Here is a 52,272-nt window from a genome sequence, read left to right on the forward strand (position 1 = left end):
AAGTAGTAGGTCGGGCCGACTTCCTTGAGGTCGATCGTGACCGTGGAGGCCGACTCCGGGCAGTTCACCACGTAGCCACAGGCCAGCCACTGCGCGTAGCTGAAGATGTTCTGGCCGATCCAGGCGGGAGGCAGGTAGGCAAGAACTTCCTCGTGGTCGGTCAGGCTGTCGAAGAGGGCGCCCGCCCGCGCCCGGTTGAGCAGCGTGTGGTGCGTGTGCACCACGCCCTTGGGGTTGCCGGTGGTGCCGCTGGTGAAGAACATGGCGGCCACGTCGTGGGCATGGGTCTTGCCGATTTCGGTGCGGAAGAACTGGGTGTGGCTGTGGGCAAAGGCCCGGCCGATCTTGATGAGCGAGACCAGCGGCACGAGGCCAGGGTGCTCGTAGTTGCGCAGGCCGCGCGGGTCGTCGTAGTAGATGTGGCTGAGCTGCGGGCAGCGCTCGCGGATCTCCAGCATCTTGTCGACCTGCTCCTGGTCCTCCACCACGCAGAAGCGCACCTCGGCGTTGTTGATCGGGAAGACGCATTCGGTGGCCACCGCGTCCTGGTACAGCGGCACCGGGATGGCACCCAGCGACTGCGCGGCCAGCATGGTGGCGTAGAGGAAAGGGCGGTTGCCACTGACCAGCGCCAGGTGTTCACCCCGCCGCAGGCCCGCGCAATACAGGCCGCAGGCGATGTGCTCCACGAGTCGGGCCAGTTCGGCCCAGGTCGTGGTCTGCCAGATGCCGTATTCCTTCTCGCGCATGGCCGGCGCATCGCCGCGCTCAAGCGCATGGTGCAGCAGCATCAGCGGAAAGGTGTTTCCCATCGATCGGTTCCTTCAAGGGGTCGTTTTGAGCTGGGCCGATGCTAGGGAGGGTCTCTCGCCCAGTTTGTCCGTGACACACCATTCCTAGGGAAGTCACCTAATGCCTCGCGCGAATTACCATTGCCCGGATGTGTGCAGAAGCAGAAAACGAACGGCCGGCCACGGGGCGCGAGCTCGACCGCATTCCCTGGGTGGCCGTGCTCTCGGGCGAGGACCGTGCGTGGGTGGTGCCCCGTTTGCGGGTGCGCGAATGGGAGGCCGGTCGCTTCGTGGTGCGGGCGGGCGATCCATCCACCCACTGGAGGGGCGTGCTTGAAGGCATGCTGCGGGTGGAGCACCCGCATGGCGACGAGGATCACCTCATGTTCAGCGGCATCCCAGCGGGCGGCTGGTTCGGCGAAGGCACTTTGCTCAAAGGCCACGCGTTCATGTTCAGCGTGCAGGCCCTGCGCAAAAGCGTGGTGGCCAGCCTGGCCGCGGCCGACTTCCACCTGCTGGCGCGGCGTTCGATTGCCTTCAACCGCCATGCCATGGGGCAACTCAATGAGCGCCTGGCGCAATTCATCGCGGCCCGGGAAATCGAACGCATGGTCGACGACGAGCAGCGCCTGGCCTGCAGCCTGCTCTGGCTCCGTAACCCGGTGCTGTTTCCCTCCGCAGGCAACGTGCTGTCGATCACGCAGCAGGACCTCTCCAACCTGATCGGCATCTCACGCCAGCGTGTCAACCGGGCGCTTGCGCGGCTGGAAAGCCGAGGGGTGCTCCGGGCGGAGTACCGCACGCTGCGCGTCCTGGACGCGCAAAAGCTCGTTGACCTGACCGTGGAGCACTGAGCCCGAGCCGTCGCGCCGACATCCACCTAGGGAAGACCCGAGAATTGTGATGGGACGGACAAAAAACCACCCGAGGCTGACCTACCGTGGAGGGCTTCTTCACCTTTCGATGTCCACCCACTCGACATGCCCGCCCCCGTTTCTCCGCCCCGACGCCGGTCCGCCTCTCCCGAAGAATTGGCCCAGATCCACTGGCTGCAGCGGCTCGCACCGGAAGACCGGCGCTGGGTGAGCGCGGAGATCCAGGTTCTGCAACTGCGCGCGCAGGAGCATCTGTGCCAGTTCGGCAGCCTGCCCACGCACTGGTACGGCACGATGAAGGGCCTGCTCAAGCTGGGCAACGACCGGCGCGACGGCCTGGCCATCACCTACGCCGGCCTGCCCACCAGCGGGTGGTTTGGCGAGGGTACGGTGATCAAGCTGGAGCCTTACCGGTACACGGTATCGGCCATTCGCGCCAGCACGGTGGGCTGCCTGCCGGTGGCGGCGTTTCATCGCTTGCTGGAAGGGTCGCTGGAGTTCAACCAGTACCTCATGGCGCAGATCAACGAGCGCCTGGGCCAGTTCATGGCGGCGCGCGTGACCGACCGTCTGCGCAATCCCGAAATCCGGGTGGCGCGCAGCCTGCTCGCGCTGTTCAACCCGGTGCTGTATCCGGCGGTCGATCCGTTCTTCCAGATCACGCAGCAGGAGCTGTCGTACCTGATCGGCATCCCGCGCCAGCGCATCAACGCGGCCCTGCAGCAACTGGTGGCGAAAGGCGCGGTCGAGCTGGACTATGGCGGGGTGCGGGTGATCGACGCACAGCGCCTGGGCGAGATCGCCGCGCAGCGGGACTCGGTGCCGCGCGGGCCTCAGAGCGAATCGGCGAGCATGGCGCGGTAGTCGTTCGCGCTGGCCAGGCGCGGGTTGGTCTTGTGGCAGTGGTCGGCCAGCGCGCCTTCGATCACGCGGTCGAACAGGTCGGGCGTGACGCCCATGGCCGCCAGGCCACTGGGCAGGCCCAGGCGAGCGCTCATGTCCTTGACGGCCTCGGGCACGTCGCTGCCGCTGGCGAGGCCCATGGCGTGGGCCATGCGTTGCAGGCGGTGGTCCTTCTTCATCGACTCGGCTTCGGCGTTGAAACGGATGACGGCGGGCAGGAACACCGCATTGAGCGTGCCGTGGTGCAGGCGCGGGTTCACGCCGCCCAGGCTGTGGCTGAGCGAATGCACACAGCCCAGCCCCTTCTGGAACGCCATCGCGCCCTGCATGGACGCGCTCATCATGTTCAGGCGGGCCTCGCGGTCCTGGCCCTCCTTGGTGGCGCGCTCGATGTGCGCCCAGCCGCGCTGCAGGCCGTCGAGGCCGATGCCATCGGCCGGCGGGTTGAAGGCGGGTGCCATGAAGGTTTCCATGCAGTGGGCGATGGCGTCCATGCCGGTGGCGGCGGTGAGCATGGGCGGCAGGCCCAGCGTGAGTTCGGGGTCGAGCAGGGCGGTCCTGGGCACCAGGTGCCAGCTGTGGAAACCGAGCTTGCGGCCGTCGTCCACGATCACGATGGCGCCGCGCGCCACTTCGCTGCCGGTGCCGGCGGTGGTGGGCACGGCGATCAGCGGCGGCACGCGGTCGGTGATCTTCGGTGAGCCGCCTTCGATGGTGGCGTAGGTCTTGAGCGGGCCTTCGTGCGTGGAGGCGATGGCCACGCCCTTGGCGCAGTCGATGGCGCTGCCGCCGCCGAGCGCGATCAGGCCGTCGCAGCCCACCTGGCGGTACACCTGGACGGCGGCGCGCACGGCCGCTTCGGTCGGGTTGGATGGCGTCTGATCGAACACCGCCGGCTGCAGGCCGGGCAGGGCGGCCAGGGCCTTGTCGAGCAGGCCCGCGGCCTTCACGCCCGCGTCGGTGACGATGAGCGGGCGGGTGATGCCGACGCGCTCGCACTCCGCTTTCAATTGCGCGAGGGCGCCGAAATCGATCAGGATGTTGGTGACGTAAAGAATCTGGGCCATGTGGGTCTCCGTGGTGCGAGGAAAACTATACGGTTGACCCGGGGCCTTGCCTATGGCGCTGGGCCTGCACGGGTCGCGCAAAAGACAGCCACAATCGCATGCCATGTCGAACGCACCCGATCCCCGCGACCTGCTCACGCCCATGATGCGTGGTGTGCTCGACCGCATCGCCCGCGCCGGGCACCCGCCGTTGCACGCGCTGCCGCCGGAACAGGCCAAGGCGGCCTACGAGGCCGGTGCCGGCGTGCTGGAGGTGCCCTCACACCCCATGGCCCGCGTGGAAGACCTGCGCATCCCCGCGCGCGATGGCGCCGACCTGCCGGCGCGCCTCTTCGCGCCCGAGTCAGGGAGCCCGCTGCCGGTGCTGCTGTACTTTCACGGCGGAGGCTTCACGGTGGGCAGTGTCGCCACCCACGGGCCGCTGTGTCGACAGCTCGCCCATCTCGCGGGCTGTGCCGTGCTCTCGGTGGACTACCGGCTCGCGCCCGAGGCGAAATTTCCGACCGCGGTGCACGATGCCTGGGACAGCCTGGCCTGGCTGCGTGAACACGCCAGCGCACTCGGGCTGGATGGCACCCGCATCGCGGTGGGCGGCGACAGCGCGGGCGGCACGCTGGCGGCGGTGACGGCGATCGCCGCGCGCGACGCGGGCTGGCCGCTGGCCTTGCAATGCCTGTTCTACCCCGGTTGTGCGGGCCACCAGGACACGGCCAGCCACAAGACCTTCGCCCAAGGCTTCCTGCTCGAGGAAGCGGACATCCGCTATTTCTTCGGCCACTACCTGCGCGACGCGGCCGACCGGGACGACTGGCGCTTTGCCCCGCTGGACGGGGTCGACGAAAGCGGCCACCCGCGCGATCTTGACGACGTGGCGCCGGCCTGGATCGGCCTGGCCGAATGCGACGCCCTCACCGACGAGGGCGTGATGTACGCCGACCGCCTGCGCCATGCCGGCGTGGCGGTGGACCTGGAGATCTACGCCGGCGTGGTCCACGGCTTCATCAACTTCGGTCGTGCCATTCCCCAGGCCAGGACCGCCCACCAACACGCGGCCCTGGCGCTGCGCAACGCTTTTGGAGCCGCTTGAGATGAGCTTGACCCGATCCGACTTCCGCTTCTTCCACCGCCTGCGCGTGCGCTGGGCCGAGGTGGACATGCAGAAAATCGTGTTCAACGCGCACTACCTGATGTACTTCGACACCGCCATCACCGATTACTGGCGCGCCCTGGCCCTGCCGTACCACGAGACGATGGAGCAGCTCGAAGGCGATCTGTACGTGGTGAAAGCCTCCGTGGAGTTCCATGCCTCGGCGCGGGTGGACGACCAGATCGACGTGGCCATGAAGTGCAGCCGCATCGGCACCTCCTCGCTCAGCTTCACCGGCGCGATCTTTCGCGGTGACGAGCACCTGATCAGCGGCGAGCTGATCTACGTGTTCGCCGACCCCGCCACGCAGAAGTCCCGCCCGGTGCCGCCCGCGCTGCGCGAGGCCCTCAACGGCTATGAGGCCGGCGAACCGATGAGCTCGGTGCGCGTGGGACCCTGGAGCGAACTCGGCCCCGACGCGCAGCGCCTGCGCACGGCGGTGTTCGTGGAGGAGCAGCGCATCCCCAAGGAACTCGAATGGGACGAAGCCGATGCGGTTGCATTGCACGCCGTGGCCTACAACCGCCTGGGCCGCGCGGTGGCCACGGGGCGCATGCTGCCGCACGAACCGGGCGTGGCGCGCGTCGGCCGCATGGCGGTAGAGCGTTCGTTGCGGGGCGGGCGGTTGGGGCGGGACGTGCTGCACGCATTGATGGGCGCGGCCCGCGAGCGCGGCGACACCGAAGTGATGCTGCACGCCCAGCGCAGCGCCGAGGGCTTCTACACCCGGCTGGGCTTCGACCGCCGGGGTGAGGCCTTCGAAGAGGCCGGCATCCCGCACCAGGAAATGGTCGCGAAACTCTGATCCGGGCGGGCCTTCACCACACCAGCGTTTCGCGCCGGTGGGGCACGGCCTCGAACGGGCCGCCCAGTGCCGCGTGGTCGTGCGTCCACTCGTCCATGCGCACCTCCCAGCCCTGGTCGGCACCGGGCCGCGCGCTCACCACCAGGCTGCTGCGGGTGCCGTAGGCGCGGTCGGGCATGTGCACGAAGGGGCTGGAGAGCGCGCGCTCCATGTCGTCGGGCACACCGGTGTGCGGCAGTTCGCGCACTTCGGCCTGCGCGCGGTCGGTGAGCGTGCGCGCCAGCGGCTGCAGCCAGTCGTCCGAGGCGGAGCGCTGGTGCAGGCCCACCAGCGCGTCGGCCACGGCCCGCTTGAGGCGCTGGGTCTTGGGCCAGGGCGTGTCCAGGCTGGCGTTGGAGAGGCCATAGACACCCGCCTCCAGCGCCTTGCGGTACAGCCCGGGCGAGCGCGCTTCGTGCGGTGCATCGGGATGGCGGTTGCTCAGCCAGGTCCAACGGTGGCGGTGGAAATCGCCCACCACCAGATTGAAGCCGCCGTAGGCGCCAGGATCGATCGTGGTGGCGAGTTGGTCCACGTCGTGGTCGTCGCCCTGGCCCTGCAGCCAGCGCGTGACCAGCTCACCCCGGCTGCGCGGGCCCGGGCCGGCCTGCGTCTGCCGCACATTGGTGAGCATGGCGACCCGGCCACGAGGGCTCAAACCGAGCCAGGTGCCGCCGTCGCGCAGGTCGCGCCCGGCCACGATCTCGGTGCCGTCGGCCAGGGTCCAGCGGTGCAGGGCTTCGGTCGGCCGGTCCAGGAACTCGTCGCGGTTGGCCGCGATGAGCAGGGGACAGCCCGGGTCGGCGTGCAGGGCAAAGGCGATCAGACACATGTCGCACCCGCCGCGTTGCTCAGATGTCGTCCAGCAAGGGGTAGGGCAGGGGCAGCAGTTGCAGCGCCGGGCCCTGCGCGCCGCCGATGTGCAGGCTGCCTTGCGCGGCCGCGCTGGTCTGCAGCGAGACGATGGCATCGAAACCACCCGAAGGATGGGCCGCCGCCTGCACCACGGTGCCGCAGGGTTGTTCGGCGTTGCCGTCATGGAACACATCCTGGCCGGCCGCCATGGGTGTCTGGCCATGCACCAGATAGGCGCGGCGCTTGAGCGTGCCGCGGAACTGGCTGCGGGCCACCACCTCCTGGCCGGGGTAGCAGCCCTTCTTGAAGTTCACGCCGCCGACCGATTCGTAGTTCAGCATCTGCGGCACAAAGGCCTCGAACACCGGCTGGCTCAAGGTGGCCACGCCGCTGCGAACGTCCAGCCATTGCCACAGCGGCTCGGCCATGGCGCCCCCCGCCGGCGCCTCGGTTTGCACGGGCGCAACCCACAGGGCTCTCGCCAGGCCCTCGGCTGGGTACAGGCGCACCACGCTGGCCTCACCATCGCGCCACTGGCTCCACAAGGTGGGCGGCAGGGCCGGCGGCACGGCGCTGCCCACCAGGCCGAAGAGGGCGTAGGCCTCGCTGGCGTCACTGAGTCTGGCCTTGGCGCGCAGCACGAACATGGACAGGCGCTTGAGCGTGGTGGCCAGCAGGTCGCGGCTGCAGACCAGCAGGATCTCGTCGAGGCCGCGCTTGAAGCCCACGAAGCTGGCCTGCATGCGGCCCTTGGCCGAGCAGAACGCGGCCAGGCGGGCCTCGGACTGGCCGAGCACGGCGAAATCCTGCGTGAGCTGACCCTGCAGGAACTTCGCGGCGTCTTCGCCTTCCACCCGGATCACACCCAGGTGCGGCAGCGGGGCAACGCCGCTTGTGGCCAGGCCGTCGGGGATGCTGGAGGGGATCGTCGAGGTGCTCATGGCGTCGATTATCATGGCCGGCCCGGTTCCCCGCCGCCCCTCCACGCCTTGTCCCTGCCGAGCCCAAGCCTGTGATCCGTCTCCTGAAAATGTTGCTGGTTGTGTCCCTGCTGCTGGGCATGCTGCTGGCCGCGGGCGGCATGTGGTGGCTGCAGCAACCGCTGCCCCTGGCGGCAAGCACCTCGGCACAGAACCCGCTGCTCGTCACGATCGAGCCCGGGGCCTCGGCCCAGTCGGTGGCCGACACCCTGCAGGCCTCCGGCGTGAACACACCCTCGCAGTTGCTGTATGCGTGGTTCCGCTTTTCCGGCCAGGCCCGCGACATCAAGGCCGGCACCTACGAAATCGCACCCGGCACCACGCCTCGGGCGCTGCTGTCCAAGCTGGTGCGCGGCGAACAGGCGCTGCGCAGCATCACCCTGCTGGAAGGCTGGAACATCCGCCAGGTGCTGCAGGCCGTGCGCACCTCGCCCGACCTCACGCAGGACATCGAGGGCATGAGCCAGAACGACATCATGGCGCTCATCGGTTACCCGGGCCGGCATCCCGAAGGGCGCTTCTTCCCGGACACCTACCGCGTGGTCACGCGCGCGCCGGCCTCCAGCGTGCTGCGCCAGGCCGCGCAGGCCATGGAGCAGCGCCTGACCCAGGTGTGGGAGCAGCGCGACCCGGCATCGCCGCTGCGCACGCCCGATGAAGCGCTCATCCTGGCCAGCATCGTCGAAAAGGAAACCGGCCTCGAGAGCGACCGCCGGCGCGTCGCGGGGGTGTTCTCCAACCGCCTGCGCATCGGCATGCGGCTGCAGACCGATCCGGCGGTGATCTACGGCCTGGGCGAACGTTTTGACGGCAACCTGCGCCGGGTCGACCTGCAGACCGACACTGCCTACAACACCTACACCCGCGCCGGCCTGCCGCCCACGCCCATCGCCATTCCGGGCATGGCCTCGCTGCTGGCGGCGGTGCGTCCCCAGCCCACCAACGCCATCTATTTCGTCTCGCGCGGCGACGGCTCCAGCCAGTTCAGCGCCACCCTCGAAGAGCACAATGCCGCGGTCCAGCGCTACATCCTGCGCCGCTGATCCCGTGCAGGCGCCCACCCCACTTCCGCACATGCATCCGGCCGGACTCTTCATCACCTTCGAAGGCATCGACGGCGCGGGCAAGTCCACCCACATCGCCTCGCTGGCCGACGCCTTCCGGGCGGCGGGCCGCAGCGTCTCGCTCACCCGCGAGCCCGGTGGCACCCCGCTGGCGGAAAAGCTCCGCGAACTGGTGCTGAACGACGCCATGGACCCGCTGAGCGAGGCCCTGTTGATGTTCGCGGCGCGCCGCGATCACCTACAACAGGTCATCGAACCCGCCCTGGCGCGGGGCGAGGTGGTGCTGTGCGACCGGTTCACCGACGCCACCTTCGCCTACCAAGGCAGCGGCCGTGGGTTCGACCTCGAGGTCCTGCGGCAACTGGAGCGCTGGGTTCAGGCGCAGCCTGGCACGGACGCGCTGCGCCACCCTGACCTCACGGTGTGGTTCGACCTGCCGCCCGCCGTGGCCGCGCAGCGCCTGGCCTCCGCCCGCGTGCCCGACCGTTTCGAGTCGCAACCGCAGGCGTTCTTCGAGCGGGTGGCGACGGGCTACGCCCAGCGCATGGAAGGCGCGCCCGAGCGCTTTGCCCGCATCGCGTCCGACCAGCCCAAGGCCGAGGTCTGGCAGCAGGTGCGCCAGGCGTTCGAACAGCGTGGCTGGCTTCAACCCACCGAGGCCCGCGCATGAGCCCGCTCGCACCCTGGCTGCAGAAACAGCTGCGCGGCCTGCTGGCCCAGCGCGGCCACGCCCTGCTGCTGTCCGGCCCGTCGGGCCTGGGCCAGTACGACCTCGCGCTGGCACTGGCCCGCGCCTGGCTGTGCGAGCAGCCGACCCCCGATGGGGCCTGCGGTGTCTGTGGCAGCTGCCATGCGATCGACGTGCGCACCCATGCCGACCTGTGCGCGCTTATGCCTGAGACCCTGAGCCTGGAACTCGGCTGGCCGCTGGACGAGGGCGCGCAGAAAGAAATCGACGACAAGAAGCGCAAGGCCAGCAAGCTCATCCGCGTGGAGGCGGCGCGCGAGGCGGTGGGCTTCACGCAGTTCACGCGCTCGCGCGGCCGCACCAAGGTGATCCTGGTGCACCCGGCCGAGCGCATGAACATCGAGTCGGCCAACACCTTGCTCAAGACGCTGGAAGAACCGGTGGGGGAAGTGCGCTTCGTGCTCTCCACCGAAGCCGCGCACCAGCTGCTGCCCACCATCCGCAGCCGCTGCCAGACCCACAGCATGGTGTGGCCCGAGGAGGCCGAGGCGCTGGACTGGCTGGTGCAACAGGCCACCGACGGCAACAAGGCGGTGGACCGCGCGCAGGCCGCCGTGTGGCTGCAGGCCGCCGGTGGCCGGCCCGACGATGCCCTGGCCTGGGCGGCCACCGGTTTGCAGGGCGCGACCTGGGCGCAACTGCCCCAGGCGCTGGCCCGAGGCGATTGGGGCACCCTCAATGGCTGGCCGCCGGCCCAGCAACTCGCCGTGCTGCAGAAGCTGTGCCACGACCTCATGGCCCGGGCCGCGGGCGCGCCCGCGCGCTTTTTCCAGACCGATCAACTGCCCCCCGCACCCCGCTGGGGCGCGCTGGCGCAGTGGTCGCGCGAGCTCATGAGCGCCGCGCGCTCGGTCGAGCACCCCTACAACGCCGGCCTGATGCAGGAAGCCTGGGCGGCGCGCACCCGGCAGGTGCTGGCCGGCGGGGCGGGGCGCAAGGGCTGACACACGGCCTTAAAACCACCCGCGCGGCAGGGTATTGCCGCTAAACTCGCCAACCATGAGCACCTCCCCCCCTCCATCGGCCGCGGCGGCGCGGCCGAGCGTGATCCAGCTCTCCATCAAGGAAAAGGCGGCGCTGTACGCCGCTTACATCCCCTTGTTCGCCGATGGCGGCATCTTCATCCCTTCTTCGCGCGAATACCGGCTGGGCGATGACGTGTACGTGCTGCTCAGCCTGCCCGACGACCCGCAGCGTTACCCGGTCGCGGGCAAGGTGGCCTGGGTCACGCCCGCCAAGGCCCAGGGGGCCCGCACGCAGGGCGTGGGCATCCGGTTCCCGGCCGACGAGAAGTCGCGCCAGCTCAAATTGAAGATCGAGGAGATCCTGGGCTCCAGCCTCGGTTCCGACCGCGCCACCCAGACACTCTGACACCCCGATTCCCGGTCAGCCGATGCGGCGCACAATGCGGTGCCCATCGGCTTTTTCGTGCCGGCACCTTTTCCGTATGTTCACCGACTCCCACTGCCACCTCAGCTTTCCCGAGCTCCGGGCCCAACTGCCCGGCATCCTCGACGCCATGTCGCAAGCCCAGGTCGACCGGGCCCTGTGCATCTGCACCACGCTGGAAGAATTCGAAGACGTCTACAGCCTCGCCCGCGACCACGACCACCTCTGGTCCACCGTGGGCGTGCATCCCGACAGCGACGAAGTGCGGGAGCCCACGCTCGAGGACCTGCTGGAACGCGCGGCCCGCCCGCGGGTGGTGGGCATCGGTGAAACCGGGCTGGACTACTACCGCCTGGGCGACCGCACGGTGGCCGACATGGAGTGGCAGCGCGAGCGGTTTCGCGTCCACATCCGCGCCGCCCGCCAGACCGCGCTGCCCTTGGTGATCCACACCCGCAGCGCGTCCGACGACACAGTGGCGATCCTGCGCGAGGAGGGCGGTTTCGCCTCCGACACCGCCGCCGGGCTGGCGCCGGCAAAGGGGGTCTTTCACTGCTTCACCGAAAGCATGTCGGTGGCCCGTGCCGCGCTCGACCTTGGCTTCTTCATCTCCTTCTCCGGCATCCTGACGTTTCGCACCGCGGCCGATCTGCGTGAGGTGGCCGCCTATGTGCCGCTGGACCGCACCCTCATCGAGACCGACAGCCCCTACCTCGCACCCGTGCCCTACCGCGGCAAGACGAACACGCCGGCTTACGTGCCCTGGGTCGCCAAGCAGGTCGCCGAGGTCAAGGGACTCAGCGTGGAGGCCGTGGCCGAAGCCACCAGCCGCAATTTCGAGCAGCTGTTTGACCAGGTGACCGCCGCTCCATCGACGCAAAAATCCTCATCCAATACATGAGAAATCTTAAAAAACACCTTGTTTTTAAATGGATCGCTGGCTTGATGCTGGCATGCGCAGGTTCGGCCTGGGCCAACTCGTTCGACGACTTCTTCATCGCCGTCGCGAAGGACGACGTCGCGACCGTGCGGCAGCTCGGGCAGCGGGGTTTCGACCTGAACACCCGCAACGCCGCGGGCGAACACGCCTTGTACCTTGCGATTCGCGGCGACGCGCCGCAGGTGACCGACTTTCTGCTGAGCCAGAACAAGGTGGACGTGGAAGCTCGCACCAGCAAGGACGAGAGCCCCCTGATGATCGCGGCGATCAAGGGCCAGCTGGATCTGGCCAAACGGCTGATCGCGCGCAAGGCCGAGGTCAACAAGCCGGGCTGGACGCCCTTGCACTACGCCGCCAGCCACGGCGGCGACAACAGCGCGGCCATGGTGCGCCTGCTGCTCGAACACCACGCCTACATCGACGCCGAGTCGCCCAACAAGACCACGCCCCTCATGATGGCCGCCCAATACGGCAGCGCGGGCGTGGTCAAGCTGTTGCTGGAGGAGGGCGCCGACCCCCTGCTCAGGAACGAACGGGGACTGACCGCGATTGATTTCGCGCGGCAGGCGAATCGGCAGGCTTCCGCCGATATCATTGCGGCCTTTGTGCGCGCCCAGCAGCCCAAAGGCAAGTGGTGAAGCCAGGCCTGCGACCCGCAGGCCTCTGGTCGAACTGGCCTGGAGTAGGTGTAACCCACATGCGCCAAATGGCGCGGCCGCATCAAAATCGCCCCCGACACCCACAAATTGAGGAGACGCCGTGAAATTGGCAAGCCAAAAGGACTTTTTCTCTGGACTCATGTTCACCATCGTTGGCATCACGTTTGCCATCGGAGCGACCAACTTCACGGTTGGCAGCGCGGCGCGCATGGGCCCAGGCTACTTCCCACTGTTGCTAGGCATCGTCCTGGCGGGGCTGGGAGTGATCGTGACGCTGCAGTCATTCAAGAGCAAGGCCATCGATGGTGACCCCATCGGCAGCATTGCCTGGCGCCCCCTGGGCTTCATCATCGGCGCCAACCTGGCTTTCGGCATCCTGCTCGTCGGCCTGCCAAGCGTGGGCCTTCCCGCCTTCGGCCTGATCGTCGCGATCTACGCACTGGTCCTCATCGCCGGCTACGCGCGCCCCAACTCCAGCCTCAAGGAGTCGGTGATCCTCGCGACCATCCTTGCCGTTGGCAGCTACGGCGCCTTTGTCTACGCATTGAATCTGCAGTTCCCGGTGTGGCCTGCGTTCCTGACCGCCTGATCCGGAGACTCTTTTCATGGAACTTTTTGACCATCTGGCGCTGGGCTTCGGCGTCGCCTTCACTTTCCAGAACATCCTCTACGCCCTGGTGGGTTGCCTGCTGGGCACCCTGATCGGCGTGCTGCCCGGCATCGGCCCGGTCGCCACCATCGCCATGCTGCTGCCCGCCACCTACGGCCTGCCGCCCGTGGCCGCACTGATCATGCTGGCCGGCATCTACTACGGCGCGCAGTACGGTGGTTCCACCACCGCCATTCTGGTCAACCTGCCGGGCGAGTCGTCTTCGGTGGTGACCGTGATCGACGGCCACCAGATGGCGAAGAAGGGCCGGGCAGGCCCCGCGCTGGCCGCCGCTGGTCTGGGTTCGTTCTTCGCGGGTTGCGTCGGCACCTTGGTGCTGGCCGCGTTCGCGCCGCCGCTGACCGAGGTGGCCCTGAGCTTCGGCCCCGCCGAGTACTTCTCGCTCATGATCGTGGGCCTGATCGGCGCCGTGGTGCTGGCTTCGGGTTCGCTCGTCAAGGCGCTGGCCATGATCGTGCTGGGCCTGCTGCTGGGCCTGGTGGGCACCGACGTGAACTCGGGCGTGGCCCGCTTCAGCTTCGACGTGCCTGAACTCACCGACGGCATCAGCTTCGTCGTGATCGCCATGGGCGTGTTCGGCTACGGCGAAATCATCCACAACCTGTCCCACCCCGAAGGCGAGCGCCAGGTGTTCACCGACAAGGTGCACGGCCTGATGCCCACCAAGGAAGACTTCAAGCACATGCTGCCGGCCGTTTTGCGTGGCACGGCCCTGGGTTCCGCGCTGGGCATCCTGCCTGGCGGTGGTGCGCTGCTGTCGGCTTTCGCCGCCTACACGATCGAGAAGAAGGTCAAGCTCAAGCCCGGTGAGATCCCGTTCGGCAAGGGCAACATCCGTGGCGTGGCCGGCCCCGAGTCCGCCAACAACGCCGGCGCGCAGACCTCGTTCATCCCGCTGCTCACGCTGGGCATTCCGCCCAACGCCGTGATGGCGCTGATGGTCGGTGCCATGACCATTCACAACATCCAGCCGGGCCCGCAGGTCATGACCAGCAACCCGGAACTGTTCTGGGGTCTGATCGCTTCCATGTGGATCGGCAACGCCATGCTGATCATCTTGAACCTGCCGCTGATCGGCATGTGGATCAAGCTGCTGGCCGTTCCTTACCGCTGGCTGTTCCCGGCCATCGTGCTGTTCTGCGCGATCGGTGTGTACTCGACCAACAACAACAGCTTCGACATCTGGATGGTGGCGCTGTTCGGCGTGATCGGCTACATCTTCATCAAGCTCGGTTGCGAGCCGGCGCCCTTGCTGCTCGGCTTCATCCTGGGCCCGATGATGGAGGAGTACCTGCGCCGCGCCCTGCTGATCTCGCGTGGCGACTGGTCGGTCTTCGTGACCCGCCCGATCTCCGCCTCCTTGCTGGCCGTGGCCGTGGCCTTGCTGCTCATCGTGCTGCTGCCATCGATCAAGAAAAAACGCGAAGAAGCCTTCGTCGAGGACTGAAGCGCCGGGCGCATCGCGCGCCCAATCTCTTCACCAAGCCCGGGCCGCTGCAAAGTGGCCCGGGCTTTTTTTCGCCTTGATCTTCGTTCGAAAGGTAGATGTTGATACTTCGATAGGCTCGTCATATTTCCTTTGAAAATCAAACTCATGCAGAAAAATATGCGCATCGCTGTATATACTTTGATATTGCGATCCACCACCTTCCATGAGATGCCCATGAAAACCTTCGCCACCCGCTCTCTGGCCTTCGCTCTGGCCGCCGGCTTTGCCTTCGCCTCGCACGCGGCCGACGTCACGGTCTCGGCCGCGGCCAGCCTGACCAACGCCTTCCGCGAAATCGCGCCCCTGTTCGAATCGGCGAATCCGGGCACCAAGGTGCAACTCAACTTCGCCGCTTCGGGCGCCTTGCTGCAGCAAATCGCCAAGGGCGCGCCGGCCGATGTCTTTGCCAGCGCCGACCAGGAAACCATGGACCAGGCCCAAACCCAGGGTCTGGTGAAGGAAGCCCAGCGCCGCAACTTCGTGTCCAACGCCCTGGTGGTCATCGTGCCCAGCGCCAGCGCCAACGTGCCGAAATCGACCAACGATCTCACCCAGCCGGCCTATGCCCGCATCGCCATCGGCCTTCCCGCCAGCGTGCCGGTGGGCCGCTACACCAAGAGCGTGCTGGAAGGCGCCAACCTCTGGGGCGCGATCGAGCCCAAGATGATCGGCGCCACCAACGTGCGCCAGGCCCTGGACTACGTGGCGCGAGGGGAGGTCGATGCCGGCTTCGTCTATTCGACGGACGCCGCCATCATGTTGGACAAGGTGAAGGTCGCGCTCACGGTGCCGACCCCCAAGCCGATCCTGTACCCCGTGGCACCACTGCCCGCCGGCCCCAATGCCGCGCAGGGTGAGAAGTTCGTCGACTTCCTGTTCACCCCGCCGGCCCAGGCCATCCTCAGCAAGTACGGCTTCGGCAAGCCCTGATTTCGAGAACCGGAACGCCCCGTGGCCGAAGCCTGGATACCCCTCGCACTCACCCTCAAGGTGGCGGGCTGGGCCACCGCCATCAACCTGCTGCTCGGTGTGGGTGTGGGCTACGCGCTGGCGCGCTGGCGCTTCCCCGGCCGTGAGGTGGTGGACGCCGCGCTGACGCTGCCCATGGTGATGCCACCGACGGTGCTGGGCTACTACCTGCTGGTGGTCATCGGCACCCACGGCGTGCTGGGTGCCTGGCTGCTCGAACACTTCGGCCTGCGTCTCATCTTCACGGTGCCGGCCGCCATCATCGCGGCCACCATCGTGTCCTTCCCCCTGGTGTTCAAGGCCGCGCGCGCGGCTTTCGAAACGGTGGACCCGCAACTGGAGGATGCGGCCCGCACCCTCGGCATCAACGAGTGGGCGGTGTTCTTCCGGGTGTCGTTGCCTCTGGCGTGGCGCGGCATTCTCGCGGGCCTGCTGCTGTCGTTCGCCCGGGCGCTGGGTGAGTTCGGCGCCACGCTGATGGTGGCCGGCAGCATCGCGGGCAAGACGCAGACCCTGTCCATCGCCGTCTACGAAGCGGTGCAGGCCGGCCAGGATCACACCGCGAACTTCCTCGTGGCGGTGACCTCGATCACCTGCATGGTGGTGCTGCTGAGCGCGGGCCGCCTGGTGCCGGGCCGCGTGGCCGCGCGGGCTTGAGATGTACCGGGACAACACGCTTCCTCTGGCCATGGCATCCTCTCGCATGGATGGCGATACCGATGCAAAGGCTCCGGCCATGGTCTGGGATGTGAGGCTGCGCAAGCTCCTGCGGCAAGGAGGCTCGCAGTTCGAGCTCGATGTGAGCTTCCAGACCTCGGCCCAGCGCGTGGTGATTTTTGGCCCATCGGGGGCCGGCAAAACCCAGACGCTGCGCATGATCGCGGGCCTTGGAACACCGGACGAGGCGAGGGTGGTGGTGGCTGGGCAGGTGCTCTGCGACACCGCCCGGGGCATGGTCGCCACGCCACAGGAACGGCATCTCGCCTACGTGTTCCAGGAATACGCACTCTTTCCCCACCTGACCGTCGTCCAGAACGTGGCCTTCGCCTTGCGCCGGGGTTGGAAGAACCCGAACAAGGCCATCGCGGACGAAAGCGTGCAGCGCTGGATTTCGACGTTCCACCTGGAATCGGTGGCGGGTCACTATCCCCACCAGATTTCCGGCGGGCAGCGACAGCGCACCGCGCTGGCCCGGGCCTTGGTCACCAACCCGCGCGCCTTGCTGCTGGACGAACCATTCGCGGCCCTGGACAAGGGACTTCGGCGGCGCCTGAGAGACGAACTCAAGGCGCTGCAGATGCAGATCCAGCTGCCGATGCTGCTGATCACCCACGACGACGACGACGTGAACTGCCTGGCGGAGCAGGTGATCTGCATCGACGGGGGCAAAGTCGTCGAGAGTCCCGCAACGCCACCGGAACTGCGCGAGTAGCCGCGCCTGTGACTGCTATGCTCAAAATCTGGTCAAGACGGCGGACAACTAGCGGGAACGGGCATGGTGACAAGAAGGCGCAAAGGCGGCGATCGGCTGGATGTCCGCGGATCGATCTGGATCTCGGTCGGTGGAGACAGCCTGGGTGGGCATGGGCGGGTGGCCTTGCTGCGCGCCGTCGACCAGCACGGCTCCATCACACAGGCCGCCAAGGCCTTCGGCATGAGCTACAAGGCCGCCTGGGATGCCATCAACAGGATGAACGCGCTGTCTCGAACGCCCCTGATCGAGCGCGCCGTCGGGGGCAGAGGAGGTGGGTCCACTCACTTGACCGAGCATGGCCGGAAGTTGATCGAGCGCTATGAACAGGTAGACGCCATTCACCAACGTTTTGTCGAACTTCTGGACCAGGGCTCGATGGACCTGGATCAGGAATTCTCCCTTTTGAAGGTACTGAACATGAAGACCAGCGCGCGCAACCAATGGATGGGAAAAGTCACGGCCGTGCGCTCGGGCGCGGTCAACGATGAGGTCGAAGTGACCTTGCCTGGTGGACAGCGGCTCGCGGCCATCATCACCCGGGAAAGCACACAAGCCCTGGGACTCAAGACCGAGCAGGCGGTGATCGTGCTGGTGAAAGCGTCGTCTGTGCTGCTGGCCACCGACCTGCAAGGCGCCAAGATTTCGGCGCGCAACCGCATCGAAGGCAAGTTGCACGCGCTGACGCCGGGCGCGGTGAACGCGGAAGTCACTCTCAAGACCGAGGATGGCCTGGAGGTCGTGGCGATCGTCACGCAAGGCGCTGTCGCCGAACTTGCGCTGACACCAGGCGCCTCCGCAACGGCGCTGGTGAAAGCGTCGGATGTGATTCTGGCTGTCGCGAGCTGAGCTCGGGGCGGGACCGTTTTCAGCCCGAGACAGAGTCCTCGGGGGACCTGAGACGCTGGGTTTCAGATATCCTTTACACATTCTACGATGTATATTATGTCAAGTTACATGCGGGCGCTTTTCCTTCGATTGGTTCGCCGCCGTTGGGCGAAATTGAAGGGCCTTAACTCCGGAACATGCAATGTTCAAAGCGCCTGGTCAACTGCCCCCGCTGTCGCTATTGCTTGATGACCTTCCCACCAGGTGCGCGCGCAAGATCGCGCGCCACCTGGGAATCAGCACCAGGACGTTGAAGCGCTACCAGGTGGAAGACCAGGCGCCCCGCGTTGTGCTGCTGGCCCTGTTCTTCGAAACCCGCTGGGGGCGATCACTGATGGACTCCGAGCTCGAATTTCGCCACCGCCTGCACATGGGCTACATCGACACGCTCAGGCGCGAAAACGCCCAGCTGCAGGCGCGCATGGCCCGCCTAGCGGCCCTGGTGGACCGTGGCGACTACGGGGCCGCCAATGCCCCGATCTGGGCGCCCATGGGGGATGCAGGTTGTTCAAGAGCGCCCGTGAAGCCGGTGGCGATACACCGGCGGGGCCTAGACCACGTGGTCGGTGCAGTTGCAGCCGCCGGCGCTGGTGCCGCGCGCATTGTTGGCGAGCCAGGCGCGCAGCTGGGGCAACTGCTGCAGGATCAGCGCGGCCAGGATGGCCCCGCCGATCAGCACCAGGCTCTCGCGTAGCACCTCGGGGGCGCTGGGCAGTACGGTTTTCATCACCGGGCCTCCTTGAGGTTGTCAATGCGCTCATGTGCGCGCGTGGCCGCTGCCATCGCGTGGCTCGCGCGCTCGTGCAGGCGCGCCAGGTCGGAGCGGATCGCCGCATAGGCGCCCAGGCCGGCGCCGACACTGGCGAGAAGGGACAGAAGAAGCTCGGCCGTCAAGGTCATTTCTTCGCCTTGATGTGGAACAGCGTGCGGTCGCCGAACAGGTAGAACCCGATCGCCGATGCGAAGTTGTCGATGCTGTCGCTGGGCATGCCGTACGTCTTGCTCCACACCCACACGCCCAGCACCACGCAGCCCAGGGCGGGCCGCTGCAGCCGCACGATGGCCTCCACCCAGGGGTAAGAGGGGTTGAGCCCGCCGGCGGCGTTGATGGCCGTGAAGCGGTCCAGGTCCGCCTTCTGCATCGCGAGCCAGTCGGCGACGTTCGCCGGCTTGAACTCGGCGCCGGTGTAGCGCGCCAGGAGGGTTTTGACCAGGTCAACGCCCACAGGGGCGAGCGCGGCGAGGATGGTGATCGGGTCCATGTGGTGGCTCAGAAGTAGCGAAGGTCCATGCCGGACGAAGTGTTGGTGCCGTTGCTCTCGAAGGCCGGCGGGAGATCCACGCGACGGGGGTCGATGAGGGCGTACTGCGCGCGCGCCTTGGCGGCCTCAATGCGGCGCGCCTCTTCGGTGTCCGACCCCCACACCACGGTGGAGCCGAAAGCGGCGCCGGCGGCGGTGTTGATGAACGTCCCAGCCGGGCAGCTGAAAGAGGCGTCCCACCAGCGGCCCGCCGCAATGTCGGCTTCGCACGCGGTGCGGCTGGTGTCGGGCACGCCCAGCACCGAACCGATGCCCTTGACGACGCCCACGCCGGCGGCGCCCACGGCCTCCACAGCGCCCTGGGCAGCGCTGGAAGCCATGCCAGCCAGCCCGCCGGCGGCCGACACGCGCCGGGATGCGTACCAGACCAGGCCAGCCGCGGCCACCAGGCCCAGGCCGATCAGCTTTGCGGTGGTGGCCGTGCTCATGCGAGCACTCCGCCGGCGTTGAGGTAGGCCGTCTGGACGTAGGCCATGGAGCGCTCGCCCTGCCCTGCGTAGCCGGCACCGGGCAGGCTGGCCCACTCACGGCGCGCCGCGGCCAGCGCGCCCACCAGGTCGCCGCGGCGGATGCGCTCGAGCGCGCCCCGCTCGCGCAGCAGCTCGACGGCGGCGCGGTCCTGACTGGCCGGCGAGAAGTCGACCAGGCCGAGTTTCGGCTTGAGGCGGCGCCAGGTGGTCACCGTGATCTGGTACTTGCCGGCGGCGGTGGACTTGCAGCCGGCGCTCAGGCCGGCGCCTCGGCACTGCTCGGGGGTGAGCACCACCCCGCCCCACTCGCCCAGCGTGTACGGGTGGTCCGCAAAGCTCTGGATCGCGTGACTGTAGGCGTAGCACACGCGGTAGGGGTCGGGGCGGCTCATGGTGCCCTCGGCATGGCCGATGGCATCCAGCAGCGCGCGCACATTGCGATCAGGATCGGGCGGCGGGTTCATCGCGGCATCTTTCTGTGCGGTCTCCGCACTGTTGGCGAGGGTCCAGGTGGTTACCGGGTCGGGCGTCGCGCCTGGTGCGGCTGGCGTGCCACCAGGCAGCCAGTTCCAGCCGTCCAGGGCCGGCCAGTCGAACGCCCCGCCCTGCCCTGCAGGATCTGCAGGCGTGGCGGTGCGGCGCGTGGCGGCAAATGCTGCCGTGCCGCCCAGCGCGAGCAGCAGGAAAGCAGCGATGCGGGCCGCACGGTTCACAGCGTCTCTTCGATCAGGTGCACCGAGGCGGACATGACCGTTGCGATGTTGGTCGCGATCACGTTGAAGCCATAGCCCGGCATGACGATGTAGGGCTCCGGGTCCTTGATCTGCACACCGCTGGCCGCCTGGTTGAGGTAGCTCATCGTTGGGTATGCCGCCGATGCCACATAGCGCTGTTCCGTGACACCGACCGGCCCGCCGGCGAGCTTGGGTTGCACGAGCAGCGGCGTGCTCGCTGCGGCCATGGCCACAGCGCCAATCCCCGCGATGGCGCTGCCGGCGGCACAGATCACGTTGAACGATCCGACGATCACGCGCTTGCCCGAGCCCGGCGGGTTCCAGAATTGCACCTGGGCGTACTCGCCAGCGGCGGGCCCCACGCTCACGCGCCCACCGAAGACCGCACCGGCCACGGTGCGCGCCTTGCCGCCGTCCACCACCTGCACCACGCCCGAGGTGCGGCGCGTGCCGGCTTCGCTGGTGCCGAACGCGAAGCGCACCACCTGGGCCTGCGGGCTCTCGATGGTGATGGTTTGGTAGTCGCCCCCCTTGAGGTAGAACGACGCTTCGGCGTTGCGCATGATGCCCTTGAGCTCGCCATGCAAGCCGATCAGGTTCACCGTCACCGGGTAGGCGCAGTCAAGGATCTCGAAGTAGCCGCCGCTGATGGCGTAGGGCTTGATTTCCCCGGTGCCAAACGCGGCGGTGAGGATCTCCAGAAACGGTTGTTGGTTGCTCATGTGGATTGCTTCAGTTCTTCAGCAGGTAGACGGCGGCAAGGCCCACCGCAGCGGCGATGCCCAGAGTTGAGATCGTGTCCCGTTCCTTGTTTTCGCCGGGCTGGTAGTTGTCCATGGCCTTGGTGCTCATGGTCGTGCTCGCGTCGATCAGCTTGTCCACCAGGGCCGCGCCGGCGGTCACTGTCTTGTCCCACGCGGACACGTTCGCATCCATGCCGGCCTTGTTGAGCTCGACCACGGCGGCACCGCTCTTGCTGATGACATCGGCGCCCATCGAGGCCATCGCCTTCACGACGTCCGGGTCGTTCATGTTGACCGTGTTGCCGCTGCTGCCGGACAGGCCAATGCCGTCCTGCACGGCCACGCGCTGGTCGGTGTTGGTGGACATGGTGTCGCTGCTGCTGGTGGACTTGCCACCGCCGCCACCGCCGCCGCACACCAGGCCGCCGCAGGCCTTGCGACGCGTGACGCACTCGCCCAGGGGCTCACCCAGGGCGTAGAGCTGTCGTTTCGTGATGCTGCTCATCGGAGCGCCTTCCTCATGATCCACCCGGCCACCTCGTAGCCGTGCCGTTCGCTCTTGTGCACCAGGCCGCGCCGCGAGGTCTGAAAACCGACCTCGGTACACCCGGCCTGGCGCGCCGTTTCTTCGACCAGCTGGAAACCCAACTCGGTCAAGTCGTCTGCAGCCTTGCCCGCCGCTGCGGTGATCCACAGCACGTCGCCCATGCGCTCCAGCACGAACACACCGCCACCCGTGGCCGTCTTGAGCTCGAAGGGCACGCCGGCGGCGGTCAGGCTCTCAGGCGTGGAGGTGCCGCGCGGATCTGGTACCGGCGTTTCGGTGAACGCCTGCACCGCCCGCTCGCGGCTTACTTCGCGGACCTGCGCATGCGCCATACGACCGCCAATCCGAGCGCGCCCCACACCCACCAGGGAATGGCGCCGCCGATGCCCGAAACGAGGCCTGCACCGCTGGACTTGTCCTGCTGGCTGCTGGCGCTCTGCACACCTGAGAAGTTGACGTTCCAGCCGCTGTTGTCCGCGCCGGACCCGTAGCTAGCGCCCTCGGCGCTGCTTGGCCCCGCGCTGCCGCCGGCGCCGCCGGTCATGCTGGGGATCGGCGTAGGTGCAACCATGGATCAGCCCACGGCCACCAGCGCGGCAACACCAAGCAACAGGACGGGCAGCATGCCGCCCAGGCCGCCCTGCTGCAGCGGCGAACCCACCTGGCTGTACGTGAGGCCGTTCTGACCGGCGAAGGTGGCCGGCTGAGCCGTCTTGTTCTGCTGCACCGGGCCGATGTGGTTGTCAATGGCGCGCGTGAGGCCGTACTCGGCCACGCGCTCCCACCAGGGGCGGGAATCGCCCGCCGGCGCGGCCGCGTAGGGATCGAGCTTGGCGCTCTCGCGCGCATCGGTCCAATAGCTGGCCGACTGGTAGTAGTTGCCATCGGCGGTGACCTTGGACACCACCGTGCCCAGGGTGTTCGCCGCGTAGGTGGTGCCGCTGTCGTCGGTCTCGATCCAGCTGCCATCGTCGAAATACTGTCGGCCCATGGGGGGTTCTCCTGTTGACTCACGCACCCCGCCGGCGCTCATGGCCGGCGGGGGTCTGCTCTCGCTTCGGGGGTGTATCCGTTACGGGCGTTCGTTGGTCGTGATCGACTCGGTGTAGATGTTCCAGGTGCCGCCGGCGTTGACGTTCAAGCGGATGTCCAGGTTCTGGATCACCTTCGCCTTGCCATCGGGGCCGATGATCTGGCTGGTGTTGAGCATGTGCCCCATGAGGTCGTGCTCGGTGAAGTCCACCACGAACAGGCCGGCCTGCGGCACCTTCTGGTAGGTCTTCTGGAAGAACTCGGCCTGGATCTGCGTGATGCTCTCGAACTCGTCGGCGCCCTCGCGGCGCACGCGCACGAAGTTCAGCTGCGACAGCGTGCCGAAGAAGTACATGCGCTTGATCTGCTCGCCGTTGAGGCCAGAAGGCAGGATGATCTGTTCCTCGGTCGCGCCGCCCAGCACGCGCTGGGTGAAGCGGTTGCGCACGATCAGGCGGTTCGCGCTGGGCACGTCCACTTCGGCGACGGCCTTCACGGTGGACGCGGCGGTCACCGTGTAGGTGCCCAGGTCGAATTCGAGCACCAGATCCTGCACGCCTGCCTCGGCGGTCGCGGCGTAGGTGCCCAGCGTCATGGCGGCTTCGTCCTTGCCGCGCGTCTCGACGAAGTTGAACTCCAGCACCTGCGGGTCGCTGGTGAGGCGGTTGTAAAGGTTGGCCGCAACCATCTGCGCGGCGGTGTTCCAGCGGATGCGCTCGGCACCGTTCAGGCGCCACACGATGTTGGTGATCAGCGTGGTGTTGATGTTGCCGCCCAGGAACAGCACGATCTTGTTGTACGTGACGCCCAGCGGCACGCGGATGGTGACCCGCTGGTTCGGGCCCACGTTCTGGATCAGGGGAAGTTGGACCTTACGGGTCATGGTGTGCTCTCGATGAAAGTTGCGACAAAGCCGCCAGCGGCGCCGGCGGCTCACTCGGTGGAGGCGATCAACCCTGCAGGGCTTTTTGCACCAGGGGGCGGGTGAAGCCGATCTGGTTCAGGCCGTAGATGACGCCCAGCACAACGGCGGTGGTCATCAGGGCGTCTTTGATCTTTGCAGCGGACATGAGGGGTTCTCCTGTGAGAAGTGTTGAGGGGTTGGAGCCCCGATTCAAGGGGGCAATCCGTGACGTAGCAAGGGCCACGGCCCGTACGTAGGGCCTACGTAGCTCAGGTCTTTTTCTTCCTCAAAACGATGGTTTTTTTGCCACTCTGGCCGGTCCGCCAGTCGCGTTCCATGAAGTTGATGGTGGTGGCCTGGTCGGTTTCCGATGTGGTCAGGGCCGCGACCTCTGCATAGGGCACGTCGAACAGATCCGCCATCACGGCCTTGTCCTGGCGGAACCGCAGGGTGAACACGCGGCAGTAGGTGAGCCCTGAGAAAAAATCCTTGTCACAGTCCGCCGGGCGCTGGGTGGCCGCGATCACGCGCAGGCCCTGGTGCCGGCCTTGCTTCGTGATGCGGCGCCAGCTCGGCGGCGCCCAGCTCGCACGCGTCACGCCGTTCAGCTCCTCCACCATGAACGTGCAGTTGCCGGCGGCGAACACGGCGCGGCACAGAAGGTCGAACTTCGCTGCGTGCGTGTCAGGGTCCGGGCCCGGGTCGAACGCCACGGCAAAGCGCTTGCCCTTCAGTGCCTGGCACACGTCGGGGATGGTGCGCACCGTGCGGCCGAAGCCGGCGTATTCGTTGAGCGGGTCCCACGCGATGAAGCGATCCGGCTTGGTCGCCTTCAGGTGCTCGCGCACGCTCACGCCCTTGCCCGAGCCCGTGGCGCCGATGTACGCGCGGAGGTCCGGGCGGTTACTGTTGTCCATCGGTGCGCTCGACGGTCGGCGGCGGCGGCGCCATGCGGAGCACCTTGATGGTGGCGAGCGCCGGCATGCCCAGTGCGAAGCCCAGGCGCACCCAGTGGCCATATCGACCGAACCAATCCGTGACGGTGATGCCGCTCGCGCGCGCCACGTCCACCAGGGCCTCGGCGATCTCGTGCAGCTGCTTGTCGTTCCACAGCACGGATAGCGGCGCCTGGTGGTGGTCCTGCGCCAGCGGCAGCACCACTGCGCGGATCATCACCAGCGCGGTTTCGATCTCGCTGGCCTCGCTCGCCAGTACCTGCTGCTCTGCCTTCTGGTCGGCCGGCTTGGGCGCGTCCAGCTTCTGCCCCTCGCTGGCGATGGCGTCCAGCGTGGAGAAGTCGCCGGCCTGGTCATCTGCACCAGGCGCGGCGGGCGGGGGGGATTTTTCGACGCGGGTCACCATGACAGGAGGCTCTTTCGCGGTTGCGGTGGCGGGGGTGGTGGTGGCGCTGCAGGGGGATCTGCAGGCGCTGGTGCCGGCGCCGGCGGCGACGGTTCAGGGATCGGGGCGGTCCCGGCCTTGGGGATCAGGTCGCGCAACAGTTCGTCGCTCCGCTCGCTGCGCGCGAAGCCCTGAAAGTTGCACCCGTTGCAGGTGATGACGCACAGCCCTTTCCCGCTCAGCGTGAAACGGGCTTTGGGCGAGCGGCACACGGGGCAGGTGCCCTGCCCCAGCTTCACGGACTCGCCCATGGTCAGCCGGCAGCGTTGGCGAGTTGCAGGCCGCGCAACGTCAGCTGAGCGAACAGGGACTGTTCCTCGGCCGGCAGCGCGTCGAACGCCTCGGCGCCCGGCTCGTACGCATCGCGCGCCAGGCGCAACAGGTCAGCGGCGGAATAGTCCTTGCCGTCGACGGTGGCCACCACGGGATCGAGCGGCGGAAAGACCGGCTCATCGTCGGCGCCGAGGTCGGGGTGCGCGGTGGGGGTGGGCTCGACGGCCTGGGCGATCAGCAGCGCCAGGGCGCCGATGGCGCCGGCGGGGTCAGTGGCGCGCCATTGCTGGCTGGCGGGGGATGCGAGCTCGCGCAGTGCGGCAGCGAAAGCGGACGGGGTCATGGGGTAGCTCCAGAGGGGCAACCCGGCGCCTTGCAGTGGCGTGCGGATTATGGCCGATTTGGGGCGTTTTTCTGTACGGGGGTGAGGCTGCCCCTGCCCCTTGGCCCGTTCGGGGCGCCTGGGCCCGTTTGCGCGCCCTGGTGCCGTACGCGGGCTTGCAGGTGGCGCCGAAAAAATCTCCCCCGCGTTGCTGGACAGCGGCTGTTGGGGAGCCGGACCGAAGGCCGGCGGGGCGAAGCCCCTCGGGGGCCCGGCTCGGCCCCCTTGGGGGCCTGTTGATGCTCCCCCGAGGTGTGGGTTATCCACAAAAATCTATCCACCGAAGGGGTAGGGGTTAAAAGGTGTCTTTCTCTCTCAACACCCTGCCCTTAAATCTGTCCGAAACTCGTACGTACAAGCCGGGAAGCCGCGCCGTTGCTGGGAATTTCTATCCACAGCCCTGCCCTAAACCCTGCCCTTTAATCGGCTGGACGAGCTTTTTTCCGTACGGATTTATCACGGGGTCTCACGTACAGGTGCAGCATCCCCTGGTGGGCGTTTCGCTCGGCGTTGCGCCCGATCAGCTTCGCGGCGATCAGTGCGTCTACGGCGTTGCGCACCTGCTTGAGCGTGGGGCCTGCGGGACGCCTTCCGCGCTCTGGTGGTGGGGGGGTGCACAGTTCGATCAACCGCGCGTAGCTGAGCAGCGCCACGCCGGTTTTAAAGTCGGCCTGGCTGAGCAGGATCAGAAACACCTGGGTGGCGAGCGGCGAGCGCAGGACGTTGAGCAGGCGCTTTATCTCGCCGTGCTCAAGCCGCAGGAACTCGGGCGCGAAGATGGTTGCGGGAAACGGCATCAGCGAGCCGCTGGCCGTTCAGGGTGGGGGTGGATGCTCTGGCGGGCCCATGTCGGCGGACACTCGCTTAGCTGGCGGTCGCCCTCGGCGCCCACCCCCGAAATCTCGCTCTTCAACGCTGCACCATCGTGACGTTGACCCACAGATTGCCGCCGCCCAGCGTGGGGCCGTAGCTGTAGACCGTTGAGGGGTTGATCTGCACGCCGTTGGCCTTGAGGCGGATGCGCAGGGCCGACAAGCCCAAGTTCGAGCCCACGGTGAAGAAGCCGTTGAAATCGTCGTCAGGGGTCACCTGTACGGTGCCGGCGTGGCTGTAGGTGCGATCGAACACCAGTTCGATGTACTCGGCCGTCTGGCTAACGCTCACGATGCCTATGGCCGCGTGGTCGGTGTCGTTCTGAATGAACCAAGTGCCCGACGCATCGGGCCGCACGATGGCGCGGAGCTCGTGCACCGTCTGCGTGGTGCTCTGCGCGTGGCTGGCGCTGATGAGGTCTCCACCACCGCCGCAGCCTTGCAGGAGGCCGCACAGCAGCGCGACCAGGGCGAAAAATCGGGCGCTCACCGCACGTACACGCCGACTTTTTCGAGCGCGCTGCGCACCATGTCGGTGGCCCGGATCATCTCGTAGGTCTCCGTCTCGTTGACGGAGTGCTCGCGGCAGGTCGAGAAGCTGATGCGCTTGCACAGCTGCGCGAGCGCGTACGCAAGGTTCTCGGGCAGTTCCAACTGCACCTTGACGTCTGGCGCGCTCATGACGTCACCTGCACTGCTCGCACCAGGCGGGCGTCTGTGCTGTCGAAATCCGGGGTGTGGTAGCTCAGCTGCAGCCGGGCTTCAGCCTCGGCGCTGCGGATCTGCAGGGCGCGCACGAAGCAACGGAAGGCCTCGCCGTGGCAGCTGAATTCGAGCTCCCAGCCGGGCATTGATGAGGGGTTGGGTTGACGCAGTGCGCTCAGCGGTGGCAGCTGGGCGAGCACGATTGGACGGCGGTCCGATGATCGACGGTGTTCCATGGTGTCCCTCTCACCGACCCTGCCCCATCGCCTTGCACAACGAAGGGGCCCCCGGGCGGAACACTTTGCAAGGGCCGGGTTTACACACGGAACCCGGGGGCAGCGCGAAGATACCCTGAAGGCCCTGTACATGTCAACGTCGATTTAGGTCATTGCGCGTATTAGGGCTTTACCGCATCATCCGTACGTACGGAAACCACCCCGCAAGGACTGGACATGCAAACAGTTGATACCCTGCTCGACACGGTCAAGAGCAAGCACGGAATTAAGTCAGATTACAAGCTGGCTCAGTTCCTAAAATTGACCCAGCACACCATCGCCAATTACCGGCACGGCCGAAGCCGCCCCGACGATTTGACGCTGTCGCGCCTGGCTGAATTGGCCGATGTGCCCATGGAGGAAATCGACCTTCTGGCGGTGCAACTCCAGGCGGAACGCGCGTCAACGGATGAGGCGCGGGAACTGTGGTCGCGGATCGCGGCGCGCCTGCAGGGTGGCGCGGTGCACTCTGCTCTCTTGGCGGTCCTGGTGGCGCTGGGCTTCATCACCACCCCGCCGAACGCCTATGCGGTGGTTACCTCGCCCGCTACGATTTCCGCAGCAACGTCCGAGGGTCTGTATATTATGTCAAATTAAAAAGATCGAGACAGCCCTCTTGGCCTACACCCCGAAAGACGCAGTGCCGTCGAGCACGGCCTGACGCACGGCTGCAGCGTCTCAGTCAGCATCAAGGCCACGGAGCCAATCGGCCAGGCTGTGGATCAAATGCTGCTGAGCCGCCAGTGTCGTGGCGGTGTGATCGGCCTGCGGCAGGTACTCGCACCGCACGCGTTCGACGAAGTCGAACTCGCTGAAGGCGTCGCGCCATTGCGCCGGGTAGTTGAAGTGCCAGCGCATGCTGCCGGAGTAAACGACACACACAGCCACACCGCGATCGACAAGCGCCTGGACGTCGAGGGCGAAGACTTCACGCGGCGGAGGGTCTCGGCCAAAGTCCCACAACTCCTGCGTCATCGATTGGTCGGCCACGTTTCTGAAGGCCCGCGCGGCGCGCCTGACGAGCTTTCGCGTCCACGATCGGAGGGCGCGCAGCGGCGCCTCGCGCAGCTGGCCGGTGTAGCGATTCCACCTTGTCCTGGCCGTGGGATAGGCGTAACCGTCGAGCATCCAGAGGGCTGCCACCCGGTGGTCCGCCAGGGCCGCCGCCAGGCCGTTGTAGGCACCGGAGCAAATGCCCGCAATGGCGAATTTCTCGACCTTGCAAAGGCGCTGGAAATGGTCCATGGCCGCCTGAAGGTCCGTTACGGCCTGTTGTTCATAAGGCAGGGCTTCGTCCGGCGTGCCGCTGTCGCCCTGACCCGAGAGGTCCATGCGCAAGGTGGCCCAGCCCTCTCTGGCGAGCGCTCGGGCAAGCTTGGCGTTGAAGCGGTGCGGGCCCATGCGGTGAATGATGCCGACATTGAGCAGCACGACGCCCATGCGCGCAGGCCGTTCGCCAGGGGGCAGCGTCAGCGTGGCGCTCAGGTGCCGCCGGGAACCGAAGCTGAAGGAGACTTCATTCAAATGGGCCTCCCCTGAGCAGCGCGGCAAGAAGGTTCAGCGCGTCGGCGGGAACCAGCGCGGTGTTGAAGGCCTCCTCCGAGGTCCAGTCGAAGTTGAGGCTTAACGCCTGGCGCTGCACGTCGACCCCCCTGCCCTGCAGGACGGCGGCCCACCCGCCGGCGCCAGCGGTTTGCCGCCCCGGCGCGACCACCACGACGCGGCGGGCCCGCGCACGCTCGTAGTCGGCGGGCTCCACGGCGCGCAACTGCTCCAACAGGCGCCGACTCACGCCAAAGCCCAGGATCTCTTCATCGCCCGCGAGCGCGCCGCCGTCTGGCAGGTTGGCGACCGTCGACGCATGCACAGCCTGCAGGTGCTCGACATAGCGCGCTCCGGAGATGACCGGCTCCCAGAGCACGAGTTGCCGCGGTGCCTGCGGCGCCAGCGCCGAGGCCCGCACCGCCAGGGCGCTGGCCAGGCGCGGTGCAACCCAGTCCACTTCGTGCACGTCAGCTCGCTGGCGCAGCATTGCGTCGGCGGCCACCACATCCTGGACCCATCGATCGAGATCGGCTTCGTGGTCCTCGCCCAGCGATTCCCCACTGGCGTGGTAGTCGAACCGAAGGCAGGCCACGCCGGCGCGCGCCAGGCGATCGGCCAGCACGCAGAAAAAACGATGAATGCGCACCGCTTCCTGGCCAAAGGGATTGCAGAAGAGCACGGCGCGAGGGCGCGCACCGCGCACGCCACTGGGATGGAAGACGCCATAAAGGGACGACGCAGGGTGACCAAAGCGCAGGGTGGTCATGCCCTCCCCGTTCTCGGCGTGCGACCCGGCCTGCACTTCGGCCGCAGGGGAAGCGTCGGGCGCGGCAGCGGCCGATTCGATCGCGATACCAGCGGCGATCTGGCTGAGCGATTCAAAGATCAGGCGGCTGATCGCGATCTTCTCGCCGGTGATGTGCTGCATCCCCTGGACGGCGCGCAGGGCGAGCAGCGAGTGGCCGCCGAGGTTGAAGAAGTTGTCGTTGCGCCCGACCCGCTCGATGTTCAGCAGGCGCGCCCAGACGGCGGCGATCGCCAGCTCGGTGGCGTTCGCTGGCACGGCAAAGCCCACATGGGTCGCGCGCGGGTCTTCCAGCTCGAGGCGTTGGCCGCGCACCACGACCGGGCGGTCCACCATGGCGCGTTGCACCGCGTCGACGCGCGCGGCCTCGGTGGCCGCGGGCGGGCTGCCTTCGTTGGCGGTGACGACCGGGGCCGCGGACGCGAGGGTAGGCACGACCATGGGGGCCACGCTGCCCGACAGCAGTGCCAACTGCTGCGCCATCAACTGAATCTGCTGCTGGATCAGCTGGTGAACCGGGCTGCCGCCCTGGACCGCAGGCACCAGCACCTGCGCCATGCGCATGGCCTCACTGGCGATCTCCGCGACCGGCTGGCCGGCCGCGTCGCGGAAGACCCGCTGGAGTTCGGCTTCGAAGAGGGGGGCGCGGATCATGAGGATGGTGGACAGCTCGGGAATTGGTCGCAAGGGTGAGGGCAGCACTGCGCTTGGCGCATCGGGTGAATGGGGCAAACGGGGTGCCCGGCAGGCGCCGTGAGCACGAAGCCAGAGCGGGATGCCTGTTGTCGCGCTCGATGGTTCTGTTTGACAAAACGATATTCTTTCAAGCAGAATTGAATGCCATCCCATTCACGCATCGGAAAGCCCATGAGCCCCGCAAGCGGCGGACACGTCAGAGCCAACGGCATCCGCCAGCACTACCTGCACTTTCCGGGTGAAGGGCGGCCGGTCGTCATCGTGCCCGGCATCGTGAGCCCCGCCGTGCTCTGGACACACGTGGCTGAGCGGCTGGCGCCGCGTTTCGACTGCCACGTGCTGGACGTGCGAGGTCGCGGCCTGTCCGAGTCCGGCGCGCATCTGGACTATGGCGTGGGTGCGTGCGCACAGGATTTGATTGCTTTCGTGGAAGCGCTCGGCCTGACGCCAGAACCCATCGTCATAGGCCACTCGATGGGCGCGCGCATCGCTTTGCGGGCCGCCGCACTGGCCGCCGGGCGGCTGCATTCCCTGGTCCTTCTGGACCCCCCCACCAGCGGCCCTGGCCGCCGCCCCTACCCCGTGCCGCTGGCGCGCACGCTGGCGCTGCTCCGTGCGGCGCAGCGCGGTGAAGCGGCCGCGGCATTGCGCGCGAGCACGGCGACGCCCTGGCCCGAAGCGCTGCAGCAACTGCGTGCCGAGTGGCTGTCCACCTGCGACGAGCGCGCGGTCTTCGTCGCCAGCGAGGATTTCCATGGCCAGGACATGTTCGCCGACCTCGCCCGAACCGACCTGCCCATCTCGCTGATCTGCGCGGGCGAAGGCGGTGTGGTCGCCGATGCCGATGTGGACGACATGCGCAGCCGGCGCCCCGACCTTCACGCCGTGCGCCTCGAGGGCGTCGGTCACCAGATGCAGGCCGAGAGCCCGGAGGCTTTCTGCCACCTGCTGAGTGAAACCCTGGAACGCCACGATCGATCGTGATCACAAGGAGAGAACATTGATGTTGGATGTCGAAATGCTGGAGCTGTTCACGCGCGAGCTCACACTTTGCGCGGTCAAACCCGGTGAAACCGTCGTGGTGCTGACGGCGGAGGACGAATGGAAGGACCACGCCCAGGCCTTCATGGCGGCGGCGGAAACCTTGGGTGCCAGCACCTTCAACCTCAACGTTCGGCGGGGGCAGCGCAACGCGGTCGGGGTTCAAGGCCGTCACCCCCTGGTGGGCAACGCCCTGGCGATGCAAACGCTGAAGTCGGCCAGCATGGTGATCGACATGGTGGGTCTGCTGTTCTCGCGCGAGCAAGCCGAGATCCAGGCCGCGGGCGTGCGCATTCTGCGTGTGATGGAGCCGTTTCACGTGCTCAAACAGATGTTTCCCACGGAAGACCTGGCGCGCCGCGTGGAGCACGCCAAGGGCCTGCTGGAAAAGGCCACGCGCATGCGCATCACGTCGGATGCGGGGACCGATGTCACCTACCACCTGGGGCAATACCCCGTGATTTCGGAGTACGGCTATACCCACGAGCCTGGCCGCTGGGACCATTTCCCTTCGGGCTTTGCATTCACGCAGGGCAACGACGGCGCGGTGGACGGCCGCGTGGTGCTGCAGCCGGGCGACATCCTGTGCGCGTTCAAGCAGTATGTGCAGTCCCCGGTCACGCTGGAGATTCGCCAGGGGATGGTGGTGGACATCCAGGGCGACGGCATGGACGCGCAATTGATCAAGAGCTACATCGACAGCTTCCACGATTCCCGTGCCTATGCCGTCTCCCACATCGGCTGGGGATTGAACGAGAAGGCGCGCTGGTACCAGTTCTCCGTGACTCGCCAGTTGCCGCTGGAGCATGTGATGAACGCGCTGTCCTTCTACGGCAACGTGCTGTTCTCGCTGGGCCCGAATCTCGAACTCGGTGGCACCAACGACACCGCCTGCCACCTCGATCTTCCGCTGCGCCGCTGCAGCCTGTGGCTGGACGACGTTCAGATCCTGAGCGAAGGTGACATCATCCATCCTGCGATGCGCGTCGACAGCGGCGGGGCCTGACTGGGCCCCGCGCGGACAGGCTCAAGGGGCCGGCCGGGAGATCATGTTGATCGACTCGGCCCGGTCCAGCAGGGTCGAGTCGCCGCCCAGGCGGCGCGTCAGCTCCGATGCCGCCTTGAGCAGGGCCTGCGACATGCCGGGCACGAGGTCGATGGAAAAGCGCATGGCCGGTCCGGAGATGGCCAAGGCGCCGCGCAGGCTGCCCTGGGGCCCGAAGACCGGCGCGGCAATGGCCGCGATGTCGGGCTCGCGCTCACCCACGGTCGCGATCAAGGGCTGAGACGGGAACTGGGACGGATCCACCAGCGCGCGGTCGAAGCCGGCCAGCACACGGCCCGCGGCCCCTTTGTCCAGCGGCAGCAAATCACCGGTGTGCACGTGGTCGCGAACGGAGCGCGAAGAATCCACGCGGAACAGGCACACGCGCAGCGATCCTTCGCGGGTGAAGAACGATGCACCCTCGCCGGTTTCCTGAGCGAGCCGGCGCAGGATGGGCGGCACATGGTCGTCCAGGCGAAGCGCCGCCTGGTACAGACCACCCCAGTGCAGCAGCATGGAGCCGAGCTGGTAGCTGCCGTCGTCCAGTCGCACGATGCAGTGCTCCTGCACCAGCGTGGCGATCAGCCTCAGGATCGTGCTCTTGTACATCCCCGTGCGCCGCGCGAGTTCGTTCAGCGGCAGCGAAGCGTCGCCCGGTTGAAAGGCATTGAGGATGGCGAATGCGCGCTCGACAGCAGCGACACCACCCGGCTTCGGATCACTCTCTGGGTCTTTGGTCATGAACGAGCAAGGGGATTGGCAAACATTCTGCTTGACATTATGCCGTGCTGCTGTACAAAATGAAGTTCTCTTCAGCAGAACGATGTTCCCTCAAACAGAATATCGAAGACTTCTTGGCCTCAACCTTTCAGGAGTTTCCGCATGTCCCCATGGAAAAAAATCGCGCTGGCCCTCTGTGGTGCCGGCCTCGCCCTCGCCGCCACGGGCGTTCAAGCCCAGGCATACCCCAACAAGCTCATCACGATCGTGGCACCCTACCCACCCGGCGGCGCCACCGACCTGTATGCGCGTTCGGTGGCCAACGGCCTGGCCGAGTGGGGCCAGCCCACGGTGGTCGACAACAAGGCGGGGGCGTCCGGGATGATCGGCGCGGACCATGTGTCTCGTCAGCCGGCCGACGGCCACACGCTGCTGATCGGCGCGTCGTCGATGTTCTCCGTGCTCCCCCAGCTGAACGAGCGGATGAAAGAGGTCTCGCAACGCGTTGAGCCGATTTCGCTGCTGGGCCTGAACCCCTCGTATGTCGTGGTGCCCACCACGCTGCCGGTGGACACCATCCAGGATCTGATCGCCTATCTCAAGGCCAACCCCGGCAAGTTCGGCTACGGCTCGGCCGGCAAAGGCACCTCGCAGCACGTGTTCATGGAGCTGTTCAAGCAGCGCGCCGGCGTCGACACGTTCAGCGTTCACTACAAGGGCAGCGGCCCCATGGTGGTGGACTTGATCAGTGGACGCACCGTGATGGCCATCGAACAAGGTCCGGCGGTGCTCGGCCACATCAAGTCCGGCAAGCTCAAGGCGCTGGCGGTGACCACCGCCAGGCGCGCCCAGGCCTTGCCCAACGTGCCCACCCTGGCCGAAACGGTGCTCCCCGGCTTCGAGGCGGTGACGTGGTTTGCCCTCTACGGTCCCTCCGGCATGCCCAAGAGCGTGGTCGCCAAGCTGGTGCCGCAAATCGCGAAGACCATGGCTTCGGCCGAAGTCAAGGAGCGCTTGCACGCCGTCGGCGTCGAACCCGCCTCCAGCTCGCCGGAGGAACTGAGCAAGCGCCAGTCGAGCGAGACGACGATGTGGAAAGAGGTGATCACGCGCGCCGACATCACGCTGGATTGATTCACGCCGCCATGCACGCCCCTCTCCCTCTCACGCTTCACGAAGAACCCCGCGCCGACTACCTGCAGAAGGTCACCGGCACGGCGGTCTACGCCAGTGACGTGGAAGTGCCCGACATGCTGCACGGGAAAATCCTGCGCAGCACCGTGCCCCACGCGCGCATCCGCCGCATCGACGTCAGCGCTGCCTTGGCGATGCCCGGCGTGGTGGCGGTGCTCACCGGCGACGACCTGAAGGACCTGCCCGGCACCGAGATCCGCTGGGGTCTGTCGCTGCGCGATCGGCCCGTGATCGCGCTGGACAAGGTCCGCTATGTGGGCGATCCGGTGGCCGCCGTGGCGGCGGTGGACGAAGGCACGGCGGAGGAAGCGCTCGACGCCATCACCGTCGACTACGACACCCTGCCCTATGCCACCACCGCGCAGGAGGCGATGGCCGAAGGTGCGGCGCTGGTGCATGACGACATGGACCGGCTCAAGGACTATTACTTCCGCGGCGAAGCAGCGCCCGTGGAGGGCACCAACATCTTCCAGCAATGGCAGTACGCCTGCGGGGATGTCGACCAGGCCTTTTCGAGCGCGGCGAGGGTTTTTGAAGACACCTTCACCTTCCCCATGGTGTTCCACTACGCGATGGAACCCCATGTGTGCGTGGCGCACTGGAAACCCGGATCGCTGGAGATCTGGAGCGGGGGCCAGACGCCCACCGCCATTCAGCGCGTGTGTTCCGAGATTCTCGGCGTGCCGCTGGCCTGCGTGCGCGTGCACTCGCCCTATGTCGGCGGCGGCTTCGGCGGCAAGGCCTCCGTGAAGATCGACCCCTTGGTGGCCGCCTTGTCGTGGAAGGCGCGCGCGCCGGTGCGCGTGTGCCTCACCATCGCCGAGTCCATGCTGACCTGCCGCCGACTCGACGCCGAGATTTCGCTCAAGACCGCGGTCGACGGCACGGGCCGCATCGTGGCCAAGTCGATCCGCGCCGTTCTCAATGGCGGGGCCTACGCCGACACGGGCCCGGCCATTGCCATCAAGGCGGCCATCCGCGCCATCGGGCCGTACCACATCCCGAACCTGCGGCTCGAGGCCGTCGGGGTGTACACCAACACCGTGCCCGGCGCGGCGTTCCGATCCATCGGCGGGCCGCAGGCGGTTTGGGCCACGGAGTCGCAGATGGACATCATGGCCTCGGCGCTCGGTCGCGATCCGGTCGAATTCCGCCTGGCCAACATGGCCGACAAGGGCCAGACGATCAAGCCCGACCTGCGCCCGCTGGATGTCGACATGCACAACTCGCTGCGCAAAGCCGTGGCCGCGCTCGAGAGCCTGCCGGAGCCCACGGACGCGCGCCGCCGCGGCCGAGGCGTGGCGGTGGGAGTGAGCGATCCCGGCATCGTCCCGGTCGGCGGCGCCATCGTGCGCTTGCGTGCCGACGGCTCGATCAACGTGTCGGCCAACACCGTGGAGATCGGCCAGGGCAGTCGAGGCGTGCTGCGCACCATCGCGCACAAGGCACTCGGGCAGCCGCTGCGCAGGATCGCCGTGGCCGAGCCGGACACGCTTCAGGCGCCCTACGACTGGGGCACCGGCGCCAGCCGTTCGACGGTCATCATCGGCCTGGCCGTGCAGATGGCCTGCGAAGACATCGTGCGCCAGGTGCAGGAAACGGCCGCCCAGGTGCTGGGCGGATCGCCGCAGGCGTACCAGCTGGGCGAGGGTTGCGTTGAAGGGCCGGGCGGGCCGCTGTCCATCCTCGACCTGCTGCGCCGCTTCAACGGCATGGCCGCCGGCGAGTTTCTGGGCGTGGGCCGCGTGAACTCGAACACCCACAACGGCGATTTCAAGCTCGCGCCCCTGTTCTGGGAAACCGGCGCGGGCGCCTGCGAGATCGAGGTCGACGAAGGCACCGGTGCCATCCGAGTGATGCGCGTGGGTGGCGCGGCCGATCTGGGGCATGTGATCAACCGGAAGGCGGCCGAAGGCCAGGACGAAGGCGCCATGGTCATGGGCCTGGGACACACGCTGTCCGAAGAGTACGTCTACGAGGACGGCCAGGTCGTCAACGGCACCCTGTTCGACTACAAGGTCCCGACGATGGAAGACGCGCCGCGGCACGTGGCCACCACGCTGATCGAAAGCGGCGACGGCCCCGGGCCCTTCGGCGCGCGCGGCGGCGGCGAAGGCGCCATCCTTCCGGTGGCCCCAGCCGTGGCCAACGCGCTCTTCCAAGGCTGGGGCGTGCGCATCAAGGAGCTGCCGCTGACGCCGGAGCGCGTCTGGCGCGCACTGCAGGCTGCCAAGGCCGAAACCAACAACCAATGAGAGACTTGCATGGATTTCAAGATCGACGCCACCCTGCCCGCGACGGCCGCTCAACTCTGGGCCATCTTCTTTGATGTGCAGCGTGTCGCCGGGTTGATCCCCGGCTGCGAGAACGTCACCGAGGTCGAGCCGCTCAAGGAATTCTCCGCGGTGATGAAGCAGAAGATCGGCCCGTTCAAACTCGAGGTGCCCACGCGCATCGTTCTCGAATCGCACACCCTGGAAAAGCACGTCGAGCTCAGCGCCAGCGGTCGCGACAAATTCACCGGCACCACGATCGACGTGCGCATGAAGGTGGATCTGGAAGAGCTGAGTGATACGCAGCCGCGCCAATGCCGGCTCGCGGTGGACGCGCAGATGCAGGTGGCGGGCCGATTGGCCGCGCTGGGTTACCCGGTCGTGAAAAAGCGATCCGACGAGTTGTTCGCAGAATTCGAGCAACGCCTGCGCGACGAGCTGGCGTCATTCGGGGTCGCTCGGGCACCCTCCGCGGCCCAGGCGCCTGCGGCAAGCGCCCACAAGCCCGAAGCGCGAACCGCCGTCGCACCGCGACCCGGTGCGGCACCGGCCGCGCCGACCGCAGCGACACGGACCCGACCACGCCGCGTCGAACTGGTGTTGGTCTGGCCCCGCGTGGGCGTGAGCGTCGGGGTCGCTTTTGCGGTGGCGCATGTCGCCCACCTGCTGGGCCAGGCACCCTGGTGGTGGCTGGTGGCGCCCCTGCTGGGCGTGGCGGCCGGACTGGGTCAGAAGGAGGACTGATGCGCCCCGCCCGTTTCGAACTTCATCGCCCCACGAGCCTGGAGGATGCCCTGGCATTCAAGGCCGTGTACGGCGATGAATCCACGTTTCACGCCGGCGGCACGGAGCTGCTGGTGGCGCTGAAGGCGCGCGTGCTGCACTACGACCACGTGATCGACCTCAAGCAAGTGCCGGAGCTGCGCCGCATCCACCTGCGCGAGGACGGCACGCTGGTGATCGGCGCGCTCTCCACCCACCATGCCATCGCGCGCGATCCGCTCGTGCAGCGGCTCTTGCCGGGCTACGCCGAGCTGAGCGACAACGTGGCCAACATCCGGGTGCGTGTGGCCGGCACCCTGGGCGGGGTCCTGTGCTTCGCCGAACCGCATGCCGATGCACCCACCATGCTGTGCGCGCTGGATGCGCGCATGGCGCTGGCGAGCCACGGGTCGGCGCGAACCTTGCCGTCGCGCGAATTCCACCTGGGGGAGTTCACCACGGCGCGCGAGGAAAACGAAATCCTGGTGGCCATCGAAGTGCCACCGCAGCCGCCCGGTGCGCGCTCGGCCTACCGCTGCTTCGGACACACCGAACGCCCCGCCGTGGGCGTGGCCGCTGTCTGGTCCCGCAAAGGGCCGCAGCGCTTGTCGCTGTGGGCCGGCGCCATCACCGGTGTGCCCATCCCCCTGCCCGAGACGCAGGCCGCGGCGAACACCCTCCCCGCCGACCTGCCGCCGACCGAGATCTGGAATCGCCTGGCGCCGGTGCTGGCCGCCGAAGCGGCCCGCATTCCTGCACACGACGATCTGCACGGCGGTGCGGACTACAAGCGCCATCTGGTCCAGGTGCTGGCCCAGCGCGCCATCGAGGCCTGCCTGACATGAACGATTCGAGTTCCCCCGAATTCCCCCTCACGCGCGTGGACATGACGCTCAACGGACGGCCGACCTCGGTCGACGTCGAGCCGCGCGACATGCTGATCGATGTGTTGCGCGACCGCTTGCGCCTCAAGGGCACCAAGCGTTCCTGCGACGTGCAGGTGTGCGGCGCTTGCACCGTGCTGGTGGACGGCATGCCCGCCTCCAGCTGCACCACGCTGTGCAGCGATGTGCACGAGCGCAGTGTGACCACCATCGAAGGGGTCGCCGCCGGCGGGCGGCTGGACCCTGTGCAGCGGGCCTTCATCGCCCATGGCGCACTGCAATGCGGCTTCTGCACGCCGGGAATGATCCTGGCCGTGAAGTCGCTGCTCGCCGTCGACCCCCGGCCGACGGAGGACACCGTTCGACATTACCTGCGCGGCAACCTCTGCCGATGCACCGGCTACGTCAAGATCATCGAGGCCATTCTGGACCTCGCCCACAACCCAGAACGTTTTTCATCGGAGCAACAATGACAGACAAGGTACAAGGAGATAAGCGCCCCCACGTGATCATCGCGGGCGCTGGCATGGGCGGGCTCACGCTCGCCGTGGCGCTGCTGAAGATGGGCATGGATGTCGACGTCTACGAACAGTCGTCGGAGCTGCGCGAGGTGGGGGCCGGCTTGTGGATCTCGGCCAACGGAGGCAAGGTGCTCGACACGCTGGGCCTGAAGAAGACGGTCGAAGCCATCAACCTCCCGCCCCAGGACCGTGTCGTGCGCTATTGGAAGACCGGCGAGGAACACTCGGTCTACAACCGCGATGCCCCCTCCTCCAAGGCCGATCACACGCTGATCCAGGTGCTGCGCGCCGAGCTGCAGCGCGTGCTGTTCGAGGCCGTGATCGCGCTCAAGCCGGATGCGGTGCACTTCGGTGTGCGCTCGCTGGGCGCGGACACGGTCGATGGCCGTGCGCGGCTGTTGCTCGACGGTGGAGGTTTCGTCGAGGGTGATGTGGTGGTCGGTTGCGACGGCGCGCATTCGCGCGTTCGCCAGTCCCTCTTCGGCGAGGCGCCGGCGCGCTACACCGGTGCCAATGCCTGGCGCGGCCTCGCGGCGATGTCGCGGCTCAAACCGCAACACCGCAGGCCCCTGGCCTCGACCTGGGTCGGACCGACCGCGCACGTGACCACCTACCCTGTGCAGCGCAACGGCGAGCAGTTCGTGAGCTTCTCGGCCCAGGTCGACAGCGACCTGTGGCAGACCGAATCGTGGTCGGAGCGCGGCGAGCTCGCCGACGCGCTCAAGGATTTCGAGGGCTGGCACCAGGACATCCTGGACCTGTTCATCCAATCGGAGAACCTGTTCCGCTGGGGTCTCTTCGTGCGCGATCCGCTGGAGGCCTGGTCCAAGGGACACGTCACGCTGGTCGGCGACGCCTGCCACTCGATGACGCCTTACCTGGGCATGGGGGTCAACGTGACCATGGAAGACGCCTATGTGCTGGCGCGCTGCCTCGCCGAATCGCCAAATGACGTGGCGAGCGCACTGAAGCGCTACGACACCGCCCGTGTTTCGCGCGCCAACCAGACCAAGGCCAGTTCGCTCGACATGCTGCACGTGTTCCACAGCCCGGCGCTGGAAAGCATCGAGACCGCGCGCCCCTACATTCAGAAGGCCTGGGCGCCCCAGGCCGTGCGCGAGCGCTACGACTGGCTGGTGTCCTACGACGCGACCACGGTGGAGATCTGAAGATGAGCGCTGCAGATCCTCAAGCGCGCCCTTGGGACGGGGTCATCCCTCCTGAAGAGCAGGCCATCTACCGGCAGTCCGGTTGGGGCATGCCCAGCGGCATCGGACGACGACCGGCCCTGCTGGTGATTGATGTGCAATACCGATCCATGGGTGAACAGCCCTTGCCGATCCAGGAGGCCATTCTCACCCTGCCCACCAGCTGCGGCGAGTACGGCTGGCGGGCGGTGCCGCACATCGCGCGGCTGGTCGAGACGTTCCGCCAACTCAACGCACCCATCCTGTATCCGTACGTGGCGCACAAGTCGGCGCACAACCGCGGCCAGTTCGAGACCAAGGTGCCCGGGGTGATGGACGTTCCGGAGCAGGCGTATGCCTTCGTCGCCGAGGTCGCCCCCCGCGAAGGCGACATCACCATCCCGAAGTTCCAGGCCAGCGCTTTCCACGGCACGGCCCTCACGAGCTACCTGGTGAGCCTCGGCGTCGACACCGTCGTGGTCACCGGCTGCACCACCAGCGGCTGCGTGCGCGCCACGGTGGTGGACGCCTGCGCGCTCAACTTCAAGGTGGTCGTGCCACAGGACGCCGTTTACGACCGCTCGCAAACCTCGCACGCGGTCAACCTGTTCGACATGGCGAGCAAGTACGCCGACGTGACACCCACGGACACCCTGGTCGACCTGCTGAAGAACAAGATCGAACGGCGCGGCTGATCGGCCGCCGGAGTCCCCGCTCTACGGGGCATCGTGGAACGACAACTCCAGACCGATGCGCTCCCCCTGGCGCACGCGGCCGATGGCGTGCTTGAGGTTGACCTGGTAGTGCCCCTTGCTTCCCTTGAACGGGCGCTGCGCCGTGGCGATGAGGGCCGCGTCCCCGAGCCCAAGCGGCAGCACCATCGGGCGCGACTGCGTGCGGGGACGTTGTTCCGTCATCACGAATTCGCCGCCCTGGAAATCGGTGCCCGGCTCGGACAGCAATGCCACGAGCTGCAACGGAAACACCTGTTCGCCGGCGTTGCGCTGGTGCAGCGGCACATGGTCTTCCACGCCAAGCCGGCTCAGGTAGGACTGCCCTCGCGCCTGACCCGCCTTGCGGTTGCGCCGCAGGAAATCGCCCAAGGTCGCGGGATAACGGTCGTCCATGCCCAGTGTGTCGTTCCAGCGATTGGCGATCACGGCCAGATGACCGTAGAACGCCGTGCGCCAGGCGTCCAGTGGCGCCGGCAGCGCCGCGTCGAAATAGAACACCTCGGCGTTGCCCGGATCGGCCCCGCGCCGCGATGCGCCCTCCCCGTCTGCCGCTGCCGGCATCCTCCGTGCCAGGCGCCGGGCAGCCTCGGCGCCCAGCAGGCCTGGCAACAGGCAACAGCCTTCGGCATCGAGCTGTGCGCCGATGCCGGCCCAGTCCAGGCGGTCGATGAGGGTGTCGGGTGACGTCATGAAAATCCCTGTCACGCCTCGAGCTCACGGCGCAGCAACTCGCGCTTGCGGTCCACGCCCCAGCGGTAGCCGGCCAGTTCGCCATCGCGGCGCACGACGCGATGGCAGGGAATGGCCACGGCAATGGGGTTCGTCGCGCAGGCCTGCGCCACGGCGCGCACGGCCTTGGGAGCACCGATGCGCCGGGCGATCTCCGTGTAGCTCGCGGTCGTGCCCGGCGGGATTTCGCGCAGCGCACGCCAGACGCGTTCCTGGAACGCCGTTCCCTGCACATCCAGAGGCAGGTGCAGGCCGACCGCTGGCGCTTCGATCAACCCCACCACCTGGGCGATCCAGTCTTCGAATTCACCGTCGCACCCGATGATCTCGGCCTTGGGGAACTGGTCTTGCAGGTCGCGCACCAGCCGCTCGGGGTCATCGCCCAGCAGGATCGCGCAGATGCCGCGCTGGCTCTGGGCCACCAGGATGGCGCCCAGCGAGCACTGGCCCACCGCGAAGCGGATGACGGCGCCGGCACCGCCTGCCCGGTAGTCGCGCGCGCGCATGCCCAGCAGATCGTCAGCGGCTTCATAGAACCGGCTGTTGGAATTGAAGCCCGCGCCATAGATGGCATCGGTGATCGAGGCCTGCGGGCTGCTCAGTTCCCCACGCAGCTTGCGGGCGCGGTAGGCCGAGCTGTACGCCTTGGGTGTCAGCCCGGTTTCGGCCTTGAACACGCGGTGGAAGTGGAACGGGCTCATGCCCACCTCCTGCGCCAGGTCATCGAGCGACGGAGGCGTCTGCGATGCCTCGATCACGCGGCAGGCGCGCGCCACCAGCGCGGCGCGCTCGGCCGCGGCGCTGGTCTGGTCGGCGCGGGCGCGGCGGCTGGGGCGGTAACCCGCGGCCTCGGCGGCTTCGGCGCTGTCGAAGAACTCGACGTTCTCGCGCTTGGGACTGCGCGCCATCGAACTCGGTGGGCAGTACACGCCGGTGGTGCGCACGGCGTAGACGAAATGGCCGTCGGCGGCGACGTCCCGCGCCTGCACGGCGGCCCAGCGGGTGTCTTCGGTGTCGTAAGCAAGGGTCGTGTTCATGGCAGAAACTCGGTGTCGGCGGGTGTCATCCCGCTTTGCGGAACGTGAGATTGAGGCGTTGGCTGCCGAGCAGCGCATGCGGCGCCTCCTTGAGCGGCATCACGCCGTGGTAGCGCAGGCGATCGGCACCGCCCCACACCACCACATCGCCATGGTGCAGCGGCACCTTGAGCACGGGGTCGGTGCGCGCCTGGCCACCGAACAGGAACGTGGCCGACATGCCCAGCGACACGGAGACGATGGGCGCGGTGTCGTCGCGCTCGTTCCGGTCCTGGTGCAGCGAAAGCCGGCTGCCGGGCCGGTAGCGATTGACGAGGCAGGCATCGGGCTCGAAGCCGTCGAATCCCGCCGCGGCCGCCGCCTGGGTGGCCAGCCGGGCCAACACCGCCGGCATGGCCGGCCAGGGGGCGCCGGTGTCCGGATCGACCGCGCTGTAGCGGTAGCCGCGCCGGTCGGTGGTCCATCCCAGCGCGCCGCAGTTGGTCAATGCCACCGACATGGTGAAGCCACCGGGCGTCACCATGTGCCGGAACGGCGAGATGGCCTCGATGGCGTCGATGGCGGGCAGCAGCTCACGCACGCACGGCAAGGCGAAGCCGCGCAACACCACCGCGGCGGGCCCCAGGCGCTGGCGCTCGTCTTGCGCCGTGGCCTCGAAAAGGTCGAGCGATGGCATGTTCACCTCGCGTCGTGAAAGATCAGGCCGACGGTGTGGCGCCGACCGCTGCGGACGCGGCTGACGCCGTGCCGCATGGCCAGCTTGCGGATGCCGCGCTGCCCCATCGCGGGCCGTTGATGGACGGTGAACACCACCGCATCCCCTTGGCGCAGCCCGACGACCTCCGCGCGTTGGCCCCGGGTGGACAGCTCGGTCATCACGAACTCGCCGCCGGCGAAGTCCCGGCCCGGCTCCGAGAGCAGGATCGCCACCTGCAGCGGAAAGACGTGCTCGCCATACAGATCCTGGTGGAGGCAGTTGTAGTCGCCTTCGCCGTATTGAAGGATCAGCGGCGTGGGGCGGGTCTGGCCGGCCTGGTGGCACCGGTGAAGGAAATCATCCAGCTCGTCGGGGTATTGCACCGCGATCCCCAGCTGCCGGTTCCAGCGGTTGGCGATCGGTGCCAGCCGAGGGTACAGCGCATGGCGCAGCTGGTCGATCAGCGCCGGCAAGGGGTACGCGAAGTACTTGTATTCGCCGCGCCCGAATCCGTGGCGGGCCATGACGATCCGCGAGCGATAGCCCTTGTCCTGCGGGTAGAGCGCGGCCAGTGCCTCGCATTGCGCCGCCGTCAGGAGGCCAGGCAGCACGGCATGTCCCTGCGCGTCCAGCCGCTGCGCCATGCCTGCCCAGCCGCTGGCGTCGGGCTTCGCGGTGCTGTCGTCGGTGGAACAGAAAAGGGAACGGGTCTGCATGGCCATGGCGCTTGGTGTCGAAAGGGTGGAGTGAGTCTAGGAACCCGCCCTCTTCCCGACACTCCGCTCCTTGCGGTTGAATTATTTTCCTGCCGCTCCCCCGCCGGTTCAGGTGCGCCGCCCGCCCCGGCCTAGGCGCTGGCGTCGAAGAAGATCCCCGCCGTGCGCCGGTAGTGCTCGGCCATGAGGCGCTGCGCCTCTTCCAGCTGCGAGCCCATCACCGCGTCGAAGATGGCGCGGTGCTCATCGAGCTCGTTGCGGCGCTTGTAGGCCTTGCGCGCCGCGAGCTGCCGGTAGCGATAGGCCTGGTCGTACAGCTGTTCGCAGAAGCCCAGCAACAGGGGGGAGCCGCAGCCTTCGAGCAGGGAGACGTGAAACGCCCGGTGAAGCCGCTCCCATTCCGGGTTCTCCTCGTAGTCGGCCTCGCCCACCGAGCGCGGCGTTCGCGACAGGCGGTGGAAGGCCAGCACCACCTTTTCCTCCCAGGCCGCCGAGCGCTTCGCGAAGGCCTGCGCCAGGGCCATCGACTCGACGGCGATGCGCGTGGACACCAGGTCGTCCAGCTGCGCCTGCGTGGCCTGCGCCACGCTGAAGCCGCGCTGGTCGCTGTGCACCACCCATTCCTCGCTGGCCAGGCGGTTGAGCGCCTCGCGCAGCGGGCTCGCGCCCACCTGGTAGCGCTCGCGCAATTCATGCATCAACAGCTTGCGGCCGGGTTGCCAGCGGCCGGACAGCACGTCGGCCCGCAGCCGGTCGTAGGTGGTGCGGGTCAGCGTGGGCGTCGAAATCTCGGGTGGGGCATCGGTCTGCATAGGGTTTTCACTTAATTATCGACAACAACAACGGTTGCATAATTTTTATCGACAAAACAACGTATCGAAGGATTTATCGACATCATGCCAAAGTTTGCGCGCATTGCAACGCTTGCGGGTGGGCCTGCCCATTGGGCCGTCCAGCAGGGCGACGACCTCATCGATCTGGGCCCCGCGCCAGCGGGTGACGACCCCGCCGCCTGGCTGCAACGGCTGGCGGGCGGCGCCAGTGCGGCGGCGCTGGCCCGTGGCGAACGCCTGGATGCCGCCCGCGTCCAGTGGCTCACGCCCGTGCCTCGGCCCGGCAAGGTGATCTGCCTGGGCCTGAACTACGCCGCCCACGCGGCCGAGGGCGGCAACGCGGCACCCGAGTACCCGGCCTTCTTCATGCGCGGCGCCACCTCGCTGATCGCGCACCAGGCGCCGCTGGTGCGGCCCCGCGTCTCCGACAAGCTGGACTTCGAGGCCGAACTGGCCGTGGTGATCGGGCAGCGCGCGCGCCACCTCACCGAGGCCAACGCGCTGCAGGCGGTCGCCGGTTACGCCTGCTTCAACGACGGCACGCTGCGCGACTACCAGCGCCGCACGCCGCAATGGACCATCGGCAAGAACTTCGACGGCACCGGCGCGTTCGGCCCCTGGCTGGTGCCTGCGGCTGACCTGCCGCCGGGCGCCACCGGGCTGAAGATCGAGTCGCGCCTGAACGGCCGCGTGATGCAGAGCGACAACACCGGCCACATGGTGGTGACGGTGGCCCAGGCGCTGGTGCTGCTCTCGGAAGTGCTCACGCTGGAGCCCGGCGACGTGATCGCCATGGGCACGCCGGCCGGCGTCGGTTATGCGCGCAAGCCCCCCGTGTGGATGCAGCCCGGCGACCGCATCGAGATCGAGATCGACGGCGTCGGCCTGCTGTCCAACCCCATTGCCCAGGAGAACCATTGATGGAACCCCGCGTGACCCGACTGCCCGACGACTTCCGCTGGCCCGGAGGCCGCCAGCTGGCCGTCATCTTCAACATCGCCTACGAAGCCTGGTCCGATGGCCAGGCGCCGGGCATCGGCCCCATGGGCAACGTGCTCAAGCCCGGCTTCTTCGACACCAACGCGCATTCGTGGGCCTCGTTCGGCCTGACGCGCGGCATCCACCGCCTGCTGGCCATCGCCGAAAAGCACGCCGTCAAGACCAGCATCATGGTCAACGGCGTGATCTGCGAGCGCGATCCGGCCACGGTGCGCCAGCTCGCCGAGTTGGGCCATGAGGTCATCAACCACTCGTGGGGCATGGACGTGATCCCGGTGTACTTCGACGAGGCCGGCGAGCGCGCCAACCTGCGGCGCAACCACGACCTGCTCACCAAGACGGCCGGCGTCGCGCCCACGGGCTGGATCAGCCCGCGCGGCACGGGCAGCCCGATCAGCTCGCGCCTGCTGGCCGAGGCCGGTTACCTGCACCACGGCGACGTGAACGACGACGACCGCCCCTACGTGATGGATTTCGGCGGCCAGCGCATCGTCGGCATCCCGCTGACCATGGACGTGAACGACCTGCCCACCTGCATCCGCTACGGCCAGGGCCCGCGCCACATGCTCGACACCTTCGACGACACCTTCGCCGCGATGCGCGCCGAGCGCGCGCCGCTGATGCTGGACGTCACCGCGCACACGCACGTCATGGGCCGGCCGTCCGGCGCCTGGGTCTACGACGAAATCATGGCGCGCGTCAAAGCCGCGGACGACGTCTGGATCTGCACCCGGGAAGAAATGGCGCGCCATGTGCTGAAGACGGTCTGACGGCGCGCGCATCCCTCTCACAACAAAAGGAGACAAACCACCATGCAACGTCGATCCCTTGCGCGGACCCTGCTGGCGGCCGCCCTGTTGGCCGCCCCAGCGCTCGGCCTGGCCCAGCAGCCGGCCTCACCTGCCCCCTGGCCCACCAAGCCGGTGCGCCTCGTCGTCGCCTTCGCGCCCGCGGGGCCGGCGGACATCATCGCCCGCCTGCTGGGCCAGAAGCTGGGCGAGGTGTTCGGCCAGAGCGTGGTGGTGGACAACCGCCCGGGCGCGGGCGGCAGCGTGGCCTCGGCCCTGGTGGCGCGCGCCGAGCCCGACGGCTACACGCTGCTCATCAACACCAGCTCGTACGCGGTGAACCCGTCGATGCAGCGCAACCTCGGCTTCGACGCCGAGAAGGACCTGACGCTGGCCACCCTGGTCGCCTCCAGCCCCAACCTGATCGCGATCGCGCCTTCGCTCAAGCCGCGCAACCTCAAGGAGGTGATGGAAGAGGCCAAGGGCGGCACCTACAACTACGGCACCGCCGGCGCGGGTACCACGCCGCACCTGACGGCCGAGTACCTCTTCAAGGTGCTGGGCAAGGTGCCGGTCACGCACGTGCCGTTCCAGGGCGCGGGGCCGGCGCTCAACTCCATCATGGGCGCGCAGACCCAGCTGGCCAGCGTGGCGCTGCCGGCGGCCGTGGAGCTGGTCAAGTCCGGCCGGGTGCGCGGCCTGGTGGTCACCGGCTCCAAGCGCTCCGCCGCGCTGCCGGACGTGCCCACCGTGGCCGAATCGGGCTTCCCCGGCTTCGAGGACGTGACCTGGGTCGGCGTGTTCGCGCCCGCCAGGACACCCGACGCCATCCTGCAGCGCGTCAACCGCGAGGTGGCGCGCCTGCAGCAGGACCCGGACTTCCTGGCCAGGCTCGCCGCCACCGGCTTCGAGCCCCTGGGCGGCAGCGTCGCCGAATCGCGCGACTACCTGCACAAGGAGCTGGCCAAGTGGGCCCGGGTGGTCAAGGAGACCGGCGCGCAGCCCAACTAGTCAGGACACGCCCGCCCCGGGGCGGGCCCGCACCCGGTTGGACAACTCGCCCAGGCCCTCGATGCGGCAGGTGACGACATCCCCGTCGGCCAGGAAGCAGCGCGGATTCATGGCGTAGCCCACGCCCGAGGGCGTGCCGGTGGCGATGACGTCGCCCGGTTCCAGCGTCAGGCCGGCCGACAGCGACTCGATGATGGCCGGGATCCTGAAGATCATGTCCGCGGTGCTGGCGTCCTGCCGGCGCTCGCCGTTCACGTCCAGCTGAATGCGCAGGGCGTGGGGGTCGGGAATCTGGCTGGCGTGCACGATCCATGGCCCCATCGGGCAAAAGGTGTCCAGCCCCTTGCCCTTGAACCACTGGTCGTGGCGGCGCTGCAGGTCGCGCGCGGTCACGTCGTTCACGATGGTGTAGCCAAAGACGTGCCGCCAGGCGTCCTTGGCCTGGATGTCGCGGCCGCCCCGGCCGATGACGAAGGCCAGTTCCACTTCGTAGTCCAGCCGCCGCGTGACCGCGCTGTCCAGCTCGATGTCGGTGTCCGGCCCGGTGATCGAGGTGGCGGGTTTGGTGAAGAACTGTGGCGCTTCGGGCAGGGGCGTGGCCTTGTCGCGCGAGGTGTTGTCCTCCTGGATGTGCTCGGCGTAGTTGCGCCCCAGGCAGAAGACGTTCTTGCGCGTGCGCGGGATCGGCGCGGCCAGGCGCAAGGCATCGGGCGCGATCCGCGCGGCGCCGAGCCCGGGCAAGGCCTGCGCGACCGCCTGGGCCAGCTCGAGCGCCCGTTCATCCAGCGCGATCAGTTGCACGATGTCGGTGGTCGCGCCAGGCGCAAGCCACTTCAGTTGGCCTTCGCGCTGAAGCAGCGGCAAGGCCAGGTGCAGATCGACGATGGTGTCGTCGTCCAGCTTCAGGACGGTGTGGTGCTCGCCTTCGCGCAGCAGGGTGCCCAATCTCACGGGTGGTCTCCTTCGGTGGTCAGAACAATCAGGGCATCGAGCGCCACGGGTGCCGCGTCGCCGATGAGCAAGGGGTTGATTTCCATGGCCTGCAAGGTGGGGCCAAGGTTGGCGGTCAGGGTTTGCAGGCGCTCGAGCACGTCCACGAGGTCCTCCAGCGTGCTGGCGCGTGGCCATCGGGCGGCCGTCACGACGCGCCCCACGGTGCCCTTCAGGACGAAGGCCCGCATCTCGTCGCGGCTCACCGGCATGCGCAGCAGCTGCACGTCGTCGATCGCTTCGGCGTACCGGCCGCCCAGGCCCATCAACAGGAAGCGACCCAGCGGGGCCTCGTGCACGACACCCACGATGAGCTCGAGTTCGCCCCGCATCATCTGCTGCGCGCAGACGTGGCCCGGCACCGGCAAGCCCGCCATCGCGCGCCCGATGCGCTCGAAGGCCTGCGCCACCTTGTCGGGCGTGTCCAGATGGAGCTGCACCAGCCCCACGTCCGACTTGTGTTCGATCCCGTCGACCACGCCCTTGAGCACGATGGGGGTGCCGCATTGCGCCGCGAAGGCCTTCGCCGCCGCGGCATCCGCCACGATGGCGCGCGCCACGCAGCGGATGCCGACCTCGGTGAACAAGCGCATGGCGGCGATTTCGTTGAGCGCGCGGGCCTGACCGGCGGCGCCCGCCGGCAGGGCACTCAGGTTCACCTCAGGGTCTGCCGGCCCGCGCGATCGCCGGCTGCGCGCGGCTTTCATGAAAGCCGCCAGGGCTTCCATGGCGCTGGCGCTGTCGGTGAAGACGGGCACGTCCTGGGACGCCAGCAGCGCCGCCTGCTCGGCGGGCAGCGTGCCCGGTGCGATGACCAGGTGCGGCTTTCCACTGCCGCGCCGGGCGTCGCCAATGGCGCGCGCGAAGGTTTCCCGGCCCACGGCCGACGGCAAGGTGTGCAGGAACGCGACCACGGCGTCCACCGGCCCATCGCCCGCCAGCAGGGCCGCCGTCGCGCCGCTGCTGGGCGTCCCACCGACGCTGGTGACGTCCAGCGGGTTCAGCAGGCCGGGCGATCCCTTGATGCGGGTCAGGGCCTGGGTCGCCGCGTCGCTCAGGGCGGCGACCTCGAGTCCCTGGGCCACCGCCGCATCGGCGATCAGCGTGCCACCGCCGCCCGAGGCGGTGAGCACCCCCAGCCCGAGGCCTCGTGGCTGCCAACCGGGCGGCTGGCTCTGCACCAGGCGCGCGAAGGCCACCAGCGCCTCGACGGAACTCACCTGGGCCACGCCCGCGGCGTCCAGCAAGGCGCGGTAGGCGCGCGCGCTGCCCGCCAGGCGGCTCGAATGCGCATTGGTGGACGCCGCGCCCGCCTGTGTCATGCCCAGCTTGAGCACGGCCACCGGCTTGCCCGCGGCCTGGGCGCGCGCGGCGATGTCCAGGAAACGGGTGCCGTCGCGCAAGGCCTCCAGCACCAGCAGGATCACCTGCGTCTGCGGGTCGTTCACCAGGTACTCGAAGAAGTCGAGCATGTCCAGGTCCGCCTCGTTGCCCACCGCCACGAACTTGGACAGACCCACGCCACCCGTGTTCATGCGGGCGGACAAGGTGGAGAACAGCGCGCCGCTGTGCGAGACGATGGAGACCGGCCCTTCGGCGAGCACCTGCGCGTGCGCCGCGTTGTAGCCCAGCGAAAGGCGCTGGTGGGTGGCGTACAGGCCGTTGGTGTTGGGCCCGACGAAGCGGATGCCCCATTCCCGGGTGAGCGCCGTCAACGCGAGCTGGCGCGCGGCGCCCTCCTCGCCCGCCTCGGCGAAGCCCGTGGACGCGACCACGGCCGAGCCCACGCCGAGCTTGGCGCACTCCGTCGCCGCTTGCAGGGCCTGCGCACCGGGGACCACCAGGAACGCGACATCGGGCACGGCCGGCAGATCGGCCATGCGGGCGTAGCTGCGCAGGCCGGCCACTTCGTCGGCGCGCGCGTTGACCACGAAGATCTCGCCCGCGTACCCGCCATGGCGCAGGTACTCCAGGGGTCTGTGGCTCAGCTTGAGCGGGTCGGCGGAAGCACCGACGATGGCGATGCTGCGCGGATTGAAAAGGCGTGGCGGCACGCCACCGGGTCTCGGTTGGGTCATCGGGTTCGGTCGTTGGCGGAAGGTGGGGATCAGCGGCCGCGCCACACCGGCGCGCGCTTCTCGAGAAAGGCCCGCACGCCTTCGCGGCGGTCCTCGCTGGTGTAGGGGCTGGGGCCGATCTCCATGCGCAGCGCGGCGGCCACCGGCATGTCCAGCGTCTTCAGGGCGTTGGCTTTCATGCGCCGCACGGACAACGGCGCGTTCGACGCGATCCGCTGCGCCAGCGCCATGCTGCTGGCGAGCACCTGGTCTTCTTCCACCAGGGCGTTGAGCAGGCCGCTGTGCCACGCGCGCCCGGCGTCCATGGCGTCGCCCGTGCACAGCAGCTCCATCGCGAGCGCGGGCGCCACGCGCCGGGCCAGCATGACGGAGCCGAAGTTCGCGCCCAGGCCGATCCGGGCCTCCGGCAAGCCGAAGCGCGCACCCCAGTGGGACAGGCGGATGTCGCAGGCCAGCGCCAACTCGAAACCACCGGCCATCGCGCTTCCGTTGAGCGCGGCCACCACGGGCACCGGGCAGTCCAGCAGGACCTCGAACACCGTGCGCTCGATGCGCGCGTTCGGACCGCGCCACGGTGGGGCCTCGCCTTCGCTGGCGCGTTCGTCCTGCTGCCCCATCTCCTTCAGGTCGGCGCCCGAGCAGAACACCGGGCCTTCGCCCGTCAGGACCACACAGCGCGTGACCCCGTCTTCGCCCGCCGCCAGCACCGCCTCGGACAGCGCGTGGATCAGGGCTTTCGACAGCGCATTGCGGCGTTCCGGCCGGTTCAGCTTCAGGAGCAGCACATGCCCGTCGCGCGAAGCCAGCAGCACATTTTCATCGGCCATGCCGTGTCACTCCTGCTCCATGCCCGCGGCCTTGACGATGCGGGCCCAGAGCGCGATCTCCTTCTCCTGGAAGCGGGCGAACTGCTCGAGCGTCAAGGGATTGGGTTCGCTGCCGCTCTGGCGGAAGTAGCTGGGGTCGCTGACGATGGCCTCGCGCACCAGTTCGTTCAGGCGCCGCGCCACGGCCTCCGGCGCCTGCGCCGGCAGGTAGACGGCGGTCCAGGCGTACAGCTGGTAGTCGGTCAGGCCCTGTTCGGCGAAGGTGGGAATGTCGGGCGTGCTGCTCATGCGCTCCGCGCCGGTGGTGGCCAGGGCTTTCATCTTGCCGCTGCGGATGTTGGTCATCGCGTTCAGCCCGTCCGACCAGGTGAGGTCCACGCGCCCACCGGCGATGTCCGTCATGATCTGCGAGGGGCTCTGGTACGGCACGTGCAGCAGGTCCACACCGGCCAGCAGCTTGTAGAGCTCGCCACCGGCGCGGGCGGAGGCACTGGAACTGGCGAAGGTCAGGCTGCCTGGGCTCTTCTTCGCGAGCTCGGTCAGCTCCCGCACGTTGTTGGCGGGGAAGTCCTTGCGGGCCAGCAGGACCGTGGCGCCCTTGCTGACGGTGGCGATGGGCGTGAAGTCCTTGACGGGGTCGTAGGGCAAGCGCTTGAACAACGCGGGGTTGGCGGCGTGCGTGGTCTGGGTGGTGACCAGGGCCGTGTAGCCGTCGCGCGGCGCCTTGGCGACAAAGCTCGCCGCCAGGAAG

63 protein-coding genes (1 of these 63 only partly in view) are annotated in these 52,272 nt (G+C 67.8%); 29 read left to right on the plus strand and 34 right to left on the minus strand.

The window, feature by feature from the left end:
- A partial coding sequence (locus tag AC1Q9M_RS00005) for an AMP-binding protein (RefSeq protein WP_492431778.1) occupies positions 1–812 on the minus strand: 812 nt, incomplete at its 3' end.
- 128 nt (positions 813–940) lie between these two features.
- Here AC1Q9M_RS00005 and AC1Q9M_RS00010 point away from each other — a divergent pair.
- Positions 941–1,645 carry a Crp/Fnr family transcriptional regulator gene (locus AC1Q9M_RS00010; RefSeq protein ID WP_444686590.1) on the plus strand — a complete coding sequence of 235 codons (705 nt, stop codon included), beginning with the start codon at positions 941–943 and terminating at the stop codon, positions 1,643–1,645.
- A gap of 177 nt (positions 1,646–1,822) precedes the next feature.
- Complete coding sequence (locus AC1Q9M_RS00015; RefSeq protein WP_382324880.1) at positions 1,823–2,530, plus strand: Crp/Fnr family transcriptional regulator; 708 nt, start codon at positions 1,823–1,825, stop codon at positions 2,528–2,530.
- On the opposite strand, the gene gbd is transcribed toward AC1Q9M_RS00015, so the two are convergent.
- The gene (gene gbd / locus AC1Q9M_RS00020; protein WP_492431781.1) at positions 2,500–3,636 is read right to left on the minus strand and encodes a 4-hydroxybutyrate dehydrogenase; all 1,137 of its coding nucleotides are present in this window, start codon (positions 3,634–3,636) and stop codon (positions 2,500–2,502) included. The two genes, AC1Q9M_RS00015 and gbd, sit on opposite strands and share 31 nt — an antisense overlap.
- Before the next feature lie 103 nt (positions 3,637–3,739).
- On the opposite strand from gbd, the gene AC1Q9M_RS00025 reads away from it, so the two are divergent.
- Both AC1Q9M_RS00025 and AC1Q9M_RS00030 read left to right on the plus strand, forming a co-directional pair.
- Entirely contained in the window at positions 3,740–4,723 is a 984-nt protein-coding gene (locus AC1Q9M_RS00025) for an alpha/beta hydrolase (protein WP_382324876.1), read from the plus strand.
- 1 nt (position 4,724) lies between these two features.
- The gene (locus tag AC1Q9M_RS00030; RefSeq protein WP_492431783.1) at positions 4,725–5,588 is read left to right on the plus strand and encodes a YbgC/FadM family acyl-CoA thioesterase; all 864 of its coding nucleotides are present in this window, start codon (positions 4,725–4,727) and stop codon (positions 5,586–5,588) included.
- A gap of 13 nt (positions 5,589–5,601) precedes the next feature.
- On the opposite strand, the gene AC1Q9M_RS00035 is transcribed toward AC1Q9M_RS00030, so the two are convergent.
- Together AC1Q9M_RS00035 and ygfZ are read right to left on the minus strand one after the other, a co-directional pair.
- Positions 5,602–6,459, minus strand: a complete 858-nt coding sequence (locus AC1Q9M_RS00035; protein WP_382157866.1) for an NRDE family protein — start codon at positions 6,457–6,459, stop codon at positions 5,602–5,604.
- 19 nt (positions 6,460–6,478) lie between these two features.
- Positions 6,479–7,423 carry a CAF17-like 4Fe-4S cluster assembly/insertion protein YgfZ gene (gene ygfZ, locus AC1Q9M_RS00040; RefSeq protein ID WP_492431786.1) on the minus strand — a complete coding sequence of 315 codons (945 nt, stop codon included), beginning with the start codon at positions 7,421–7,423 and terminating at the stop codon, positions 6,479–6,481.
- Between the two features lie 89 nt (positions 7,424–7,512).
- Here ygfZ and mltG point away from each other — a divergent pair, with 89 nt between their 5' ends.
- From mltG to AC1Q9M_RS00100, 12 genes are all read left to right on the plus strand, one after another.
- Entirely contained in the window at positions 7,513–8,505 is a 993-nt protein-coding gene (gene mltG / locus AC1Q9M_RS00045; protein ID WP_291119500.1) for an endolytic transglycosylase MltG, read from the plus strand.
- Between the two features lie 31 nt (positions 8,506–8,536).
- Positions 8,537–9,196, plus strand: coding sequence for a dTMP kinase (gene tmk, locus AC1Q9M_RS00050; RefSeq protein ID WP_382324872.1), 660 nt, complete (start codon positions 8,537–8,539; stop codon positions 9,194–9,196).
- Entirely contained in the window at positions 9,193–10,218 is a 1,026-nt protein-coding gene (locus AC1Q9M_RS00055) for a DNA polymerase III delta subunit-related protein (RefSeq protein WP_382324870.1), read from the plus strand. The genes tmk and AC1Q9M_RS00055 overlap by 4 nt, the downstream gene beginning before the upstream one ends.
- Positions 10,219–10,273: 55 nt before the next feature.
- Entirely contained in the window at positions 10,274–10,645 is a 372-nt protein-coding gene (locus AC1Q9M_RS00060; RefSeq protein ID WP_291119507.1) for a PilZ domain-containing protein, read from the plus strand.
- Positions 10,646–10,721: 76 nt separating this feature from the next.
- Positions 10,722–11,564 (plus strand): TatD family hydrolase, encoded by an 843-nt coding sequence (locus tag AC1Q9M_RS00065; RefSeq protein WP_492431790.1) that lies wholly within the window; start codon positions 10,722–10,724, stop codon positions 11,562–11,564.
- Between the two features lie 44 nt (positions 11,565–11,608).
- A complete protein-coding gene (locus AC1Q9M_RS00070; RefSeq protein ID WP_492431792.1) occupies positions 11,609–12,241 on the plus strand; it encodes an ankyrin repeat domain-containing protein in 633 nt (210 codons plus the stop codon).
- A 121-nt stretch (positions 12,242–12,362) separates the two neighbouring features.
- Positions 12,363–12,851 carry a tripartite tricarboxylate transporter TctB family protein gene (locus AC1Q9M_RS00075; RefSeq protein WP_382157876.1) on the plus strand — a complete coding sequence of 163 codons (489 nt, stop codon included), beginning with the start codon at positions 12,363–12,365 and terminating at the stop codon, positions 12,849–12,851.
- A 16-nt stretch (positions 12,852–12,867) separates the two neighbouring features.
- Entirely contained in the window at positions 12,868–14,379 is a 1,512-nt protein-coding gene (locus AC1Q9M_RS00080; RefSeq protein ID WP_297394260.1) for a tripartite tricarboxylate transporter permease, read from the plus strand.
- Between the two features lie 216 nt (positions 14,380–14,595).
- On the plus strand, positions 14,596–15,351 hold the full coding sequence (gene modA / locus AC1Q9M_RS00085; RefSeq protein WP_382324863.1) for a molybdate ABC transporter substrate-binding protein: 756 nt from the start codon (positions 14,596–14,598) through the stop codon (positions 15,349–15,351).
- A gap of 21 nt (positions 15,352–15,372) precedes the next feature.
- Positions 15,373–16,047, plus strand: coding sequence for a molybdate ABC transporter permease subunit (modB, locus tag AC1Q9M_RS00090; protein WP_382157882.1), 675 nt, complete (start codon positions 15,373–15,375; stop codon positions 16,045–16,047).
- Between the two features lie 79 nt (positions 16,048–16,126).
- Positions 16,127–16,822: an ABC transporter ATP-binding protein gene (locus AC1Q9M_RS00095; protein ID WP_444687476.1), complete on the plus strand. Its 696-nt coding sequence runs from the start codon at positions 16,127–16,129 to the stop codon at positions 16,820–16,822.
- Between the two features lie 63 nt (positions 16,823–16,885).
- Positions 16,886–17,710: a TOBE domain-containing protein gene (locus tag AC1Q9M_RS00100; RefSeq protein WP_492431795.1), complete on the plus strand. Its 825-nt coding sequence runs from the start codon at positions 16,886–16,888 to the stop codon at positions 17,708–17,710.
- Between the two features lie 589 nt (positions 17,711–18,299).
- Here the strand turns inward: AC1Q9M_RS00100 and AC1Q9M_RS00105 are convergent.
- The 18 genes from AC1Q9M_RS00105 to AC1Q9M_RS00190 form a co-directional block, all read right to left on the minus strand.
- Positions 18,300–18,476 carry a hypothetical protein gene (locus tag AC1Q9M_RS00105; RefSeq protein ID WP_492431797.1) on the minus strand — a complete coding sequence of 59 codons (177 nt, stop codon included), beginning with the start codon at positions 18,474–18,476 and terminating at the stop codon, positions 18,300–18,302.
- Positions 18,476–18,649, minus strand: a complete 174-nt coding sequence (locus AC1Q9M_RS00110; protein ID WP_492431799.1) for a hypothetical protein — start codon at positions 18,647–18,649, stop codon at positions 18,476–18,478. The genes AC1Q9M_RS00105 and AC1Q9M_RS00110 overlap by 1 nt, the downstream gene beginning before the upstream one ends.
- A complete protein-coding gene (locus AC1Q9M_RS00115; protein WP_492431801.1) occupies positions 18,646–19,011 on the minus strand; it encodes a hypothetical protein in 366 nt (121 codons plus the stop codon). The genes AC1Q9M_RS00110 and AC1Q9M_RS00115 overlap by 4 nt, the downstream gene beginning before the upstream one ends.
- Positions 19,012–19,019: 8 nt before the next feature.
- Positions 19,020–19,499, minus strand: a complete 480-nt coding sequence (locus AC1Q9M_RS00120; protein ID WP_492431803.1) for a hypothetical protein — start codon at positions 19,497–19,499, stop codon at positions 19,020–19,022.
- On the minus strand, positions 19,496–20,254 hold the full coding sequence (locus tag AC1Q9M_RS00125) for a glycoside hydrolase family 24 protein (RefSeq protein WP_492431805.1): 759 nt from the start codon (positions 20,252–20,254) through the stop codon (positions 19,496–19,498). Before AC1Q9M_RS00125 ends, AC1Q9M_RS00120 begins: the two co-directional genes overlap by 4 nt.
- Positions 20,251–20,997 (minus strand): hypothetical protein, encoded by a 747-nt coding sequence (locus AC1Q9M_RS00130; RefSeq protein ID WP_492431807.1) that lies wholly within the window; start codon positions 20,995–20,997, stop codon positions 20,251–20,253. Before AC1Q9M_RS00130 ends, AC1Q9M_RS00125 begins: the two co-directional genes overlap by 4 nt.
- A gap of 10 nt (positions 20,998–21,007) precedes the next feature.
- On the minus strand, positions 21,008–21,523 hold the full coding sequence (locus AC1Q9M_RS00135; protein WP_492431809.1) for a hypothetical protein: 516 nt from the start codon (positions 21,521–21,523) through the stop codon (positions 21,008–21,010).
- Positions 21,520–21,897 carry a hypothetical protein gene (locus tag AC1Q9M_RS00140; RefSeq protein WP_492431811.1) on the minus strand — a complete coding sequence of 126 codons (378 nt, stop codon included), beginning with the start codon at positions 21,895–21,897 and terminating at the stop codon, positions 21,520–21,522. Before AC1Q9M_RS00140 ends, AC1Q9M_RS00135 begins: the two co-directional genes overlap by 4 nt.
- Positions 21,870–22,136 carry a hypothetical protein gene (locus tag AC1Q9M_RS00145; RefSeq protein ID WP_492431812.1) on the minus strand — a complete coding sequence of 89 codons (267 nt, stop codon included), beginning with the start codon at positions 22,134–22,136 and terminating at the stop codon, positions 21,870–21,872. Before AC1Q9M_RS00145 ends, AC1Q9M_RS00140 begins: the two co-directional genes overlap by 28 nt.
- A 3-nt stretch (positions 22,137–22,139) precedes the next feature.
- Positions 22,140–22,556, minus strand: a complete 417-nt coding sequence (locus AC1Q9M_RS00150; RefSeq protein WP_492431814.1) for a hypothetical protein — start codon at positions 22,554–22,556, stop codon at positions 22,140–22,142.
- Positions 22,557–22,637: 81 nt separating this feature from the next.
- The gene (locus AC1Q9M_RS00155) at positions 22,638–23,480 is read right to left on the minus strand and encodes a major capsid protein P2 (RefSeq protein WP_492431816.1); all 843 of its coding nucleotides are present in this window, start codon (positions 23,478–23,480) and stop codon (positions 22,638–22,640) included.
- A 290-nt stretch (positions 23,481–23,770) separates the two neighbouring features.
- Positions 23,771–24,355 carry a hypothetical protein gene (locus AC1Q9M_RS00160; protein WP_492431818.1) on the minus strand — a complete coding sequence of 195 codons (585 nt, stop codon included), beginning with the start codon at positions 24,353–24,355 and terminating at the stop codon, positions 23,771–23,773.
- Positions 24,356–24,404: 49 nt separating this feature from the next.
- Complete coding sequence (locus AC1Q9M_RS00165) at positions 24,405–24,863, minus strand: hypothetical protein (RefSeq protein ID WP_492431820.1); 459 nt, start codon at positions 24,861–24,863, stop codon at positions 24,405–24,407.
- 292 nt (positions 24,864–25,155) lie between these two features.
- Positions 25,156–25,518 carry a hypothetical protein gene (locus AC1Q9M_RS00170; protein WP_492431822.1) on the minus strand — a complete coding sequence of 121 codons (363 nt, stop codon included), beginning with the start codon at positions 25,516–25,518 and terminating at the stop codon, positions 25,156–25,158.
- 458 nt (positions 25,519–25,976) lie between these two features.
- A complete protein-coding gene (locus AC1Q9M_RS00175) occupies positions 25,977–26,354 on the minus strand; it encodes a hypothetical protein (protein ID WP_492431824.1) in 378 nt (125 codons plus the stop codon).
- A 112-nt stretch (positions 26,355–26,466) separates the two neighbouring features.
- Positions 26,467–26,919, minus strand: a complete 453-nt coding sequence (locus AC1Q9M_RS00180) for a hypothetical protein (RefSeq protein WP_492431826.1) — start codon at positions 26,917–26,919, stop codon at positions 26,467–26,469.
- Complete coding sequence (locus tag AC1Q9M_RS00185; protein ID WP_492431828.1) at positions 26,916–27,110, minus strand: DUF7706 family protein; 195 nt, start codon at positions 27,108–27,110, stop codon at positions 26,916–26,918. Before AC1Q9M_RS00185 ends, AC1Q9M_RS00180 begins: the two co-directional genes overlap by 4 nt.
- On the minus strand, positions 27,107–27,370 hold the full coding sequence (locus tag AC1Q9M_RS00190; protein ID WP_492431830.1) for a hypothetical protein: 264 nt from the start codon (positions 27,368–27,370) through the stop codon (positions 27,107–27,109). The genes AC1Q9M_RS00185 and AC1Q9M_RS00190 overlap by 4 nt, the downstream gene beginning before the upstream one ends.
- 216 nt (positions 27,371–27,586) lie before the next feature.
- Here AC1Q9M_RS00190 and AC1Q9M_RS00195 point away from each other — a divergent pair, with 216 nt between their 5' ends.
- On the plus strand, positions 27,587–28,006 hold the full coding sequence (locus AC1Q9M_RS00195) for a DUF3693 domain-containing protein (protein ID WP_492431832.1): 420 nt from the start codon (positions 27,587–27,589) through the stop codon (positions 28,004–28,006).
- 81 nt (positions 28,007–28,087) lie between these two features.
- Here AC1Q9M_RS00195 and AC1Q9M_RS00200 read toward each other — a convergent pair whose 3' ends face one another.
- Both AC1Q9M_RS00200 and AC1Q9M_RS00205 read right to left on the minus strand, forming a co-directional pair.
- Entirely contained in the window at positions 28,088–28,933 is an 846-nt protein-coding gene (locus AC1Q9M_RS00200) for an alpha/beta fold hydrolase (protein ID WP_492431834.1), read from the minus strand.
- Positions 28,926–30,413, minus strand: coding sequence for a phosphopantetheine-binding protein (locus AC1Q9M_RS00205; RefSeq protein ID WP_382324850.1), 1,488 nt, complete (start codon positions 30,411–30,413; stop codon positions 28,926–28,928). Before AC1Q9M_RS00205 ends, AC1Q9M_RS00200 begins: the two co-directional genes overlap by 8 nt.
- A 183-nt stretch (positions 30,414–30,596) precedes the next feature.
- On the opposite strand from AC1Q9M_RS00205, the gene AC1Q9M_RS00210 reads away from it, so the two are divergent.
- Positions 30,597–31,439, plus strand: coding sequence for an alpha/beta fold hydrolase (locus tag AC1Q9M_RS00210; RefSeq protein WP_492431836.1), 843 nt, complete (start codon positions 30,597–30,599; stop codon positions 31,437–31,439).
- A gap of 19 nt (positions 31,440–31,458) precedes the next feature.
- The gene (locus AC1Q9M_RS00215; protein ID WP_444686579.1) at positions 31,459–32,502 is read left to right on the plus strand and encodes a 2,5-dihydroxypyridine 5,6-dioxygenase NicX family protein; all 1,044 of its coding nucleotides are present in this window, start codon (positions 31,459–31,461) and stop codon (positions 32,500–32,502) included.
- Positions 32,503–32,523: 21 nt separating this feature from the next.
- Here AC1Q9M_RS00215 and AC1Q9M_RS00220 read toward each other — a convergent pair whose 3' ends face one another.
- Positions 32,524–33,282 carry an IclR family transcriptional regulator gene (locus AC1Q9M_RS00220; RefSeq protein ID WP_382157941.1) on the minus strand — a complete coding sequence of 253 codons (759 nt, stop codon included), beginning with the start codon at positions 33,280–33,282 and terminating at the stop codon, positions 32,524–32,526.
- Positions 33,283–33,423: 141 nt separating this feature from the next.
- Here AC1Q9M_RS00220 and AC1Q9M_RS00225 point away from each other — a divergent pair, with 141 nt between their 5' ends.
- From AC1Q9M_RS00225 to AC1Q9M_RS00255, 7 genes are read left to right on the plus strand one after another with little or no spacing between them, the layout of a single operon-like run.
- The gene (locus tag AC1Q9M_RS00225; RefSeq protein ID WP_382157943.1) at positions 33,424–34,395 is read left to right on the plus strand and encodes a Bug family tripartite tricarboxylate transporter substrate binding protein; all 972 of its coding nucleotides are present in this window, start codon (positions 33,424–33,426) and stop codon (positions 34,393–34,395) included.
- Between the two features lie 11 nt (positions 34,396–34,406).
- Positions 34,407–36,710: a xanthine dehydrogenase family protein molybdopterin-binding subunit gene (locus AC1Q9M_RS00230; protein ID WP_492431839.1), complete on the plus strand. Its 2,304-nt coding sequence runs from the start codon at positions 34,407–34,409 to the stop codon at positions 36,708–36,710.
- 9 nt (positions 36,711–36,719) lie between these two features.
- Entirely contained in the window at positions 36,720–37,472 is a 753-nt protein-coding gene (locus AC1Q9M_RS00235) for an SRPBCC family protein (protein ID WP_382324840.1), read from the plus strand.
- Complete coding sequence (locus tag AC1Q9M_RS00240) at positions 37,472–38,335, plus strand: FAD binding domain-containing protein (protein ID WP_444686576.1); 864 nt, start codon at positions 37,472–37,474, stop codon at positions 38,333–38,335. Before AC1Q9M_RS00235 ends, AC1Q9M_RS00240 begins: the two co-directional genes overlap by 1 nt.
- Positions 38,332–38,847 carry a (2Fe-2S)-binding protein gene (locus AC1Q9M_RS00245; RefSeq protein WP_382324836.1) on the plus strand — a complete coding sequence of 172 codons (516 nt, stop codon included), beginning with the start codon at positions 38,332–38,334 and terminating at the stop codon, positions 38,845–38,847. Before AC1Q9M_RS00240 ends, AC1Q9M_RS00245 begins: the two co-directional genes overlap by 4 nt.
- Positions 38,844–40,064, plus strand: coding sequence for an FAD-dependent oxidoreductase (locus tag AC1Q9M_RS00250; protein WP_492431842.1), 1,221 nt, complete (start codon positions 38,844–38,846; stop codon positions 40,062–40,064). Before AC1Q9M_RS00245 ends, AC1Q9M_RS00250 begins: the two co-directional genes overlap by 4 nt.
- Before the next feature lie 2 nt (positions 40,065–40,066).
- The gene (locus AC1Q9M_RS00255) at positions 40,067–40,777 is read left to right on the plus strand and encodes an isochorismatase family protein (protein WP_382157956.1); all 711 of its coding nucleotides are present in this window, start codon (positions 40,067–40,069) and stop codon (positions 40,775–40,777) included.
- A gap of 21 nt (positions 40,778–40,798) precedes the next feature.
- On the opposite strand, the gene AC1Q9M_RS00260 is transcribed toward AC1Q9M_RS00255, so the two are convergent.
- From AC1Q9M_RS00260 to AC1Q9M_RS00280, 5 genes are all read right to left on the minus strand, one after another.
- The gene (locus tag AC1Q9M_RS00260) at positions 40,799–41,506 is read right to left on the minus strand and encodes a 2OG-Fe(II) oxygenase (RefSeq protein WP_382324833.1); all 708 of its coding nucleotides are present in this window, start codon (positions 41,504–41,506) and stop codon (positions 40,799–40,801) included.
- A gap of 11 nt (positions 41,507–41,517) precedes the next feature.
- Positions 41,518–42,582 carry a bifunctional DNA-binding transcriptional regulator/O6-methylguanine-DNA methyltransferase Ada gene (gene ada, locus AC1Q9M_RS00265; protein ID WP_382324831.1) on the minus strand — a complete coding sequence of 355 codons (1,065 nt, stop codon included), beginning with the start codon at positions 42,580–42,582 and terminating at the stop codon, positions 41,518–41,520.
- A 25-nt stretch (positions 42,583–42,607) separates the two neighbouring features.
- Positions 42,608–43,258, minus strand: a complete 651-nt coding sequence (alkB, locus tag AC1Q9M_RS00270; RefSeq protein ID WP_492431845.1) for a DNA oxidative demethylase AlkB — start codon at positions 43,256–43,258, stop codon at positions 42,608–42,610.
- A 2-nt stretch (positions 43,259–43,260) separates the two neighbouring features.
- Positions 43,261–43,923: a 2OG-Fe(II) oxygenase gene (locus tag AC1Q9M_RS00275; RefSeq protein ID WP_382325606.1), complete on the minus strand. Its 663-nt coding sequence runs from the start codon at positions 43,921–43,923 to the stop codon at positions 43,261–43,263.
- A 203-nt stretch (positions 43,924–44,126) separates the two neighbouring features.
- Complete coding sequence (locus AC1Q9M_RS00280) at positions 44,127–44,807, minus strand: GntR family transcriptional regulator (RefSeq protein ID WP_382324829.1); 681 nt, start codon at positions 44,805–44,807, stop codon at positions 44,127–44,129.
- Between the two features lie 84 nt (positions 44,808–44,891).
- Between AC1Q9M_RS00280 and AC1Q9M_RS00285 the strand changes: the two genes are divergently transcribed.
- The 3 genes from AC1Q9M_RS00285 to AC1Q9M_RS00295 are packed head-to-tail and all read left to right on the plus strand — an operon-like array spanning position 44,892 to position 47,626.
- A complete protein-coding gene (locus AC1Q9M_RS00285; RefSeq protein WP_382157966.1) occupies positions 44,892–45,749 on the plus strand; it encodes a fumarylacetoacetate hydrolase family protein in 858 nt (285 codons plus the stop codon).
- Positions 45,750–45,760: 11 nt separating this feature from the next.
- Positions 45,761–46,597 (plus strand): polysaccharide deacetylase family protein, encoded by an 837-nt coding sequence (locus AC1Q9M_RS00290; RefSeq protein ID WP_382324827.1) that lies wholly within the window; start codon positions 45,761–45,763, stop codon positions 46,595–46,597.
- A gap of 42 nt (positions 46,598–46,639) precedes the next feature.
- Positions 46,640–47,626: a tripartite tricarboxylate transporter substrate binding protein gene (locus AC1Q9M_RS00295; protein WP_382157971.1), complete on the plus strand. Its 987-nt coding sequence runs from the start codon at positions 46,640–46,642 to the stop codon at positions 47,624–47,626.
- Here AC1Q9M_RS00295 and AC1Q9M_RS00300 read toward each other — a convergent pair whose 3' ends face one another.
- The 4 genes in view from AC1Q9M_RS00300 to AC1Q9M_RS00315 are tightly spaced (at most 29 nt apart) and all read right to left on the minus strand, a layout consistent with a single transcriptional unit that may run on beyond the window.
- The gene (locus AC1Q9M_RS00300; RefSeq protein WP_382324823.1) at positions 47,627–48,577 is read right to left on the minus strand and encodes a fumarylacetoacetate hydrolase family protein; all 951 of its coding nucleotides are present in this window, start codon (positions 48,575–48,577) and stop codon (positions 47,627–47,629) included.
- Complete coding sequence (locus tag AC1Q9M_RS00305; protein ID WP_382324821.1) at positions 48,574–50,694, minus strand: acetate--CoA ligase family protein; 2,121 nt, start codon at positions 50,692–50,694, stop codon at positions 48,574–48,576. The genes AC1Q9M_RS00300 and AC1Q9M_RS00305 overlap by 4 nt, the downstream gene beginning before the upstream one ends.
- A 29-nt stretch (positions 50,695–50,723) precedes the next feature.
- The gene (locus AC1Q9M_RS00310; RefSeq protein ID WP_382324819.1) at positions 50,724–51,521 is read right to left on the minus strand and encodes an enoyl-CoA hydratase/isomerase family protein; all 798 of its coding nucleotides are present in this window, start codon (positions 51,519–51,521) and stop codon (positions 50,724–50,726) included.
- 6 nt (positions 51,522–51,527) lie between these two features.
- Positions 51,528–52,272, minus strand: the 3' portion of a protein-coding gene (locus AC1Q9M_RS00315; RefSeq protein WP_492431849.1) for a Bug family tripartite tricarboxylate transporter substrate binding protein. Its footprint extends 233 nt past the window's final position; the window shows 745 of its 978 coding nt (coding positions 234–978); its start codon lies beyond the right edge, outside the window — the gene reads right to left on this strand; its stop codon occupies positions 51,528–51,530.

Source organism: Hydrogenophaga sp. GW823-FHT04C09, assembly GCF_058796355.1.

What these genes read in the sequence shown, in the direction of transcription:
- AC1Q9M_RS00275 (WP_382325606.1), bottom strand. Translation starts at nt 43,923, where the DNA reads ATGGCGCAGCGGCTGGACGCGCAGGGACATGCCGTGCTGCCTGGCCTC.
- AC1Q9M_RS00080 (WP_297394260.1), top strand. Translation starts at nt 12,868, where the DNA reads ATGGAACTTTTTGACCATCTGGCGCTGGGCTTCGGCGTCGCCTTCACT.
- AC1Q9M_RS00055 (WP_382324870.1), top strand. Translation starts at nt 9,193, where the DNA reads ATGAGCCCGCTCGCACCCTGGCTGCAGAAACAGCTGCGCGGCCTGCTG.
- AC1Q9M_RS00235 (WP_382324840.1), top strand. Translation starts at nt 36,720, where the DNA reads ATGGATTTCAAGATCGACGCCACCCTGCCCGCGACGGCCGCTCAACTC.
- AC1Q9M_RS00305 (WP_382324821.1), bottom strand. Translation starts at nt 50,694, where the DNA reads ATGACCCAACCGAGACCCGGTGGCGTGCCGCCACGCCTTTTCAATCCG.
- ygfZ (WP_492431786.1), bottom strand. Translation starts at nt 7,423, where the DNA reads ATGAGCACCTCGACGATCCCCTCCAGCATCCCCGACGGCCTGGCCACA.
- AC1Q9M_RS00190 (WP_492431830.1), bottom strand. Translation starts at nt 27,370, where the DNA reads ATGGAACACCGTCGATCATCGGACCGCCGTCCAATCGTGCTCGCCCAG.
- mltG (WP_291119500.1), top strand. Translation starts at nt 7,513, where the DNA reads ATGTTGCTGGTTGTGTCCCTGCTGCTGGGCATGCTGCTGGCCGCGGGC.
- AC1Q9M_RS00285 (WP_382157966.1), top strand. Translation starts at nt 44,892, where the DNA reads ATGCCAAAGTTTGCGCGCATTGCAACGCTTGCGGGTGGGCCTGCCCAT.
- AC1Q9M_RS00150 (WP_492431814.1), bottom strand. Translation starts at nt 22,556, where the DNA reads ATGGGCCGACAGTATTTCGACGATGGCAGCTGGATCGAGACCGACGAC.
- AC1Q9M_RS00100 (WP_492431795.1), top strand. Translation starts at nt 16,886, where the DNA reads ATGGTGACAAGAAGGCGCAAAGGCGGCGATCGGCTGGATGTCCGCGGA.
- AC1Q9M_RS00120 (WP_492431803.1), bottom strand. Translation starts at nt 19,499, where the DNA reads ATGAGCACGGCCACCACCGCAAAGCTGATCGGCCTGGGCCTGGTGGCC.
- AC1Q9M_RS00170 (WP_492431822.1), bottom strand. Translation starts at nt 25,518, where the DNA reads ATGACCCCGTCCGCTTTCGCTGCCGCACTGCGCGAGCTCGCATCCCCC.
- AC1Q9M_RS00295 (WP_382157971.1), top strand. Translation starts at nt 46,640, where the DNA reads ATGCAACGTCGATCCCTTGCGCGGACCCTGCTGGCGGCCGCCCTGTTG.
- AC1Q9M_RS00030 (WP_492431783.1), top strand. Translation starts at nt 4,725, where the DNA reads ATGAGCTTGACCCGATCCGACTTCCGCTTCTTCCACCGCCTGCGCGTG.
- AC1Q9M_RS00205 (WP_382324850.1), bottom strand. Translation starts at nt 30,413, where the DNA reads ATGATCCGCGCCCCCCTCTTCGAAGCCGAACTCCAGCGGGTCTTCCGC.
- AC1Q9M_RS00225 (WP_382157943.1), top strand. Translation starts at nt 33,424, where the DNA reads ATGTCCCCATGGAAAAAAATCGCGCTGGCCCTCTGTGGTGCCGGCCTC.
- AC1Q9M_RS00255 (WP_382157956.1), top strand. Translation starts at nt 40,067, where the DNA reads ATGAGCGCTGCAGATCCTCAAGCGCGCCCTTGGGACGGGGTCATCCCT.
- AC1Q9M_RS00175 (WP_492431824.1), bottom strand. Translation starts at nt 26,354, where the DNA reads ATGCCGTTTCCCGCAACCATCTTCGCGCCCGAGTTCCTGCGGCTTGAG.
- AC1Q9M_RS00060 (WP_291119507.1), top strand. Translation starts at nt 10,274, where the DNA reads ATGAGCACCTCCCCCCCTCCATCGGCCGCGGCGGCGCGGCCGAGCGTG.
- AC1Q9M_RS00115 (WP_492431801.1), bottom strand. Translation starts at nt 19,011, where the DNA reads ATGGACCCGATCACCATCCTCGCCGCGCTCGCCCCTGTGGGCGTTGAC.
- AC1Q9M_RS00130 (WP_492431807.1), bottom strand. Translation starts at nt 20,997, where the DNA reads ATGAGCAACCAACAACCGTTTCTGGAGATCCTCACCGCCGCGTTTGGC.
- AC1Q9M_RS00185 (WP_492431828.1), bottom strand. Translation starts at nt 27,110, where the DNA reads ATGAGCGCGCCAGACGTCAAGGTGCAGTTGGAACTGCCCGAGAACCTT.
- AC1Q9M_RS00035 (WP_382157866.1), bottom strand. Translation starts at nt 6,459, where the DNA reads ATGTGTCTGATCGCCTTTGCCCTGCACGCCGACCCGGGCTGTCCCCTG.
- AC1Q9M_RS00105 (WP_492431797.1), bottom strand. Translation starts at nt 18,476, where the DNA reads ATGAAAACCGTACTGCCCAGCGCCCCCGAGGTGCTACGCGAGAGCCTG.
- AC1Q9M_RS00230 (WP_492431839.1), top strand. Translation starts at nt 34,407, where the DNA reads ATGCACGCCCCTCTCCCTCTCACGCTTCACGAAGAACCCCGCGCCGAC.
- AC1Q9M_RS00010 (WP_444686590.1), top strand. Translation starts at nt 941, where the DNA reads ATGTGTGCAGAAGCAGAAAACGAACGGCCGGCCACGGGGCGCGAGCTC.
- AC1Q9M_RS00310 (WP_382324819.1), bottom strand. Translation starts at nt 51,521, where the DNA reads ATGGCCGATGAAAATGTGCTGCTGGCTTCGCGCGACGGGCATGTGCTG.
- AC1Q9M_RS00210 (WP_492431836.1), top strand. Translation starts at nt 30,597, where the DNA reads ATGCCATCCCATTCACGCATCGGAAAGCCCATGAGCCCCGCAAGCGGC.
- AC1Q9M_RS00220 (WP_382157941.1), bottom strand. Translation starts at nt 33,282, where the DNA reads ATGACCAAAGACCCAGAGAGTGATCCGAAGCCGGGTGGTGTCGCTGCT.
- AC1Q9M_RS00065 (WP_492431790.1), top strand. Translation starts at nt 10,722, where the DNA reads ATGTTCACCGACTCCCACTGCCACCTCAGCTTTCCCGAGCTCCGGGCC.
- AC1Q9M_RS00145 (WP_492431812.1), bottom strand. Translation starts at nt 22,136, where the DNA reads ATGGTTGCACCTACGCCGATCCCCAGCATGACCGGCGGCGCCGGCGGC.
- AC1Q9M_RS00165 (WP_492431820.1), bottom strand. Translation starts at nt 24,863, where the DNA reads ATGGTGACCCGCGTCGAAAAATCCCCCCCGCCCGCCGCGCCTGGTGCA.
- AC1Q9M_RS00140 (WP_492431811.1), bottom strand. Translation starts at nt 21,897, where the DNA reads ATGGCGCATGCGCAGGTCCGCGAAGTAAGCCGCGAGCGGGCGGTGCAG.
- AC1Q9M_RS00095 (WP_444687476.1), top strand. Translation starts at nt 16,127, where the DNA reads ATGGTCTGGGATGTGAGGCTGCGCAAGCTCCTGCGGCAAGGAGGCTCG.
- tmk (WP_382324872.1), top strand. Translation starts at nt 8,537, where the DNA reads ATGCATCCGGCCGGACTCTTCATCACCTTCGAAGGCATCGACGGCGCG.
- AC1Q9M_RS00245 (WP_382324836.1), top strand. Translation starts at nt 38,332, where the DNA reads ATGAACGATTCGAGTTCCCCCGAATTCCCCCTCACGCGCGTGGACATG.
- AC1Q9M_RS00110 (WP_492431799.1), bottom strand. Translation starts at nt 18,649, where the DNA reads ATGACCTTGACGGCCGAGCTTCTTCTGTCCCTTCTCGCCAGTGTCGGC.
- AC1Q9M_RS00280 (WP_382324829.1), bottom strand. Translation starts at nt 44,807, where the DNA reads ATGCAGACCGATGCCCCACCCGAGATTTCGACGCCCACGCTGACCCGC.
- gbd (WP_492431781.1), bottom strand. Translation starts at nt 3,636, where the DNA reads ATGGCCCAGATTCTTTACGTCACCAACATCCTGATCGATTTCGGCGCC.
- AC1Q9M_RS00250 (WP_492431842.1), top strand. Translation starts at nt 38,844, where the DNA reads ATGACAGACAAGGTACAAGGAGATAAGCGCCCCCACGTGATCATCGCG.
- AC1Q9M_RS00135 (WP_492431809.1), bottom strand. Translation starts at nt 21,523, where the DNA reads ATGAGCAGCATCACGAAACGACAGCTCTACGCCCTGGGTGAGCCCCTG.
- AC1Q9M_RS00240 (WP_444686576.1), top strand. Translation starts at nt 37,472, where the DNA reads ATGCGCCCCGCCCGTTTCGAACTTCATCGCCCCACGAGCCTGGAGGAT.
- AC1Q9M_RS00195 (WP_492431832.1), top strand. Translation starts at nt 27,587, where the DNA reads ATGCAAACAGTTGATACCCTGCTCGACACGGTCAAGAGCAAGCACGGA.
- alkB (WP_492431845.1), bottom strand. Translation starts at nt 43,258, where the DNA reads ATGCCATCGCTCGACCTTTTCGAGGCCACGGCGCAAGACGAGCGCCAG.
- AC1Q9M_RS00070 (WP_492431792.1), top strand. Translation starts at nt 11,609, where the DNA reads ATGCTGGCATGCGCAGGTTCGGCCTGGGCCAACTCGTTCGACGACTTC.
- modA (WP_382324863.1), top strand. Translation starts at nt 14,596, where the DNA reads ATGAAAACCTTCGCCACCCGCTCTCTGGCCTTCGCTCTGGCCGCCGGC.
- AC1Q9M_RS00260 (WP_382324833.1), bottom strand. Translation starts at nt 41,506, where the DNA reads ATGACGTCACCCGACACCCTCATCGACCGCCTGGACTGGGCCGGCATC.
- AC1Q9M_RS00215 (WP_444686579.1), top strand. Translation starts at nt 31,459, where the DNA reads ATGTTGGATGTCGAAATGCTGGAGCTGTTCACGCGCGAGCTCACACTT.
- ada (WP_382324831.1), bottom strand. Translation starts at nt 42,582, where the DNA reads ATGAACACGACCCTTGCTTACGACACCGAAGACACCCGCTGGGCCGCC.
- AC1Q9M_RS00025 (WP_382324876.1), top strand. Translation starts at nt 3,740, where the DNA reads ATGTCGAACGCACCCGATCCCCGCGACCTGCTCACGCCCATGATGCGT.
- AC1Q9M_RS00155 (WP_492431816.1), bottom strand. Translation starts at nt 23,480, where the DNA reads ATGACCCGTAAGGTCCAACTTCCCCTGATCCAGAACGTGGGCCCGAAC.